At 54.0% G+C, this 57150-nt stretch carries 54 protein-coding genes and 1 riboswitch (1 of these 55 only partly in view); of the genes, 22 read left to right on the plus strand and 32 right to left on the minus strand.

Annotated elements, in window-relative coordinates; genetic code table 11:
* Positions 1-203 precede the first annotated feature (203 nt).
* A complete protein-coding gene (locus HZS81_RS02770; protein ID WP_179929043.1) occupies positions 204-617 on the minus strand; it encodes a hypothetical protein in 414 nt (137 codons plus the stop codon).
* 231 nt (positions 618-848) lie between these two features.
* A riboswitch (TPP riboswitch) is annotated at positions 849-1006 on the plus strand.
* A gap of 87 nt (positions 1007-1093) precedes the next feature.
* On the opposite strand from HZS81_RS02770, the gene tenA reads away from it, so the two are divergent.
* Together tenA and thiC are read left to right on the plus strand one after the other, a co-directional pair.
* Positions 1094-1762, plus strand: coding sequence for a thiaminase II (tenA, locus tag HZS81_RS02775; protein WP_179929044.1), 669 nt, complete (start codon positions 1094-1096; stop codon positions 1760-1762).
* A gap of 31 nt (positions 1763-1793) precedes the next feature.
* Positions 1794-3683, plus strand: coding sequence for a phosphomethylpyrimidine synthase ThiC (thiC, locus tag HZS81_RS02780; protein ID WP_179929045.1), 1890 nt, complete (start codon positions 1794-1796; stop codon positions 3681-3683).
* Positions 3684-3790: 107 nt separating this feature from the next.
* Here thiC and HZS81_RS02785 read toward each other — a convergent pair whose 3' ends face one another.
* From HZS81_RS02785 to HZS81_RS02820, 8 genes are all read right to left on the minus strand, one after another.
* On the minus strand, positions 3791-4516 hold the full coding sequence (locus HZS81_RS02785) for a FadR/GntR family transcriptional regulator (RefSeq protein WP_179929046.1): 726 nt from the start codon (positions 4514-4516) through the stop codon (positions 3791-3793).
* Positions 4517-4594: 78 nt separating this feature from the next.
* Positions 4595-5347 carry an SDR family NAD(P)-dependent oxidoreductase gene (locus HZS81_RS02790; RefSeq protein ID WP_179929047.1) on the minus strand — a complete coding sequence of 251 codons (753 nt, stop codon included), beginning with the start codon at positions 5345-5347 and terminating at the stop codon, positions 4595-4597.
* Between the two features lie 30 nt (positions 5348-5377).
* Complete coding sequence (locus tag HZS81_RS02795; RefSeq protein ID WP_179929048.1) at positions 5378-6211, minus strand: sugar phosphate isomerase/epimerase family protein; 834 nt, start codon at positions 6209-6211, stop codon at positions 5378-5380.
* A gap of 32 nt (positions 6212-6243) precedes the next feature.
* Positions 6244-7503, minus strand: a complete 1260-nt coding sequence (locus HZS81_RS02800; protein ID WP_179929049.1) for a TRAP transporter large permease — start codon at positions 7501-7503, stop codon at positions 6244-6246.
* Positions 7500-8063, minus strand: coding sequence for a TRAP transporter small permease (locus HZS81_RS02805; RefSeq protein ID WP_179929050.1), 564 nt, complete (start codon positions 8061-8063; stop codon positions 7500-7502). The genes HZS81_RS02800 and HZS81_RS02805 overlap by 4 nt, the downstream gene beginning before the upstream one ends.
* Positions 8064-8078: 15 nt before the next feature.
* The gene (locus HZS81_RS02810; RefSeq protein ID WP_179929051.1) at positions 8079-9059 is read right to left on the minus strand and encodes a TRAP transporter substrate-binding protein; all 981 of its coding nucleotides are present in this window, start codon (positions 9057-9059) and stop codon (positions 8079-8081) included.
* A gap of 98 nt (positions 9060-9157) precedes the next feature.
* Positions 9158-10180, minus strand: coding sequence for a transketolase family protein (locus HZS81_RS02815; RefSeq protein WP_179929052.1), 1023 nt, complete (start codon positions 10178-10180; stop codon positions 9158-9160).
* 12 nt (positions 10181-10192) lie between these two features.
* Positions 10193-11053 carry a transketolase gene (locus tag HZS81_RS02820; RefSeq protein ID WP_179929053.1) on the minus strand — a complete coding sequence of 287 codons (861 nt, stop codon included), beginning with the start codon at positions 11051-11053 and terminating at the stop codon, positions 10193-10195.
* A gap of 604 nt (positions 11054-11657) precedes the next feature.
* On the opposite strand from HZS81_RS02820, the gene HZS81_RS02825 reads away from it, so the two are divergent.
* Positions 11658-13124 (plus strand): DASS family sodium-coupled anion symporter, encoded by a 1467-nt coding sequence (locus tag HZS81_RS02825; RefSeq protein ID WP_179929054.1) that lies wholly within the window; start codon positions 11658-11660, stop codon positions 13122-13124.
* A gap of 42 nt (positions 13125-13166) precedes the next feature.
* Here the strand turns inward: HZS81_RS02825 and mapR are convergent, their stop codons facing one another.
* On the minus strand, positions 13167-14576 hold the full coding sequence (gene mapR / locus HZS81_RS02830) for a GntR family transcriptional regulator MpaR (RefSeq protein ID WP_179929447.1): 1410 nt from the start codon (positions 14574-14576) through the stop codon (positions 13167-13169).
* 309 nt (positions 14577-14885) lie between these two features.
* Between mapR and ccoG the strand changes: the two genes are divergently transcribed.
* Positions 14886-16307 (plus strand): cytochrome c oxidase accessory protein CcoG, encoded by a 1422-nt coding sequence (ccoG, locus tag HZS81_RS02835; RefSeq protein WP_179929055.1) that lies wholly within the window; start codon positions 14886-14888, stop codon positions 16305-16307.
* Positions 16308-16581: 274 nt separating this feature from the next.
* Here ccoG and HZS81_RS02840 read toward each other — a convergent pair whose 3' ends face one another.
* Entirely contained in the window at positions 16582-16788 is a 207-nt protein-coding gene (locus tag HZS81_RS02840; protein WP_179929056.1) for a cold-shock protein, read from the minus strand.
* A 334-nt stretch (positions 16789-17122) separates the two neighbouring features.
* Between HZS81_RS02840 and HZS81_RS02845 the strand changes: the two genes are divergently transcribed.
* The 3 genes from HZS81_RS02845 (at position 17123) to HZS81_RS02855 (ending at position 19865) form a co-directional block, all read left to right on the plus strand.
* The gene (locus tag HZS81_RS02845; protein ID WP_179929057.1) at positions 17123-17572 is read left to right on the plus strand and encodes a LexA family protein; all 450 of its coding nucleotides are present in this window, start codon (positions 17123-17125) and stop codon (positions 17570-17572) included.
* Positions 17569-18849, plus strand: a complete 1281-nt coding sequence (locus tag HZS81_RS02850) for a Y-family DNA polymerase (protein ID WP_179929058.1) — start codon at positions 17569-17571, stop codon at positions 18847-18849. Before HZS81_RS02845 ends, HZS81_RS02850 begins: the two co-directional genes overlap by 4 nt.
* 89 nt (positions 18850-18938) lie before the next feature.
* Positions 18939-19865, plus strand: a complete 927-nt coding sequence (locus HZS81_RS02855; RefSeq protein ID WP_179929059.1) for a YihY/virulence factor BrkB family protein — start codon at positions 18939-18941, stop codon at positions 19863-19865.
* 16 nt (positions 19866-19881) lie between these two features.
* Here HZS81_RS02855 and HZS81_RS02860 read toward each other — a convergent pair whose 3' ends face one another.
* Both HZS81_RS02860 and arfB read right to left on the minus strand, forming a co-directional pair.
* On the minus strand, positions 19882-20874 hold the full coding sequence (locus tag HZS81_RS02860; protein ID WP_179929060.1) for an adenosine deaminase: 993 nt from the start codon (positions 20872-20874) through the stop codon (positions 19882-19884).
* Between the two features lie 87 nt (positions 20875-20961).
* Entirely contained in the window at positions 20962-21378 is a 417-nt protein-coding gene (gene arfB / locus HZS81_RS02865) for an alternative ribosome rescue aminoacyl-tRNA hydrolase ArfB (protein ID WP_179929061.1), read from the minus strand.
* A gap of 185 nt (positions 21379-21563) precedes the next feature.
* Here arfB and HZS81_RS02870 point away from each other — a divergent pair, with 185 nt between their 5' ends.
* Positions 21564-23150: an ABC-F family ATPase gene (locus HZS81_RS02870; RefSeq protein ID WP_179929062.1), complete on the plus strand. Its 1587-nt coding sequence runs from the start codon at positions 21564-21566 to the stop codon at positions 23148-23150.
* Positions 23151-23161: 11 nt separating this feature from the next.
* Here HZS81_RS02870 and HZS81_RS02875 read toward each other — a convergent pair whose 3' ends face one another.
* The 3 genes from HZS81_RS02875 to HZS81_RS02885 all read right to left on the minus strand — a co-directional run bounded on the left by HZS81_RS02875 (position 23162) and on the right by HZS81_RS02885 (position 28731).
* On the minus strand, positions 23162-26107 hold the full coding sequence (locus tag HZS81_RS02875) for an AAA family ATPase (protein ID WP_179929063.1): 2946 nt from the start codon (positions 26105-26107) through the stop codon (positions 23162-23164).
* Positions 26104-27375: an exonuclease SbcCD subunit D gene (locus tag HZS81_RS02880; RefSeq protein WP_179929064.1), complete on the minus strand. Its 1272-nt coding sequence runs from the start codon at positions 27373-27375 to the stop codon at positions 26104-26106. The genes HZS81_RS02875 and HZS81_RS02880 overlap by 4 nt, the downstream gene beginning before the upstream one ends.
* A gap of 378 nt (positions 27376-27753) precedes the next feature.
* Entirely contained in the window at positions 27754-28731 is a 978-nt protein-coding gene (locus HZS81_RS02885; RefSeq protein ID WP_179929065.1) for an Rpn family recombination-promoting nuclease/putative transposase, read from the minus strand.
* Between the two features lie 172 nt (positions 28732-28903).
* On the opposite strand from HZS81_RS02885, the gene HZS81_RS02890 reads away from it, so the two are divergent.
* Entirely contained in the window at positions 28904-29431 is a 528-nt protein-coding gene (locus HZS81_RS02890; protein WP_179929066.1) for a hypothetical protein, read from the plus strand.
* A 185-nt stretch (positions 29432-29616) separates the two neighbouring features.
* Here HZS81_RS02890 and HZS81_RS02895 read toward each other — a convergent pair whose 3' ends face one another.
* The 4 genes from HZS81_RS02895 to HZS81_RS02910 all read right to left on the minus strand — a co-directional run bounded on the left by HZS81_RS02895 (position 29617) and on the right by HZS81_RS02910 (position 32195).
* Complete coding sequence (locus HZS81_RS02895; protein ID WP_179929067.1) at positions 29617-30537, minus strand: RpnC/YadD family protein; 921 nt, start codon at positions 30535-30537, stop codon at positions 29617-29619.
* A 151-nt stretch (positions 30538-30688) separates the two neighbouring features.
* A complete protein-coding gene (locus tag HZS81_RS18000; protein WP_241697351.1) occupies positions 30689-31102 on the minus strand; it encodes an RpnC/YadD family protein in 414 nt (137 codons plus the stop codon).
* A gap of 59 nt (positions 31103-31161) precedes the next feature.
* Positions 31162-31548 (minus strand): hypothetical protein, encoded by a 387-nt coding sequence (locus HZS81_RS02905; RefSeq protein ID WP_179929068.1) that lies wholly within the window; start codon positions 31546-31548, stop codon positions 31162-31164.
* A gap of 59 nt (positions 31549-31607) precedes the next feature.
* Positions 31608-32195, minus strand: a complete 588-nt coding sequence (locus HZS81_RS02910) for a cell division protein ZipA C-terminal FtsZ-binding domain-containing protein (RefSeq protein WP_179929069.1) — start codon at positions 32193-32195, stop codon at positions 31608-31610.
* Positions 32196-32415: 220 nt separating this feature from the next.
* Between HZS81_RS02910 and HZS81_RS02915 the strand changes: the two genes are divergently transcribed.
* Complete coding sequence (locus HZS81_RS02915) at positions 32416-33603, plus strand: FliC/FljB family flagellin (RefSeq protein WP_179929070.1); 1188 nt, start codon at positions 32416-32418, stop codon at positions 33601-33603.
* Between the two features lie 84 nt (positions 33604-33687).
* Positions 33688-36504, plus strand: a complete 2817-nt coding sequence (locus HZS81_RS02920) for an O-linked N-acetylglucosamine transferase, SPINDLY family protein (RefSeq protein WP_179929071.1) — start codon at positions 33688-33690, stop codon at positions 36502-36504.
* A 33-nt stretch (positions 36505-36537) separates the two neighbouring features.
* Here the strand turns inward: HZS81_RS02920 and HZS81_RS02925 are convergent, their stop codons facing one another.
* From HZS81_RS02925 to HZS81_RS02955, 7 genes are read right to left on the minus strand one after another with little or no spacing between them, the layout of a single operon-like run.
* Positions 36538-37503, minus strand: coding sequence for a glycosyltransferase (locus HZS81_RS02925; protein WP_179929072.1), 966 nt, complete (start codon positions 37501-37503; stop codon positions 36538-36540).
* Positions 37504-37538: 35 nt separating this feature from the next.
* Entirely contained in the window at positions 37539-38060 is a 522-nt protein-coding gene (rfbC, locus tag HZS81_RS02930) for a dTDP-4-dehydrorhamnose 3,5-epimerase (protein WP_179929073.1), read from the minus strand.
* Entirely contained in the window at positions 38061-38966 is a 906-nt protein-coding gene (locus HZS81_RS02935) for an NAD-dependent epimerase/dehydratase family protein (protein WP_179929074.1), read from the minus strand.
* Positions 38966-40279 (minus strand): lipopolysaccharide biosynthesis protein RfbH, encoded by a 1314-nt coding sequence (rfbH, locus tag HZS81_RS02940; protein WP_179929075.1) that lies wholly within the window; start codon positions 40277-40279, stop codon positions 38966-38968. The genes HZS81_RS02935 and rfbH overlap by 1 nt, the downstream gene beginning before the upstream one ends.
* Before the next feature lie 30 nt (positions 40280-40309).
* Positions 40310-41401 carry a CDP-glucose 4,6-dehydratase gene (rfbG, locus tag HZS81_RS02945; protein WP_179929076.1) on the minus strand — a complete coding sequence of 364 codons (1092 nt, stop codon included), beginning with the start codon at positions 41399-41401 and terminating at the stop codon, positions 40310-40312.
* A 2-nt stretch (positions 41402-41403) separates the two neighbouring features.
* Positions 41404-42177, minus strand: coding sequence for a glucose-1-phosphate cytidylyltransferase (gene rfbF / locus HZS81_RS02950; RefSeq protein ID WP_179929077.1), 774 nt, complete (start codon positions 42175-42177; stop codon positions 41404-41406).
* Positions 42178-42194: 17 nt separating this feature from the next.
* Entirely contained in the window at positions 42195-43184 is a 990-nt protein-coding gene (locus HZS81_RS02955) for an FAD-binding oxidoreductase (protein WP_179929078.1), read from the minus strand.
* Positions 43185-43483: 299 nt separating this feature from the next.
* Here HZS81_RS02955 and HZS81_RS02960 point away from each other — a divergent pair, with 299 nt between their 5' ends.
* The 3 genes from HZS81_RS02960 to HZS81_RS02970 all read left to right on the plus strand — a co-directional run bounded on the left by HZS81_RS02960 (position 43484) and on the right by HZS81_RS02970 (position 44784).
* Positions 43484-43675, plus strand: coding sequence for a hypothetical protein (locus HZS81_RS02960; protein WP_179929079.1), 192 nt, complete (start codon positions 43484-43486; stop codon positions 43673-43675).
* 94 nt (positions 43676-43769) lie between these two features.
* Complete coding sequence (cysQ, locus tag HZS81_RS02965; RefSeq protein WP_179929080.1) at positions 43770-44555, plus strand: 3'(2'),5'-bisphosphate nucleotidase CysQ; 786 nt, start codon at positions 43770-43772, stop codon at positions 44553-44555.
* Positions 44545-44784 carry a hypothetical protein gene (locus HZS81_RS02970; RefSeq protein ID WP_179929081.1) on the plus strand — a complete coding sequence of 80 codons (240 nt, stop codon included), beginning with the start codon at positions 44545-44547 and terminating at the stop codon, positions 44782-44784. The genes cysQ and HZS81_RS02970 overlap by 11 nt, the downstream gene beginning before the upstream one ends.
* Before the next feature lie 46 nt (positions 44785-44830).
* Here the strand turns inward: HZS81_RS02970 and HZS81_RS02975 are convergent, their stop codons facing one another.
* The 3 genes from HZS81_RS02975 to HZS81_RS02990 all read right to left on the minus strand — a co-directional run bounded on the left by HZS81_RS02975 (position 44831) and on the right by HZS81_RS02990 (position 47358).
* Positions 44831-45574 (minus strand): ATPase, encoded by a 744-nt coding sequence (locus tag HZS81_RS02975; RefSeq protein WP_179929082.1) that lies wholly within the window; start codon positions 45572-45574, stop codon positions 44831-44833.
* Positions 45574-45789: a hypothetical protein gene (locus HZS81_RS02980; RefSeq protein ID WP_179929083.1), complete on the minus strand. Its 216-nt coding sequence runs from the start codon at positions 45787-45789 to the stop codon at positions 45574-45576. The genes HZS81_RS02975 and HZS81_RS02980 overlap by 1 nt, the downstream gene beginning before the upstream one ends.
* A 699-nt stretch (positions 45790-46488) precedes the next feature.
* Entirely contained in the window at positions 46489-47358 is an 870-nt protein-coding gene (locus HZS81_RS02990) for an Rpn family recombination-promoting nuclease/putative transposase (RefSeq protein ID WP_179929084.1), read from the minus strand.
* A gap of 548 nt (positions 47359-47906) precedes the next feature.
* Between HZS81_RS02990 and HZS81_RS02995 the strand changes: the two genes are divergently transcribed.
* A complete protein-coding gene (locus HZS81_RS02995; RefSeq protein ID WP_241697352.1) occupies positions 47907-48080 on the plus strand; it encodes a hypothetical protein in 174 nt (57 codons plus the stop codon).
* A 135-nt stretch (positions 48081-48215) separates the two neighbouring features.
* On the opposite strand, the gene HZS81_RS03000 is transcribed toward HZS81_RS02995, so the two are convergent.
* Entirely contained in the window at positions 48216-49805 is a 1590-nt protein-coding gene (locus tag HZS81_RS03000; RefSeq protein WP_179929085.1) for an ATP-binding protein, read from the minus strand.
* A gap of 304 nt (positions 49806-50109) precedes the next feature.
* Between HZS81_RS03000 and HZS81_RS03005 the strand changes: the two genes are divergently transcribed.
* The 6 genes from HZS81_RS03005 (at position 50110) to HZS81_RS03030 (ending at position 55220) form a co-directional block, all read left to right on the plus strand.
* Positions 50110-50544, plus strand: a complete 435-nt coding sequence (locus tag HZS81_RS03005) for a 3'(2'),5'-bisphosphate nucleotidase CysQ family protein (protein WP_179929086.1) — start codon at positions 50110-50112, stop codon at positions 50542-50544.
* A gap of 179 nt (positions 50545-50723) precedes the next feature.
* A complete protein-coding gene (locus tag HZS81_RS03010) occupies positions 50724-51326 on the plus strand; it encodes a hypothetical protein (RefSeq protein ID WP_179929087.1) in 603 nt (200 codons plus the stop codon).
* Positions 51327-51405: 79 nt separating this feature from the next.
* Positions 51406-51762 (plus strand): hypothetical protein, encoded by a 357-nt coding sequence (locus tag HZS81_RS03015; RefSeq protein WP_179929088.1) that lies wholly within the window; start codon positions 51406-51408, stop codon positions 51760-51762.
* A 204-nt stretch (positions 51763-51966) separates the two neighbouring features.
* Complete coding sequence (fliD, locus tag HZS81_RS03020) at positions 51967-53322, plus strand: flagellar filament capping protein FliD (RefSeq protein WP_179929089.1); 1356 nt, start codon at positions 51967-51969, stop codon at positions 53320-53322.
* 269 nt (positions 53323-53591) lie between these two features.
* On the plus strand, positions 53592-55001 hold the full coding sequence (gene fliD / locus HZS81_RS03025) for a flagellar filament capping protein FliD (RefSeq protein ID WP_179929090.1): 1410 nt from the start codon (positions 53592-53594) through the stop codon (positions 54999-55001).
* Between the two features lie 54 nt (positions 55002-55055).
* Positions 55056-55220, plus strand: a complete 165-nt coding sequence (locus tag HZS81_RS03030; RefSeq protein WP_179929091.1) for a hypothetical protein — start codon at positions 55056-55058, stop codon at positions 55218-55220.
* Here the strand turns inward: HZS81_RS03030 and nhaD are convergent.
* Complete coding sequence (nhaD, locus tag HZS81_RS03035; protein WP_179929092.1) at positions 55209-56687, minus strand: sodium:proton antiporter NhaD; 1479 nt, start codon at positions 56685-56687, stop codon at positions 55209-55211. The two genes, HZS81_RS03030 and nhaD, sit on opposite strands and share 12 nt — an antisense overlap.
* A 393-nt stretch (positions 56688-57080) precedes the next feature.
* Here nhaD and HZS81_RS03040 point away from each other — a divergent pair, with 393 nt between their 5' ends.
* Positions 57081-57150, plus strand: partial view of a putative bifunctional diguanylate cyclase/phosphodiesterase gene (locus HZS81_RS03040; protein WP_179929093.1) — the beginning only. The gene runs 1796 nt beyond the window's last position; 70 of the gene's 1866 nt are visible here — the first part of the coding sequence; its start codon is at positions 57081-57083; its stop codon lies off the right edge, out of view.

Genomic DNA, 57150 nt, shown 5'->3' on the forward strand with positions numbered 1-57150 from the left:
CGCCACACTTGGGCATTAATCCGTGTGTCATCACGCCATCGATACGGCTGTTGAAGACTGAAGCCGGCAACCAACGGCTCCAAAACGCTCAATCGACACTCTCATGAATGAGGCAGGTTCACTACAACACATAACGCCGAAGCTCAGTTGCAGGCCAAAGTGCAGCAGCGCTTTGGCCGGTCAACTGCAGCGATTCGTTGGATTTACACAACCAATTCTATGAGCCACGCGACCGTCGGCCGCGTACGCGCTGGCACCTTCTCTAAAAAATCGGCTACTCCTAGCTCTTCATCAGTTTTCGGCAGTGAAAGAGCTGAGGCGTAAACGCTAGCTCCAATTGCCGCAAACCCGAAGGGTACGATCCAACTTGCTGCGTTTAGAAATAGCGCGCTTAACAACGCTACGAGGCCGTCCGCATCTTCTACGGACGAAATATCCCAAACAGACTGAAGTCCGTAAACCGCCATCAAAATCAAACCACCGTGAAAAATAAGTCTGAGACCAGATCGCTTTAATGTTTTTTTATCTCCCGAAGCACACTCCCTGATTCTTATAATCGAAAGCAAAGCAATAAAGAGAGATAGGAGCCCGCCTACCGAAAAACAAAATGTGTACATACCCCTCCTCAACTTCTACCCAGAAGTGATTCTACGCCCCGCTGCAAAACTTCAATGAACGCGAAGGCGCATTGAGGTTTTGCACCCACCTGTTTTGACTCTACCCCATTGATTCCCTTGATAGCAAAGCCAATTTTGGCAACACCTCTTAAATTCGCAGCTTGCACGATTCTCTATATCCAATCTTGTCCCCTTGCATCTCCCCCACCCGCCTCCTACACTCCACCAACGAACAGCTTGACGGGGTGCCGGTGATATCCGGCTGAGATGGCGCAGGGCGTAGCAATGTTTGCTGCCAAGCGCTGGTCCCGCTGAACCTGATCCGGCTAATGCGCTGCTATATGAATTGCGGCGCGGGTACCGGCGTAGGGATCAAGCGATGGCCATGGCTAGCTCTCTCAAGATCGCACGCCACCTTTCCGCGCCATTCCCTCGATCTCTCGCCTGCCCTCCGGATCATTACTACCGGAGGCATCATGGGCTACTGCTTTACCGATCTCATCAACGCTTGTCACGATGAATGGCGCGCCTATATTGAGCACGATTTTGTGCGCCAGTTGGGCACGGCGACGCTGCCCGAGGCGTCGTTTCGCCATTACCTAAAGCAGGACTACCTGTTTTTGATCCACTTCGCTCGCGCCTATGCGCTGGCTGCTTATAAAAGCCCCACCCTTGCCGATCTTCGCCAAGCCCATGAAGGTTTGAAAGCCATCGTGGACGTGGAGCTGGGCCTGCACGTGGGCTTTTGCCAGGAGTGGGAGATTTCCGAGCAGGAGCTGGAAGCACTTCCTGAAGCCAGGGCGACGCTTGCCTATACCCGCTATGTGCTGGATACCGGCAGCCGCGGCGACCTGCTCGATTTGCACGTGGCACTGGCTCCTTGCCTGGTCGGCTACGGCGAAATCGCCAACTGGCTTAACGACCAACCCAACACGGTGCGCGGGGAGCAAAACCCCTTTGACGCCTGGATTGGCATGTACGAAGGCGAAGAGTTTCAGTCCGCCATGCGGGCGGAGCTCGAATGGCTCAATGCCCGCTTAGCCGATGTTACCCCCGCCCGCTTTAATGAGCTGAGCAAGATCTTCCGCGATGCCACTCGCCTGGAAATCGACTTTTGGCAGATGGGCCTCGACCTCACCAACTAATTCAGCAAAACAACATAAGGAAGCGACCGTTATGAGCAAAACTAGCCATTTTTTAGCCGAAACCGCCCGGGTAGACGCTGCCGCTATTGCGCCGCTGCCCGCTTCGCGCAAGGTGTACGTGGAAGGCTCGCGGCCGGATATTCGCGTGCCGTTTCGCGAGATCACCCTCTCGCCCACCAAGACCTCCGCCGACGACGAGCAGAACCCGCCGCTGCTGGTCTACGACACCTCCGGCCCCTATACCGACCACGACGCACAGATCGACCTGCGTCGCGGGCTGCCGGCGCTGCGTCGCGCCTGGATTGAAGCGCGGGACGACACCGAGTTCTTGACCGGCCCCACCAGCGAGTACGGCCATCGCCGCGCCAACGATCCGACGCTTGCCCAGCTGCGCTTTGATCTAACCCGTACACCACGGCGGGCGAAAGCGGGCAAAAACGTGACCCAACTGCACTACGCTCGCCAAGGCATTATTACGCCGGAAATGGAGTTTATCGCGCTGCGCGAAAACCAGCGTCGTCAGGCGTTGGGCAATGAGGAAGTGGAGCGCATTCTGGGCCACCAGCATAAAGGTCAGAGCTTTGGTGCCAGCCTGCCGGATGAGATCACGCCTGAGTTCGTGCGCGACGAAGTCGCCCGCGGGCGGGCGATTATCCCCAATAACATCAACCACCCGGAAAGCGAACCGATGATCATTGGCCGCAACTTCCTGGTCAAGATTAACGGTAATCTGGGTAACTCGGCGGTGACGTCTTCTATCGAAGAAGAGGTGGATAAGATGACTTGGGGCATCCGCTGGGGCGCGGACACCATCATGGATCTCTCCACTGGGCAGAACATCCACGAAACCCGCGAGTGGATTTTGCGCAACTCGCCGGTGCCGATTGGCACGGTGCCTATCTATCAGGCGCTGGAAAAGGTCAAAGGCGTGGCCGAAGACCTCACCTGGGAAGTCTTCCGCGATACGCTGATCGAGCAGGCCGAACAGGGCGTGGACTACTTCACCATTCACGCAGGCGTGCTGCTGCGCTATGTGCCGCTCACCGCCAAGCGCGTCACCGGTATTGTCAGCCGCGGCGGTTCGATCATGGCCAAGTGGTGTTTGTACCATCACCAGGAGAGCTTCCTGTATACCCACTTCGAGGAGATCTGCGAGATCTGCAAGCAGTACGATGTGGCGTTTTCCCTCGGCGATGGCCTGCGCCCCGGCTCGGTGGCGGATGCCAATGACGAAGCGCAAATGGCGGAGCTCAAGACCCTCGGTGAGCTGACCCATATCGCCTGGAAGCACGATGTGCAGGTGATGATCGAAGGCCCCGGCCACGTGCCCATGCATCTGGTAAAAGAGAACATGGATAAGCAGTTGGAGTACTGCGACGAAGCGCCCTTCTACACCCTCGGCCCACTAGTGACGGATATCGCCCCCGGCTACGATCATATTACCTCGGGCATCGGGGCCGCGATGATCGGCTGGTTTGGCTGCGCGATGCTCTGCTACGTCACGCCCAAGGAGCACCTGGGCCTGCCCAATAAAGACGACGTCAAAACCGGCATCATTACCTACAAGATTGCTGCCCACGCGGCGGACTTGGCCAAGGGCCACCCGGCGGCTCAGCGTCGCGACAACGCACTTTCCAAGGCGCGTTTCGAGTTCCGCTGGGAAGACCAGTTCAACCTGGGCCTGGACCCGGACACCGCCCGGGAGTACCACGACGAAACCCTGCCTAAAGACTCCGCCAAGGTGGCGCACTTCTGCTCCATGTGCGGGCCGAAGTTCTGCTCCATGAAGATCAGCCAGGAGGTGCGTGACTATGCCAACGAACACGGGCTAAACGGCGATCAGGAAGCGGTGATGAAGGGCATGGAAGAGCAGGCGGAGAAATTCAAGAAAGAAGGGCGGGCGCTTTACCAGGAGGTGTAGGCCTCAAAGGTTCTGCGAGTCGCTAACGTAAAAGGCTCCATTGGCGAGATATCCAACGGGGCCTTTTCGTTCAAGGGCTTGGCGTTTTATCCAAGCAATAGAGACACTTAATCGGTAAGCAAACTCGCTTCTTCTATCTCCGAGAATGGCCGCATTGTCTGCTGATTCCACGTCTCGAAGTGATCGTGCATCGCTTGACGCGCCAAATCCCGGTCACGGGTTTTAACGGCAGCGACGAGAGCAATATGCGTCTCGTTGGTCTTCTTTTGTGCCTCTTTCGACTTGGATTGCCGCGCGAGGATACGACGTTGGTGAAGCACTTTTTTGAGTACTGACGACAGTCCCTGGAAAATGATCAAAATGGCGGGATTTTTCGCCATGATGGCCAGTTGCTCATGAAAGTCGTAATCGGCCTGAATGCCTTCAAGTACATCGGTGGAATGCACGATCTTGCCGCAGAGTTGCTCAAGCCGCTCAAGCTCATGGGGCTGATGATTCACCGCCGCCGCCTGGACGATCTCTTTTTCGAACATTTCCCTAGCCGTTTCGAGGTGATCGACGGAAATGTAATTGAGCTTAAGCGCCAGTTCAAAATAGAGCTGAATGAAAACCGGTTCCGGCATCTTAAGAAAGGTGCCGCTGCCCTGTTTGCGTTCGATGAACCCAAGGCTCTGCAGTAACGAAAGGACATTCCTCACCGACGAGCGGTGCATGTCGAAATGCTCACACAGCGCTCTTTCCGGCGGAAGTTTCAAACGACCGTCTTTGGATAGCTCGGAGACAGAAACAAACTCCTTAAGCCTATCCAAAAGGTTAGGATCAATCTGGCTCATATCATCATCCAGGCGCTGCCCCTATACCGCATTAATACGACAAGACCGTATTGAAAGTACCAGGGCAGCTTACCATAATCAGTGAATGTGCATACCGCCATTCACATCTAGGGTAGCCCCCGTGATGTAACTGGAGAGGTCGCTGGCTAGGAACAGGAAGGCCTTGGCAACGTCATCGGGCGCACCCAGGCGGTTCAGGGGAATTCCTTCCAGAATCTTGGCCTTCATCTCGTCGTCGAGCTTGCCCGCGGTGATATCGGTCGCGATCAGGCCGGGCGTAACGGCGTTAACCCGAATACCGTTCGCCCCAAGCTCGCGCGCCATGGCTTTGCCAAGCCCCAGCATGCCGGCCTTGGCGGCACTGTAGTGGGGGCCGCCGAAAATACCGCCGCCGCGCTGTGCAGAAACAGACGAGGTATTGATAATCGAGCCGACGCCGCCTTGCTTCATGTGCGGCACCACCGCTTGCGACATGTACATCATACCGCGCAGGTTTACGTCCAGAATGCGGTCATAGTCTTCTGGTGAAATCTCTTCGAACTTTACCGGTTGGGTGATGCCGGCATTATTGACGAGCACATCGATACGGCCGAACTTGTCGATCACCGCTTTTGCTAGATTGAAACAGTCTTCGCGGTTGGCCACGTTGCCGGTAACCACCAGGCAGCGGTCGGCATCAAATTCGCTGCGCACTTTCTCGCAGGCCTGCTCATTAATATCAGAAATCACGATTGACGCGCCTTCCTCATAGAAAAGGCGAGCTGTTCTCAAGCCAATGCCTTTCTCACCTGCAGCGCCGGTGACGATACATACCTTGTCTTTAAGTAGCATGACGTTTTCCTTTTGTTGATGTTGAGTACGTTATTTGTTGAGTGATGCCAGCTCCTCAAGGGAGCGGCAAATACGCGACTCGATCACATCGAGTGGCAGTGGTTGTTCATCGCGCCACGGCTGAGCATTGGCATCACGATGAAGGCGAAACGGGAGTTCCAGCGAGAGTGGCATGCCCTGATGAAGAAGCTCGGAGGCCAACGCAGCGTCGTCGATATACCCTTCGCCCAATGCAACAAAGTCGATGCCGTCTCCCCGCCGCGTACACGGCTTGAGGTGAAAGTGATCGGCAATACGCATCGCCTCACGCGCATCCCCAAGCGGTTCTCGGCCAGGGCAATGAGCCAACAGATTGCCGATGTCGTAGTTAATACCAAAGGCTTGGGAATCCAGCCGCTCAAGTAAGCCGTATGCATCACCGGCGTGGTCGAGAACGTTGGGCACCCCGTTGCCGGGGTTTTCCAGCAGAATGCGTATACCGTGGTCGCGAGCAATCGCGGCCAGGGTGTCCGCCTGTCGAAAGAAGGTGCCTGCACGCTCGCACGTGGCCGCGTTGGTAATGACGAAGGACGCGCCGAGAGAGGCGGCGAAACGGCAGCGTGCTTCAAGCCGGGCGGCCGCGTTCTCCATACCCAAATCGATATGGCCCGAGAAGTAGCGGCATTCCTGGCCATACTGGCGCATCTCGTCTTTTAAGGCGCTGGCAAACGCCTCGGTAAAGTCGCCGTCGGTAAAGGCCTCGACATAGCCATCGATGAAGGCAAACTCCACGTTCTTCACGCCACACCGCGCAAGCGATGGCAGGATCGTATGGAACCCATAGCCGTCATAGGCCGCCGTGCTGACTGATACATAGCTGTTCATATTGCTTCCTCAGGCTGTCGCAGCGCGTCAGTTCAATAAACGATCAGCGCCGGCACATAGGACACCAGTATCAACACGGTGATGGCGACCAAGTAGAAGGGGCCCAGCTCTTTCACCACGGCGCCGATACGCTCACGGGCAATGGCGGAAGAGACAAACAGCGTGGTGCCGATAGGCGGTGTGAAAAGCCCAATGCTGAGGTTCACACACATCATTATGCCGAGCTGTACAAGGTCCAGCCCGATCGCATTGGCGATGGAAACCAGCGTTGGGCCGAGTAGCAGGATGGCCGCAGGCAAGTCGAGGAACATACCGATGACGAGCAACAGTAGATTAATCGCCAGAATAATCAGAATCGGATGCTTGAGATATTCCACGGCCCATTGAGCGACTGCCTGGGGCACGCCACCGGAGGTCAGAATGTAGGCGATGATGTTGGCTGCCGCGATAATCAGCATCACGATGCCGGTGGTGATCACCGTACTCACCAGTGCACTCATAACGCGCTCGGCCGACAGGTCACGGTAGATAACACTACTGACCACCAACGCATAGGCCACGGCGATGATGCTGACTTCGGTCGGCGTGGCAATACCAGCGCGCAGCAGTACGACGATAAATACCGGCATTAGCAGCGCCGGTAGCGCGGTAAAAAACGTGCTTCTTACTTCGGCACCGGTGTACTTGAGGGTAAGCCGTGGGAACCCGCGCCGTTTACCCACGATGTAGCAGGCCAACATCATGCCGCCAGCGAGCATCAGCGCCGGAATCACTGCCGCGACAAACAGCGATGCAATGGAGGCATTCGAGACGGTGGCGAATAAGATAAGGGGAATCGACGGCGGCATTAGGCCCGCAATGACCGATGACGCCGAGGTAACAGCGGCCCCGAAAGCGCCGGGGTAGCCTTCTCTCTTTTGCCAGGGAATCAGCATGGAACCAAGTGCAGAGGCCTCGGCTACGGAAGACCCCGAAACCCCGCCAAAGACCGTGGAGCCGACCACCGTGACCTGCCCAAGCCCGCCATGGTATTTCCCCACCAGCATAGACGCTAAGCCCACCAGCTTCTGCCCCAGCTTGCCTGACATCATCAGGCCGCCTGAGAGTATGAAGAAGGGGATCGCCAGTAGAGGAAAACTTTGTGTCGGCTGAAATATCTTCATTACCGCCATACTCGATGGCATCGGGCCGAATACCGATAGCGCTGCCCAGCCACTGATCACCAGCGAATAACCCACCGGCATCGCCATCAAGAGAAATAGAGTAAAACCAATGAGCATCTGGGCCGTCATAACCCATCCTCCCCGTGAGAGACTTTAGGCTCGGAGAATTGATCGCCTCCGGTTAGCACCATCGCAATGTTGATAAACGAAACGACGGCCACTCCCATGAAGCCAATTACCACCGACCAATACGCCCATGACATACCGAGCTGAGTGATAGGAAACCGCTGACTTCCAGCCATCTCGACGACATCCAGCCCATGAAATGCCATCACCGCAAAGGCGACCATGGCGATGCCATTGACGACCAACGTCACCAGCTTCTTGGGTAGGCTCGGGAGTTTTTCTACCACCAGTTCGACGCCGATATGCTCATTTTTGGCAGCAGCGGCGACGATGGCGCACATCGTCAGCCAGGGAAATAGCAGGTTAGGTACTTCTGTTATCCACCCCAAATTGATAGAGAACACATACCGAACCACCACCCCCAGCAACAGCGATAAGAAGATGGCCACAATGGATACGATAGCTACCCATTTGAAGGCGTGATAAATCACATTCTTTGAGCTCACTAACAGCGAAGCGGGCTTACCCACTTCGCTGTTGCGGCTCTCTTTTGAGAGCTTCATGGAAAGCCCCTCCTGTTACTGCGACTCGCCCTGAGAGGCATTGACGACCATTTCGACCAACTCCGGATACTCTTCACGCCACAGGTCGTAAACGGATGAGGTAGCTTCAATGAAAGCCTTATTGTCCACCTCGTTAAACGCCACACCGGCGTTTTCCATTTCTCTGCGTAAATCTTCATCCGCCTGCAGAGAAGCCTGACGGTTGAATTCACCGGCTTCGACGGCCGCCTCTTGAACAACGTCTTGATGCTCTGGTGACAGCGTATCCCAGATTGTTTTGCTCATTAGCAGCGGCGTTGACTCATACTTATGGCCCGTCAGCGAGATGTAGTCCTGAACTTCGTAAAGCTTGGAGGAATAAATATTCATCAGCGGATTTTCCTGACCATCCACAACACCCTGCTCAAGGGCGATGTACAGCTCGGAGAAGTTCATCGGCGTTGGGTTAGCGCCCAGCGCTTCGAAAATATCGACGGTCATCTCGTCCGGAGGCGTACGAATCTTGAGGCCATCCAGGTCTTCTGGCGATTCAATAGGATGCACATTGTTGCTGACGTGACGAATGCCGTTATCCCACATGGCGAGCAGCACTAGGCCCTTCTCTTCCGCCAGTTTCTTGAGTTCATCGCCTACTTCACCGTCCATCACACGCCAAGCAGAAGGCAGCGAGTCGAACAGGAATGGCAGGCCAAGTACGGAGAACTGCGGCACGACACTGGAGGTAGAGCCTTGGCTATTACTGCTGAAAGCCAGCGCCCCCATTCTCATTAGGGTCAGCGCCTCCATGTCATCGCCGTACTGGGAGTTACCCCCTACATCGACGACCAACTCACCGTTGGTGCCTTCTTCGACTAATTCTGCAAACATTTCAGATGCATCCCATTTTGGATTGCCCTCTGCGGCGCTATGGGTTAGCTGAAGTGTCTGCTGAGCAGCGGCGATACCGCTGAAGAAAAAGGCGCTGGCGACGGCGGATGCAAGAATTGTTTTTTTCATGACGTTTCTCTCTGTTCAGATCGTTGTTGTGAACCGTTGTTGTAAACTGCTGTTGTGAATCGTTGTCGTAGCTTTTTGTTTTAACGACAGATAGTGCGTTAAATGGTGGGTTTGATCTCCTCCTCTACGGAGACGTTTTTCGCTACCGTTTTCACTACCTCCCTCGTTGAAATGCCATAGCGATCATGAAGCGTCGGCAGCGCGCCGGCGTCCAAAAACTCGTCGGGAAGGCCGATCTGGTGGAACTTGACCGATACGCCTTCTTTCATCAGCAGGGACGCGATGCTTTCGCCCAACCCGCCGACAACCGAGTGGTTTTCCGCCACGAAGACGGGGCGGTCGGTATTGGAGCGCACCTCTGCCAGAATGGCCTCAGTATCCAAAGGCTTGATCGTAGCGCAGTGCATGACAGCCGCCTCGATCCCTTTCTCCTTCAGCTCATCGGCAGCTTCGATTGCCCGTGTGGTCATCAGTCCGGATGAGATAATCAGGGCGTCTTTGCCATTCATCAGCCGCTTGGCCTTGCCAATCTCGAAGCGGTAGTCATCAAAACGATCCAATACACGCGGCACCTTGCCACGCAATAACCGCAAGTAAACAGGGCCGTCGAAGTCCGCCATTGCCTGCACCGACTGCTCAATGTCTATCGCATCGCAGGGGTCAATGATGGTTAGGTTCGGCATGCCACGGAAAATAGCGACATCTTCTGTGGCTTGGTGACTCGGCCCATAACCGGTGGTCAGACCCGGAAGCCCGCCGATGATTTTGACGTTCAATTTCTCTTCGGCGATTGCCAGGCAGATAAAGTCATAGGCCCGACGTGAAGCAAAGACGCTATAGGTGGTTACGAAAGGGATAAAACCCTCGCGCGCCATGCCGGCCCCTGCCATCATCAGCAGCTGCTCGGCCATGCCCATCTGGTAATAGCGATCAGGGTAGGCCTGAGCGAAGATATGCAAATCGGTATACTTGCCGAGATCTGCCGTCATGCCGACGATCTTGGGATTTTTCTCGGCGGCCTCAACCAGCGCGTGGCCGAAAGGAGCCGCTGTTACCGGCTGACCTTCCCCCGCGATAGACGCGATCATGGATGAGGTTTTTAACTTTTTCTTGGCGCTCATTTCATTTCCTCCTTACTGGACACCGTAGGCTTCATCGAGCTGCTTGAGCGCCACGCTCCACTCATTCTCATCAACGCGAATAAAGTGGTTCTTGTCGCGTTCTTCGAGGAACGTCACGCCGCGGCCCATCAGGGTGTCGCAAATAATCACGCGGGGCTTGTCGGAGTTGCTTGCCAAGGCACTGTCGAAGGCCTCGACCAGTGCTTCGAGATCATTGCCATCAACGCGATAGGTTTCCCATCCAAAGGCGGTCCACTTGTCAGCGATCGGTTCGTAGTTGAGCACGGTGGACGACTTGTCGTCGGCCTGCTGATCGTTGACGTCGACAATCGCAATCAAGTTGCCCAGCTTCCAGTGGGCTGCAGAAGCAACGGCTTCCCAGGTCGAGCCCTCGTTTAGCTCGCCGTCTGACAGCAGGTTGAAAATGCGCGACGCACTCTCTTTGCGCTTGAGACCCAGCGCCATACCGACCCCAATGCCAAGGCCGTGGCCCAAAGAGCCACCGGTGATTTCCATACCTGGCGTGTAGTCAGCCATGCCGGACATGGGCAGGATGCTGTCGTCGCTGCCGTAGTCTTCAATTTCTTCTTCGGCGATAACACCGGCTTCGATCAAAGCGGCATAGAGGGCGATGGCGTAGTGCCCGATGGACAGCAGGAAACGATCTCGCTCTTCCCACTCAGGGTTTTTAGGGTCAAGTTTTAGCGCGCGAAAGTAGGATACCGCCAGGACATCGGCGACCCCTAAGGCCTGACCCACGTAGCCTTGACCCTGTACCTCGCCCATCCGCAAGGCGTGTTGACGAATTTTGTAAGCCCGCTGCCGAAGTGCCTCAATATCACTAGCCTTCGATGCGGTAGCTGTTTGGCTCATTACAGTCACCTCCAATTGGTTGACCAATTGAAGGTAGCCATTGAGGGTTATTTGTGAAATAAGACCATGGTCTATTTCATATTTTATTAATGTAGTATAAAGAAAATTGCCGTATTTAATCCTACGTTGACTTGCCAACCCATTAAGCTAGTTAAATGGAATAAATTTGTTTATAAACAAAAATATATAATATCTTAAGAAAGAGGGTGATCGTGGTTTTATGCTATATCTATCGTGAAACCCTAAATTGCACTTTATATCTCTATCATCCTTTTTATAAGCAAGGAACATTATTCTTATTGTCTTAATGGTTGACCATTATTGGGTGGCAGGCCCTTTGTGAAATATCTCCCGGCTGACTCCTCCTACTTCATGGCCTCACGTGAAGTAATGCCTGACCAAGGCAGGCATCAACCTGAATAAGTCACCACCAACGGCACCGAAGACTGGGCGCTGACGCAAGGGGGGCCAGCAAGGCGGTTCTGGCCATTGACGTGAAGCAAGTCGGCAAACGTCTACCTGATATAGACTTAAGTAGAAACTCAAGCGCTGCTCTATTGCCTGCGAGCGTGCCGCAGCTACCTACTTTATATGGGGGCCGACGATGCCGACGATGCCTTTCAAACCCTGGCCAACCGTTATTGCGGTGGCGATTACTTTGCTGATATGGCTGGCTATTCCGTTGCCGGAAGGCCTCACCTCTGATGCTTGGCTGATGCTGGCCATATTCGTGGGGACAATCGCCGCGATTATTGGCAAAGCAATGCCCATCGGCGCTATTTCAGTCATTGCTATTTCCGTCGTGGCGGCGAGCGGGGTGACCAGCGATAATCCGGGCGCTGCCATTAGCGATGCACTAAGCAGCTACTCCAACTCGCTGATCTGGTTAATCGCCATCTCCATTATGATCTCACGAGGACTGATTAAGTCGGGGCTGGGAGCCCGCATCGGCTACTATTTTATTTCCCTCTTCGGCAAGAAGACGTTGGGGATCGGCTATAGTTTGGCCTTTTCCGAGCTCTCCATTGCTCCTGTAACTCCGAGTAATACCGCTCGTGGTGGCGGGATCATGCACCCCATCATGCGCTCTGTTGCTAAAGGCTTTGACTCACGCCCGGAAGACGGCACGTCGAGCAAAATCGGCAAATACTTGGCGCTGGTAAATTACCACAGCAACCCCATTACCTCGGCGATGTTTGTCACCGCTACCGCGCCCAACCCATTGACCGTAGAGCTGGTTTCAATCGCCACCGGGGCTGAAATTCAGCTGAGCTGGATGACTTGGGCGCTTGCCATGCTGTTACCTGGTTTGGTAGCCATCCTGGCCATGCCCTATATTCTTTACCTGCTTTATCCGCCGGAAATAAAAGAGACTCCCCATGCCACGCAAATGGCACGCGATAAGCTTGCCGAAATGGGTAAGATCAGCCGAGACGAAGGCATTATGCTGTTTGTCTTCTTGGTGCTATTGCTGCTGTGGGCGGATATCCCAGCGGCATTTCTGGGCGACTCGGTTACCCTCAACACCACGACCTCCGCGTTTATTGGGCTATCGATACTGCTGCTGAGCGGCGTATTAACCTGGGATGATGTGCTGGCGGAAAAGAACGCCTGGGATACCTTGCTCTGGTTCGGTGCCCTGATCATGATGGCAACCCAGCTCAACCAGACGGGCTTGATCGACTGGTTTTCCACCAATATGCAGGACTGGATCACCATGATGGGCATCGGCTGGCTGGGAGCGTCTGCTCTGCTGGTGTTGACCTTTCTTTACACCCACTACTTCTTTGCCAGCACCACCGCGCATATCACTGCCATGATGGCGGCCTTTCTTACCGTTGGTTTAACGCTCGGCGCACCGCCCATGCCGTTTGTGCTGATCATGGCCGCCACGTCTTCCATCATGATGACCTTAACCCATTACGCCACAGGCACCTCGCCCGTCATCTTTGGCTCGGGCTATCTAACGCTGGGCGAGTGGTGGAAAGCGGGCTTTATTATGAGTGTGGTAAATCTTGTTATCTGGGTAGTTGTCGGCACCTTGTGGTGGAAACTGCTGGGCCATTACTAGGGCGTCTGGGTTGAAAACTACCTTAAGTATGAATTGAGAAGCTTAAAGAAGCGTTAACAGCCGCCCCAGGGTTTCCATGCCGCGTTCGCTGCTTGGCGTCCAGGGGTGGCCGTAGCTCAGGCGTACGCAGTGGCGAAATTGCTGGGTCGCCGAAAAGATGGGGCCTGGCGCTAAGCTAACGCCTTGATCAAGCGCCATATTAAATAGCCGCAGTGAGTCCACCTGCTCGGGAAACTCTACCCACAAAAAGTAGCCGCCAACAGGGCGGGTAATGCGGGTGCTGGCAGGGAAATAGCGCTCCGCCGCCGCCAGCATGCTGCCTTGTTGGGCTTCTAAGGCGTGACGGAGTTTACGCAAATGGCGGTCATAGCCGCCGTGCTGTAAGTAGTCGGCAATCGCCGCTTGCGCGGGTACGGAAGGCGAGATGGTGGTCATCAGTTTTAGCCGCGAGATGGCCTCGGCATAGCGCCCGCCCGCGACCCAGCCGACGCGATAGCCAGGCGCCAAGCATTTAGAGAAAGAGCTGCAGTGGATGACCAAGCCCTCGTCGTCAAAGGCTTTAACGGGCGCGGGCGGCGTGCTGCCGAAATACAGCTCGGCATACACATCATCTTCTAGCATCGGCACCTGATGCTGCTTTAACAGCTGATAAAGCGCTTGCTTGCGCGCTTTACTCAAGCTGGCGCCGAGCGGATTTTGCAGGTGGCTCATAAACCAGCAGGCTTTGATCGGCAGTGTCTCTAGTCGCTCTGTCAGTACTTCGAGGTCGACACCTTCTCGTGGGTGAACCGGAATCTCCACCGCGCGTAGTTTCAATCGCTCCAACACCTGCAGGCTGGCATAAAACGCCGGTGACTCAATCGCCACCAGGTCGCCCGGTTGGGTCACGCATTGCAGCGCAAGATTTAGACCCTCCATTGCCCCATTGGTAATCACCAGTTCTTCCATCGGCAGCTGAATACCACCCAGCATATAGCGCAGGGCAATTTGCCGACACAGGTCGGTATGCCCGGCGGTCATGTCGGCCACCACCTGTTGGGGCGAAAGTGCGCGCAGCCCGCGTGTCATGCTGGTGCTCAGGCGAGAAAGTGGGAACAGCTCAGGGCTGGGAAAGGCCGAGCCGAAGGGGACCGTTCGGTCATCCTGTAGCGAGCCAAGCACAGAGAACGCCAACTCGCTGACTTCTACCTCAGCAGGGTCGGTGGGCTGCAGCATCACCCGTGGCTCGTCCAGCAAGCGCCGTGCGTGCTCACGGACAAAATAGCCCGAGCGCGCTCGCGCGGTGATGAGCCCTTGGTTTTCCAGCAGATAGTAGGCCTGGAACACCGTGGAGGGGCTAATGCCGTGATGGCGGCTAGCCTGGCGTACCGAGGGGATGCGCTCCCCGGGGCCAAGCACACCCTCGCGAATCAACGTGGCTATCTCATCGGCGAATTGTTCGTAGCGTTTCATGGGATAAACCGTCGGTGCGTTGATTTGAACGCCAGGATACTCCATCACAGTGTTAGCTGGCACAGCACGGTTCTCTGTTTATAGAAAACACCACTGTGTCGCATGTGATGAGATAAAAACAGGCTCAGTCTCTTCAATAAAAAGCATATCAGACGGCGAGTTTATCGGCTGCGTTGCACCAGCTGATACGCAATATTTCTCTAAAACTGCGCCTGTTTGTAACCTTGCTTAGTGGGGATAGTAGTGGCTAATAATCGGCGACGCCCCTCGACCGTATAGCCCTCCATTCCTCCTTTTCTGGATATCGGTATGACGCAACGCATTCCACTGCAAGACCTGACCACTGAGGCGACGGTTGAACACCACACGCCTTCCTCTAAGCCTCCCCAGCTCGGGCATATTTATGTGCGGGAAATAGGAGGATTTTTTCAGCGTATTCGGCGCTGCTCCAACTGGCTGCTGATGGCGCTGTATTTCGGCTTGCCGTGGATTAATTGGGGGGACCGGCCGTTGGTGTGGTTCGACCTCTCAGCACAAGAGTTTCATCTGTTTGCGGCGACGTTTTATCCGCAAGATTTTATCTTGCTCACCTGGATTCTGGTGCTCTGCGCGTTTGGCCTGTTTTTGATCACGGTAGTGGCGGGGCGGGTATGGTGTGGCTATAGCTGCCCGCAAAGCGTGTGGACGTTTCTGTTTATTTGGTTTGAGCACCGCCTGGAAGGGCCTCGGCACCGTCGCATACGCCGTGATAAAGCACCGCGTACCTTGGATACGCTATGGCGCAAGGCAGCCAAGCATGCGGCCTGGTTGCTGATAGCGTTAGCAACGGGGTTGGCGTTTGTCGGCTACTTCACGCCTATCAGGGCGTTAGTGGTGGATTTATTCACTCTGGATGTGCATCCCTGGGCGCTCTTCTGGATCGGCTTTTTTACGGTCTTTACCTATTTGAATGCCGGTTGGCTGCGCCATCAGGTATGCCTGCACATGTGCCCTTACGCGCGCTTTCAGTCGGCGATGTTTGACGCCAATACGCTGATTGTGTCCTACGATGCTGCCCGTGGTGAGCCGCGTCGTAACCACCATCAAAAGGGCGCTGAGGCATCCCGTATCGGCGACTGTATCGATTGCGAACTATGCGTTCAGGTATGCCCGACAGGTATCGATATTCGTGATGGGCTGCAGTATGAGTGCATTGGCTGCGCGGCGTGTATTGATGCCTGTGATAGCGTGATGGCACGTATCAATAAACCGCTAGGCCTTGTTCGTTATACCACCGAGCGCGCGCTAGAAGGTAAAACCACCCGGTTTTGGCGTCCTCAGCTGTTTGTGTATGCTGCGGCTCTGCTCTCTATGGTGGTGCTACTTATTGGCTTTTTGAATGCTCGAGTCCCCATCGATGTGGAGATTGCTCGGGATCGTCAGGTGCTGTTTGAAAGCGCGGAGGGAGGGCGTATTGTCAATTACTACAACGTGACGTTGCGCAATCAAGATACTCAGGCGCATCGCTATGCGTTAACGGCAACAGGGCTGCCCGGGCTCCGTTTGCGGGGCATTGACACCATCGAGGTGGCGGCTTTTGAAACGCGCCACTTACGGGTTTCGCTTACCGCCGATGGGGAGGTGCTGACGGAGCCTAGCCACCCCGTCGAGCTGCGCTTCGTCGCATTAGAGGATCCCTCAATAACGAACGCTAGTGAAACACGCTTTCTGGGGCCTTCAAACAGTGAGTAACCTAACCAAAGCGTTTAGAGGTACATAGAGAGAGGTGCATAGAGAGAGGTGCATAGAGAGGTAGATAGATATCAGGGCCCTGGGTGAATATTACCCTGGGGCTTTTTCAGAATCACGCTGTGAGCCCATTGTTAAAGCAAGCGTTAAGGCAAGATAAGTCAGCGGGATATCGCGGCTGATGTTCGGAGTTGCCACACATAACGCAAAAAACCCCGCACTTGGCGGGGTTTTTAGCTTACCGAGCTAGCCGGTAATAAACATCACGGTATGGAGATTAGTCCAGAACCTTGATGTTAGAAGCCTGAAGGCCTTTTTTACCTTGAGTGACGTCAAAAGAAACCTTCTGACCGTCTTGCAAGGACTTAAAGCCGTCTGCTTGAATTTCAGAGAAATGCGCGAACAGATCGTCGCCATTGTCTTCCGGAGCGATGAAGCCGAAGCCTTTAGTATCGTTGAACCACTTTACTGTACCAGTTGCCATGATCGAAATCCTCGATGTAGCGAAATTAAGCCGGGAAATACCCGAGTTGCCGTGGGTAGAACAAGAAACTTTCACCAGACTCAATGCTATATGCTTCGATACTGCTGACAACGTTCGACTTGCTAACCAACTGCGTGCATCTTGAACCTTTAATGCGGTGCCCGTCAATAGCGTGTGTGAAAAAAATGTTCGGGCAGGCGTACGCGTGTTAAGCCTACCGCGTCTTACGCCTGTAACAGTGGCGGGTAGTTCTCCAGTGGTGCATGCGGTGAAGCTTGCACTCGCGGTGCTCTTTATTGATACTGTTTTCATATACAGCTAAAGGGCCGCGAGTATGTCGTTGACCGTTTCATGGGTAGGCCGGGCGGATCCCGCTGCCTTGCCTCACGCATTGCCGTTTTTCTCCAGCGCCGTTCGCGCGGGGTTTCCCAGCCCAGCGGATGATCACCTCGATACCGACCTGGATCTGCATCGCCACGTGGTGAAACGCCCGGCGTCGACGTACTTTGTCCGCGCCGAAGGCGATTCGATGATCGGTGACGGTATCCATCACGGAGACTTGCTGGTCGTCGACCGCAGCTTGGAAGCGCTGCCAGGGCGCATCATTGTGATCGCCGTCGATGGCGAACTCACGGTCAAGCGCTTAGAGCGCGTCGGGCAGCGCGCGTACCTGCGGGCCAGTAACCCGGCTTACCCGCTGATCGCGTTGGAAGGGCGCGAGTCACACGTTTGGGGCGTGGTGACCCATGTGCTGCACAGTCTACCGGGAGCGCCGCTACCATGATGGCCTTGGTGGACTGCAACAACTTCTATGTATCGTGCGAACGGGTGTTTAGCCCGGCGCTGGAAGGCCGCCCGGTTGGGGTGCTCTCCAATAACGACGGCTGCATTGTTGCGCGCTCAAGCGAGCTCAAAGCCTTGGGCGTGGAGATGGGCACCGCGATGCACCTGCTGTCACCGCCGATACGACGCCAAACGGTACTGCTATCGAGTAACTATGCGTTGTATGGCGATATGTCCCGCCGCGTCACTGAGGTGCTCGCCGAGTTCTCCCCGCATGTCGAGGTCTACTCCATCGATGAGTCGTTCGTTGGCTTTCAAGGCTTTGACCCGGCGACGCTGGAGGCGCGCGGGCAGCGGCTTCGCGAAACCGTGCGGAAGTGGACGGGCATCCCGGTGTCGGTGGGGATTGCCCCGACGCGGGTGCTGGCCAAAATCGCCAATCACATGGCCAAAAAGCACCCCGCTTACCAAGCCACAGGCGTTTGCCAATTAGACGCCGATAACGCCGCCACCCAAGCCGTACTCAAACAGCTGCCCGTCACCGAGCTTTGGGGCGTGGCGAGGCGTACCGCCGAACGGCTCAATGTGATGGGGATTAACACCGCTTGGCAGCTGCGCGAAGCCGACCCCAAGCAAGTACGCAAGCGATTCTCCGTGATGCAGGAACGCATCGTGTGGGAGCTGCGCGGCCAGCCGATGATTCAGCTGGATGACATGAGCGAGCCCAAACAGCAGATCATGGTCTCGCGCTCGTTTGGGCGGCTCACCGGCGACCCGCACGACCTACGCGAAGCGCTGCGCCACCATGCCGCCCGCGCGGGAGAGAAGCTGCGTAAGCAAGAAAGTGTCACCAGTGCCGTCATGGTGTTCGTTCGTACCAATCCGTTTCGCACCGATTTGCCGCAATACCGCAACCGCGTGATCGTCTCGCTGGATCGCCCCACTGATGACAGCCGCGAACTTATTGCCGCCGCCGCTCAAGGGCTCAGGCACCTATGGCGCAAGGGGTATCGCTACCAAAAAGTCGGCGTGATGCTGCTCGATCTTTCCCCCAAAGCCAATCGCCAGCTCACGCTGACCGAGACACCGCAAACGGCCACCGAGGCGAAACGCAGCGAACGGCTCATGGCCACGGTCGATAAAATCAACCGTGAGCTGGGCAAGGGCACGGTACAACTAGGCTTACCCCGACAAGACAACGCCTGGGCACTGCGCAGTGAAAGCCGCACGCCGCGCTATACGACCCAGTGGAGCGAGCTCGCCAGGGTAAAGCTATAAAACGGCATTGAGGCGTTAACGATCATCCTTGTTAATACGCAGCGCCATCGGCGTATCATGGCCTTAGCGTATAAGGAGAATGCCAAGCCATGGCTCGACCCCCCACATTATTCAGTGCCGTCCTCTTGTTGCTCCCCCGGCTGGCTAACTTCGTTTGGCGAGTGCTATGTCATTTCCTCAAGAACCGCGGCATCCTGCTGGCTGGTGGGGTGGGCTACAATATTCTGCTTTCCATCGTGCCGCTATTCGCGTTGCTGGTCGTGCTGTTGACCCAAGTGGTGGATGAGCAGCATCTGCTCAGTGTTCTGGCCGTACAAGTACGCCACCTGGCGCCGGCCCATGCCGAGGTGCTGCTGGATGCCGTCCGCGACCTGCTGGATTCCGGCGATGTGATCGGCATTCTCAGCTTTCCCATCCTGTTGCTCTTCAGTTCATTTGCTTTTCGCATGCTCGAAGACGCCATGGCGATCATATTCCATGCGCCGGAGAGCCCGCACAAAAAACGCAGCGTCTGGGTATCCGTCATGCTGCCTTACGCCTTCATGCTAGTGCTGGGAGCGGGGCTAATGGCATTGACGCTGGCGGTCACCTTGGCCAGCTCGCTCAATACGATGGTGCTGGCGATTTTCGAGCGGGAGCTGCCGTTGGCCGGGCTTTCCGAACCGGTGCTTAACCTGAGCAGTTTTATTGGGGTGTTTTTGTTGTTCAGTGCCATCTATAAAGTGCTGCCGGTCGTGCGCATTGCGTTACGTCGAGCGGTGGTAGGCGGCTTCGTGGCGGCGCTGCTGTGGGAGGGGGTGCGGCTGCTGTTGGTCTACTATTTCGCCAATCTCTCGTTCGTCAACGCCGTTTACGGCTCATTGGCGACGCTGGTGATCGTGCTGCTGAGCCTCGAAGTGGGCGCCATTATCTTGCTGTTGGGCGCCCAAGTGATTGCCGAGCTGGAGCGTAATACCCGCCTTGGCCTACCATGGTATGTCGACCCCAACCGCCAGGCGATTACCCGGGTCGACTAACCCATGCGTGCGACCGCTACGCCTGTTCTAGGCGCTTGAGCAGTTGCTGACGCCGGTCCTCGCTGATAAACGCTTCTTCGATGGCGTTACGATTGAGTTGTCGAAATACCGCTTCATCCCAACCAAACGCCTCGGCACAGGCCATATGGTTCACCAGTAGTCCGCCGCCGAAATAGGCCGGGTCGTCCGAGCTGATGGTGACTTTTAGCTTTTCCGCCAGCAGCTTGGGAAGCGGGTGGTCGCGCAGGTCGTCGACGACTTTCAAGCTCACATTGGAAAGCGGGCAGACAGTCAGCACGGTTTGGCTTTCACGTAAGCGCTGCACCACGGCGTCGCTCTCCAAACAGCGTACCCCATGATCGATGCGTTGTACGTCGAGGACATCCAGCGCCTGCTCAATGTAGTCAGCGGGCCCTTCTTCGCCAGCATGGGCAACCCGAACCAAACCTAGCGCTTTTGCCCGCGCAAACAATGCCTGGAACTTCTCTGGCGGGTTGCCGCGCTCGGCACTGTCCAAGCCAATCGCGTCGAGAAACTTCCAGTACGGCGCGGCTGACTCCAGCACGTGAAGGGCTTCGTCGGCGGGCCGGTCGCGCAAAAAGGCCATGATCATTCCGACCGACAAATCGAGCGACGACTCGGCGTCTTGTTTCGCGCGCAGCAAGCCCGCCATGACAACATCTAACGCCACACCCCGCTGAAGGTGCGCTTGCGGGTCAAAATGCATATCAATATGCACAACGCCTTCTGCCCTGGCGCGCTTGAAGTAATCCATCGCCAGGTCATAAAAGTCCTGCTCTGTGCGCAGCACGTTCATGCCTTGAAAGTAGAGATCCAAAAAGCCTTGCAGGTCATTAAAGTGATACGCGGCTTTCGCCTCCGCGACAGTCGCATACGGAAGCGTAATGTTGTTCCGCTTGGCCAGCGCAAACATAAGCTCAGGCTCGAGCGAGCCTTCAATGTGCAAGTGGAGCTCTACGTTGGGTAACTGCGTTAAAAAATCCTGCATATCGGGCTCCTTGCTGACAAAAGGGAAGATGACCTCAGTATTGGTAATCAAAGGGGGGTACCGCAAGTGGCTCGCGCAAGGCGGCCTTCAACCGCTAGGCACTTTCCCCCGCAGCGCTTTGGTCTTGCCTTTGCGCGTTTTCGCGTCCACCCGCTTACGCTTGGCAGACCGTGAAGGACGAGTCGGCTTACGCGTTTTTTGCTGTTTTACCGCTTCGCGAATGATCTCGCGCAGGCGATTTAGCGCGTCCTCGCGATTATGCTCTTGGGTGCGAAAGCGCTGCGCTTTGATGATCACCACGCCCTCTTGGGTGATGCGTTGATCCGTCAGCGCCAGTAGCCGTTCTTTGTAGAAGGGCGGCAGACTAGAACGGCCAATATCAAAACGTAAGTGGATGGCGGAGGCGACCTTATTGACGTTCTGGCCGCCGGCGCCCTGGGCACGAATCGGGTGCAGTTCGATCTCCCAATCGCCCAGCTCCACAGTGTTGGAAATGCGCAGCATAGAGCTCCTTAAAGTGAGCTTATTGTCGCCCTCGATGTGAGCGGCGTGATAAACGCGTAGTTTAGCATGCCGCTAAAATCGCAGGCTTCGGGGCTCAGTTCTCTTGTCTACCTGGGGTTGTGGGGTGAATGCGCGGCGCATAGCGCGTAAAATGGCGAACTTTTGCACTTCAACTGGACCCTTCCGTGATCGCAACCGCCAATATCACCATGCAGTTCGGGGCTAAGCCCCTGTTTGAAAACGTCTCCGTCAAGTTCGGCAACGGCAATCGCTACGGCCTGATCGGGGCCAACGGTTGCGGCAAGTCGACCTTCATGAAGATTCTTGGCGGTGACCTGGAGCCGACCGCCGGGCAGGTGATGGTGGATGCCAACGCCCGGCTGGGTAAGCTGCGCCAGGATCAGTTCGCGTTCGAGAACGAGCGCGTCATCGACACCGTGATCATGGGCAACACCGAGCTTTCGCAGGTTGCGGCGGAGCGTGAGCGCATCTATTCGCTGCCGGAAATGAGCGAAGAGGACGGCATGGCGGTGGCTGATCTGGAAGTTCGCTTCGCCGAGCTCGATGGCTATACTGCCGAAGCGCGCGCGGGTGAATTGCTGCTCGGCCTCGGCATTCCCCTGGAGCAGCACTTCGGCCCCATGAGCGAGGTATCGCCAGGTTGGAAACTGCGGGTTCTGCTGGCTCAGGCGCTGTTTTCCGACCCCGATGTACTGCTGCTCGACGAGCCGACCAACCACCTGGATATCAATACCATCCGCTGGCTGGAAGACGTGCTCAGGGCGCGCAGCAGCACCATGATCATCATTTCCCACGACCGCCACTTTTTGAACAGTGTCTGTACCCACATGGCGGACCTGGACTACGGCGAGATCACGCTGTTTCCCGGCAATTACGACGACTACATGACCGCGGCCACCGCCGTGCGCGAACGCCAGCACGCCGACAACGCCAAAAAGAAGGCGCAGATCGCCGAGCTGCAGCAGTTCGTCAGCCGCTTCTCGGCCAACGCCTCCAAGGCCAAGCAGGCCACATCGCGGGCGCGCCAGATCGACAAGATCAAACTCGAAGACATCAAGCCCTCAAGCCGGGTGAGCCCGTTTATCCGCTTCGACCAAGCTAGGAAGATTCACCGCAATGCGGTCAACGTCGAGGCGATTACCAAGGGCTACGACGACACCCCCTTGTTCGAGCGGCTTTCCATGACCGTCGAGGCCGGCGAGCGCATTGCCATCATCGGCCCCAACGGCATCGGCAAGACCACGCTGCTGAAGACCTTGGCGGGCGAGTTACACCCGGATGCCGGGGAAGTGAAATGGACCGACAGTGCGGACCTGGGTGTCTTCGCCCAGGAGCACGGCGACGATTTCGCCGTCGATGCCACGCTGTTCGAGTGGATGTCACAGTGGACGCAAGGCGGCGAGCAGATCGTGCGCGGCGCGCTAGGGCGGATGCTGTTCTCCAGCGACGAGATCGACAAATCGGTGAAGGTGATTTCCGGCGGTGAGCAAGGGCGCATGCTGTTCGGCAAACTGACGCTTACCCAGCCCAACGTGCTGCTGATGGACGAGCCGACCAACCACCTCGACATGGAATCCATCGAGGCGCTCAACTTGGCACTGGAAAATTACCCCGGCACGCTGATTTTCGTCAGCCACGACCGTGAGTTCGTTTCCTCGCTGGCCACGCGCGTGCTTGACATGAGCGGCGACGGCATCGTCGATTTCAGTGGCAGCTACGACGATTACCTGCGCAGCCAGGGCGTGGTCTGATACTAAGCCTGTTAAACACTCACCAGCCGTGTCTGGCTGGTGCCGTTACCGAGCGGTTCGACCTGGATTTGCACCGGGATGCGTTCGTGCATTTCTTGCACGTGGGAAATCACCCCGACGCGGCGGCCGAGCGCTTGCAGGCCGTCGAGCGCGTCCATGGCGAGCGCTAGCGACTGCGGGTCGAGGCTGCCAAAGCCTTCATCGATAAACAGCGACTCGATCACCAGCTCCCCCGAGGCCATCGACGCCAGCCCCAGCGCCAGCGCCAGCGAGACCAAAAACGTCTCGCCGCCCGAAAGCGAATGCACCGAGCGGCGCTCATCGGCCATATCCAAATCCTCCACCAGCAAGCCAAGCTCGCTGCCGCCGCGCACCAGCCGGTAACGGCGGCTGAGCCCGGTAAGGTGCGCGTTGGCGTGCTCCAGTAGCTGCTCCAGGTTGTAGGCTTGGGCGATGCGCCGAAACGCCTTGCCGTCGGCGGAGCCAATCAGCTCGCTGATTTGGCCCCAGCGGCGGTATTCGGCGCGGGCGGCGTCGAGCTCGGCTTGGCCGGCTTGCTGGCGCTCGCGTTTGCGGTCGTCGTCGCGCAGAGCATGGGCGGCTTCGTCGCGCTGCTGTTGGGCTTCTTCTAGCCGTGGCGTTAGCGCTTGCTGTTCGGCGTTGAGCGCGTCAAGGCTCGGGCTGAGCTCGGTATCCGCGCCGCTGGCCGGCTGCCCCTTGTCGCGCTCAAGCTGGGCCTGGTCGTGTTTGAGTTGGGTTAACCGCTCGGCGGCGGTGTTGGCTCGCTCCTCTAATTTCAGCGTCGTTTGAGCGGCAGCGTGCTGCTGTTCGCTGGCGTTATCGCGCGCTTGCTGCGCGTGGGTGACCGTTTTATCTAGCTGTTGCTGCCAGGCGTCGGGGCTTGCGTGGTCACCAAGAAGGCTCGCCAGCTGCTGTTGGCCGGTATCCCGCTGTGCGCGAAGCGGCGGCAGCTGCGCATCGAGCGTCTGTAACTGCTGCTCGGCGCTGTTCTTTTCGGTTTCCAGCCGCGCAAGCGCCAGGGCATCGTCGCGCAGGGCGTTTTCCAGCGGGGCCAGGGCGTCTTCAGCCTGAGTCAGCTGGTTGAGTGTTTGCTCGTGGCGCTTGCGCTGAGCGTCGCTTGCTTGGTGCTGCGCCTGCAGCCAGGCGTCGCGCTCATCGATCTCCCCGTTGGTGAGCTCAACGCTGGCAAGTTCGCCGTAGAGCGGGTGCGCCGTGAGCGCTTGGTCGGCGGCGTCGCGCTGCTGACGCGTGTGCTCAAGCTCAAGCGTGTGCTGCTTAAGCGTGGCGTCGATGGCGCTGTATTGGCTATAAAGCCGGTCGCGGTGCTCGCGGGCTGTGTCCAGCGCCTGTTGGGCCTCTTTCAGCTGGCGTGCTTCGTCGGCTTCTTGAGCGGCAAGCTGGGCGGCTTCCGGCGTGGCGGGTGGGTGGTGGCGAAAGGGGTGTTCAAGCCCGCCGCATACCGGGCAGGGCTCATCTTCCTGTAGCGCGGCGCGGAGGGTGGTGACGCTATCGCTCCGCACGGCGCGGGCGCGCTCGACAAAAGCGGTCACGCTGTCGCAATGGCGCTGAGCATCGTCGAGTTGCTGGCGCGCCGTTTTGCCCGCGCTCAGCAGCTGTTCGCGCTGGGTTTGCTCCTGCTCAATCTGCGTGCTGAGGTGCCGGTGGGCCCGCTCCGCGTGGGTAAACGCCTGCCAGCGGTTGGCCAGTTTCTCCAACGCCAGCTGGCGGTTGGCGGCCTGGTCCAGCGCTTCACGGGTGGCGCGGCGGGCGTTATCCAGGCGCGGCTCATCGCCGAGCAGCGTTTTAAGCGTGGCCTGCCAAGCGTCGTACTCGCGCTGGTGCGCTTGTTGCGCTTGCTGGGCTTTGTAGAAATCGTCGCTGAGCGTGGCGACAAGGCGTTGCTGCTTATTTTGTGCGTTCTGTCGCTCGCGCAGCTGCTCGTCGATACTGGCAAGCGTTAGCGCCTGCTGGCGCGCCTGGTTTAACGCGGGGGTGGCGGCCTCGCGGGCCTCGTGGGCGCGAGTGAGCCCGGCTTCTGCCTGTTTCAGCGTGGTCGCGGCCTCGGTGTGCTCGGCACGGGCGCGTTCTTGAGCGCGCTGCGTCTCCTCCAGCGTGGCGGTAAGGCGCGCCGCCTCGGTGGCGATGTCTATCTGGCGGGTGAGGGCCTGGCGCTTTTCCATGAGAGCGTTAAGCGCTTGCTGGCTGGCGTGGGCGGTGCGCTCAAGCTCGGCGCGGGTGTCGGCATTGGCGGGCACGTCGCCGGCAAGCCGCGTTTGTAACGCATCGACCGCGCGTTTGGCCTCGCTGGCGCGGCGGTACGCCGCTTTGGAGATATGCGAGTACTCGGCGGTGCCGGTCAGGCGCTCTAACAAATCGCTGCGGGCGTTGTCGTCGGCGGTGAGAAACGCCGCGAACTCGCTTTGGGCGAGCAGTACCGCGCGGGTGAACTGATCAAAATTTAGCCCTAAACGCTCGGGCAGCAGGCGGTCGAACTCGCGCTTTTGCGTGGTCAACAAGCGATCCGCATCAAGGTCGCGCAGCGACTGCTCCACCGCTTGCAGCCGCCCGCCGGCCTTTTCGCGGGCGCGGCGCACGAACCAGCGGGCGCGGTAGCGGCGGCCATCGCGGCCGAGAAAATCCACCTCGGCGTAACCGCTGGCGGTGCCGCGGCGCAGCAGGGTGCGTGCATCGCTGGTGGTCAGCGTCGATTCCGGGGTGTCGTCGATCTGGCTGTCACGATTCGGCGCTTGGCGAAGCCTCGGTGTGCTGCCGTAAAGCGCTAGGCACAGTGCATCCAACAGCGTGCTTTTGCCCGCGCCGGTGGGGCCGGTGATGGCGAAAAGCCCCGCATCGCGCAGCGGCGCGGCGGTGAAGTCGAGTTCCAGCGGGCCGGGCAGGGAGGCAAGGTTCTCCAGGCGCAGGGCGAGAATTTTCACAAGCGGCCCTCCTGCGTGTTGTCGCTATCGTCGGCGTCGAGCACCTCCTGGTGCAGGCGGTTGAAGTCGGCGAGCACTTCCTCGTCCGGCGGTGTGCCCCAGCGTGCTTCCCAGGTTTTCGCGAACAGCTTACGTGGGCCTAAGGTTTCCAGGCTGACCGGCGCGGCGGTGCCTGTTTCGGCAACGTTGGGCAGGCGGCGTTCTAATCGCAGTAGGCGCAGTGCGCGGCCTTTTAGGGCGGCATCGATACGGGCGCGCAGGTCGGGCAGGGGGGCGTCGAGCTCCACGCGTACTTCAAGCCAGGGCCAGCGTTCTCGTGGCTGCGCCGGGTCGTCGTCTAAGGCGTTAAGCTGGGTGAGCACGTCGTCAAGCGGCGCGGGGCCGATGCGGTGCATGGCCACCGGGCGCGGCACCGGGATGGCCTCGGTATCGGCGAGGGTTTCGCCGTCAAGCGTGACGGCCACCACTTGGTGCGGGTAGTTCACCTCGCTGAAATCCAGCGGTAAGGGGCTGCCGCTATAGCGGATGCGCGGCTCGCCCACGTGTTGCGCGCGGTGCAGGTGGCCGAGTGCCACGTAGGCAATCTCCGGTGGGAAAAGCGCCGCGGAAATTGACTCCTCGCCGCCGATCACAATCGGGCGCTCGCTCGCTTCGGACACCGCCGCGCCGTGCAAGTGGGCGTGGCTCATCGCCACCAGCGCCTGGCCGGGTGCGCGCTGGGCTTTTGCCGCTGCAATCAACTCACGATGCACCCGCGTGATGCCGCTCACATAGTTGTTATCGGCAGGCTCGCGCGCCTCGTTTGGCTGGGAAACGCCGGTGACTTCTGCTGGGCGCAAAAAGGGCAGCGCTAAACACCAGGCACGAGTGTCGCCCGCCGCATCGGTCAGCGGCACGAGCAGGCGTTTGGCATCCAGGTGGCCGTCATCCAGCCAGTTTACCCGGCCCAAGGCATGGGCGCGCAGGCGCTTCATCAGCGGGGCGGGCAGCTCAATGCGATTGCCGCTGTCGTGGTTACCGGCAATCAGCACGATATCAAGACGCGGCAGCCGCTCGTGGGCGGAGACGATAAAGTCGTAAAACAGCGCCTGGGCGCGCAATGAGGGGTTCACCACATCGAAAATATCACCGGCCACCAGCAGCGCATCCGGCTCGCGCTCGGTGAGGGTATCCAAAAGCCAGGTAAGAAAGGCGCGGTGCTCGGCGTGACGCTCCTGGCCGTGGAAACTCTGGCCTAAGTGCCAATCAGCGGTGTGAAGCAGCTGCATGGGTGTCCTTTCCCTTTAAACGGTGAGTATACAATACCTTTTTCTCAATCACGCGCATGGCCCATTTCGCCCGATGAATCAGGCTCTTACAAGTATACTCAGGGGTAGGAGCGCAATTCATTGCGCGAATCGAAGACCGCCCTCTATCCATCGCATGAGCACCCCATTTCGCCCGATGAATCAGGCTCCTACAAGCACGGCCCAGGGTGTAGGAGCGCAATTTATTGCGCGAATCGAAGACCGCCCTCTATCCATCGCATGAGCGCCCCATTTCGCTCGATGAATCGGGCTCCCACAAGCACGGCCCAGGGTGTAGGAGCGCAATTTATTGCGCGAATGCTGGGGTCACCAAGTGCTACCGGCCACCGGCTGTGAACCTCAGTGCTGAGTCTCGGCGCGCAGTTTCTCGACTTCCTCGACGGGCAGTTCTTCAATTTCCGCGATCAGTTGGTCGCTCATTTCTGTCAGAGCAATCAATTTGCGGGCGGCATTACGTTTGCTTTCCAAAGCACGTATTTCAGCTTCTTGACGGCCTTCCTGACGGCCTTCTGCGCGGCCTCTCTCTTCCCATAGCTCGGGCCACTTTTTGATCCGTTCTGCCAGCATGTCGTGTACCTCATGCAAATTGGTGAAATCGCTAACCTCGGGAAATTCCAGCTCTGGGGCGCGGTTGGGCAGAAACACCCGGTAGAACCAGATAATGATCGCCCGTCTTAGGCTCGCTTGCTCGGTGTCGCTGAGCCATTCGGCCAAATGGCCTATCGCGTCAGATACATCCTTTTCGTCGCGGTGTTTTTCGATACGAAAGATCGCCGCCACGATGTTGCGCATCTCATCTGACCAACCCGGCGAATCGACAATCGCTCCTTCGTCTAACAACAAATAGCTCAATGCAGGCCGGTAATGTTCTAGGCCTCCCGGTACCGGTTCGACCAAATCGGCAACGTTTTGTGCCGCTTGCCAACGCTGTTCTCCATTGTAGAGCACAATCGGCAGTACCGGTGGCAGCTTGCCGCTCGGGGTGAAAGCTTCCTGACGAATCAAATCTTGATACAGCAACCCCAAGTAGCTCATGACGCGCACGGCCATGAAATTGTCCACGCGGGACTGAAACTCCAGCAATACATAAACGTAGAGCCAGCGGTCCCGCCACCAGATTCGCCAAATCATGTCATCTTCGCGGTCGCGGAGCTCATCGGTAATGTACGAGCCGCTGACCTGCTCCATCCGGTCGAAATCCAGTTGCTCAACCCACGCCTCTTTCACAAAGCCGGTGAGCAAATCTTGCATCATTTGCTTGTGCGAAAACATCAGCTTATAGCTGTGGTCGTGGCGGTTGTGGACTTGGCTTGCCATACGCTCTCCTGTTTCCCTACAGATAAACTCGCCCTATTTCGCCCGATGAATCGGGCTCCCACAAGCACGGCCCGGAGCGTAGATACCCTCTCTACGCTACCATCTTGCCTCACGCAACCCCTCGCGCGATACTAACGCTATTGGAAATGGGATATAGCAAGGAGCCAGTCCTATGAACTTGGCTGAAAGCGATATTGAGTATATCAAGGCGCATCTAGGCGAGTGGTTAGCCGAGCATAGCCTTGGTAAACCACCGGCTGTTTACGAGATTGAGTTGCGTGAACGCATGGTGCGTGTGGAAGACGAGTTAAGGCACCAGCGCGAGCTGATGCAGCAGGGCTTTGAACAAATAGACAAGCGTTTCGAGCAAGTGGACAAGCGCTTCGAACAAGTAGAAAAGCGTTTCGAGCAAATCGATAAACGCTTTGAGCAAGTGGACAGGCGCTTTGAGGCCATGCGTGAAGATATGGACAAGCGCTTTGAGCAAGTAGACAAGCGCTTCGAGCAAATCGATAAACGCTTTGAGCAAGTAGATAAACGTTTTGAAGCCATGCGTGACGATATGAACAAACGCTTCGACAAGCAGGACGAGCGCTTTGAAGCTGTGCTCAAGCGCCAAGACAAACAGTTCTACTGGCTACTCGGTTTTATTGCTACCTCGTTAGGGCTAACCCTCACCGCGCTACGTTTTATGGGGTAGCCCCTCAGTTGCCCCGATCTCGCTGAGCTAGTCGAAAACCTTTCCTCCATCCGTCGCATTAACATCCCATCTCGCTCGATGAATCGGGCTCCCACAAGCACGGCCCAGGGTGTAGGAGCGCAATTTATTGCGCGAATGCTGGGGTCACCAAGTGCTACCAGCCACCGGATTACCGGCTGTGAACCTCAGTGCTGAGTCTCGGCGCGCAGCTTCTCGACTTCCTCGACGGGCAGTTCTTCAATTTCCGCGATCAGTTGGTCGCTCATTTCTGTCAGAGCAATCAATTTGCGGGCGGCATTGCGTTTGCTTTCCAAAGCACGTATTTCAGCTTCTTGACGGCCTTTCTCGATACCCAGGCGTTCAATCGTATTCACGTAAGGCATGTGTTTTTCCTCCTGTATGGCGTATACCGCCTGAACAAACTCGGGTTCCAGAGCCTTGGGCAGCTGAAGCATCCAGTCAATGATGTTGAACAATTTCACGATTTGCTCACGGCGGTAGCCCCGCTCGAATAGCAGCCGGATCAACGCTATTTTGACATCTTTGCGCGTGGCGCCGTCTTTTATCCGTTTGGCGTGAATTTGGGCCATCACCACCAGAGCAAAAACATTGTCACTGGCTTGAAGCTCGGCCCAGCGGGCTTCCCAATCAATTAGTTTAGCCATAGGAAAGGTAAACGTCAGCTCGCATCCCCAGCGCTCATAGTGAAACGTCGTGGACCGGAAGCTGTCATGGGTATCGGTTAGTACCGCTAAGCTGACAACATCGATACCGTAGCGGTCCCGCAACCGATACTGATAGGTGAACATACGTTCGGCAAAGGCGCCTTCCGGTTCGCCCTGTACTTCAACGTGAATCAGCACCCAGGTTTCGCTGCCGTTTTTGGCGTAGACTTTGATCAGCTTGTCAGCATAGCGCCTGCCGCTTTCAGCATCGGCGGTAATTTGCTGCAATTCGTTGTCGAGAAAGCTGTAACCCTTTGACCAGTCAACCTGTTTATTAATGGCCGGGAACAGTAGCCCAAGAAACTCTTCGAAATACGATTCCAGCGCCATCTTCCACGGGCTATCGTGATCGGCGCGGCGGTTGTCGTCTTGATCGTCCATTTTGGCCCCTTGTGTCCCTACAGATAAACTCGCCCCATTTCGCCCGATGAATCGGGCTCCTACAAGCCTACCCAGGGGTAGGAGCGCCATTTATGGCGCGAACGCTGGGGTCACCAAGTGCTACCAGCCACCGGATTACCGGCTGTGAACCTCAGTGCTGAGTCTCGGCGCGTAGTTTCTCGACTTCCTCGACGGGCAGTTCTTCAATTTCCGCGATCAGTTGGTCGCTCATTTCCGTCAGCGCGATCAGTTTGCGGGCGGCATTGCGTTTGCTTTCCAAAGCACGCATTTCAGCTTCTTGACGGCCTTCCTGGCGTCCTTCCTGACGGCCTTCTTCGCGGCCTCTCTCTTCCCATAGCTCGGGCCACTTTTTGATCCGTTCTGCCAGCATGTCGTGTACCTCATGCAAATTGGTGAAATCGCTAACCTCGGGAAATTCCAGCTCTGGGGCGCGGTTGGGCAGGAACACCCGGTAGAACCAGATAATGATCGCCCGTCTTAGGTTCGCTTGCTCGGTGCCGCTGAGCCATTTACCCATTTCGCCCGATGAATCGGGCTCCCACAAGCATATCTGGAGCGTAGGAGCGCCATTTATGGCGCGAATGTTGGGGCCACGGCAGCCCCCTAAAACGGCACGTTCCTTCGCCCGGTTTGAAACTCTACCACCTTGCGGTAAATCTCCTTCGCGCGTTCGATGGCATCTTGCTCCATCTCATCTGGCTCTATCGCGCGGTTGCCGCTTATCCCCCCGGTACGCAGTAACTCCTTCACATCCGGCCGGTGGCGCTCTAAAAGGTACTCTAGGTTGGTGTGAATCGCCTGCAATTCCAGCGTGAAATCCCGGCGCTGCTCCAGCCGCTTGGTTAAATCTTTGGGGTCGGTAGCGCCCTCAATCAGCGTATCGAGGGTTTTGTTCACCAGCTTCTGCGCCCGATCCAACCGGGGGATGATGATAAACACCACGTCATACAGCTGAATGGGGGATTCATAGTGGGGGTAGGTGCTACTCATAAGGCACGAATCATAAGGAACAGGGCGCTATCGTGGGTGGGGCAACCAACGCGCGCATTCTACTCGCCCTCGCGGCGCATTTCAGTAAGCGTGGCGTCGGTGATGGGTTCGCGCTTGGCATCAAGAATCCGCCCGCCCAGCGCGGCGAGTTCGTGGGTGAAGGCGATTAAATCATCCGGGCTGCGCGAGACCTTTCGCGCGTTCAAAAAGCGGATCAAAATGGAAACGCCCTGCACCGGCGGGTGTTCCCCTTCTTTATGCAGCGGTGGCAGCGTACCCGGCGAGGTCGCGCTGGCCACCATCAGCGGGTAGCCCTTTGGCCCCGGCGGCAGGTGAAAGGCGCCAAGCTCCGCTTCATAAAAGGCGTTTTTCTCTTTTAGTATCTCGCCCAGCGCCGTGTTGATCGCCTGGCTTGGCGCATCAAACACCACGAACAGGCACTGCTCCATCGGTTTTTTGCTTTTGGCGGGCTTTTCCGGCTTGGCGGGCGCGGGCTCAGCAGGCTGAGCGGTGGTTTCCTCGGGCATGGTGGGTGGCGCTTGCTTGCGGCGCGGCTTTATCACCACCTGGTAAAACAGCACCAGGCTGATAAGCCCGAGCACAATCGCGATGCCGGCCAACAGTATGGGGAGTTGTGTGGATAACATAGGTGTTACCTATTGCTTTTGGAGACACCCACAGTGTACGCCCCGCCCGCGCTGCAGCAAGTAAGGATGAGAAACCTCACCACCTGTTACCAAGGATTACATTATTTTTTGCTAGAAAGCCTAAAGGTTTTCCCGCCTGCGCCGTAATCAGTAATAACGGCACACAATGTGGCCGAAAAGCGGGCCTTCTAGGCCAGTGTTAAAGTAAAGGAGAATCACCATGTCAGTGATCAATACCAACATCACATCGATGATCGGCCAGCAAAACCTGCGTGAGTCGCAGAACAGCCTGCAGACTTCTATGGAGCGCTTGAGCTCTGGCCTGCGTATCAACAGTGCCAAGGATGATGCGGCCGGTCAGGCCATCGCCAACCGTATGTCTGCACAGATCACTGGTCTGGGTCAGGCGCAACGTAATGCCAACGACGGTATTTCCATCGCACAGACTGCTGAAGGTGGCCTAGACCAGGTCAACGACAACCTTCAGCGTGTTCGTGAATTGACCGTACAGGCTGCTAATGGCACTAACAGCCAAGACGATTTGAACTCGATTCAAGCGGAAATTGACCAGCGTTTGACCGAGATCAACCGCATTTCTGAAGAAACTGACTTTAACGGTACTCTGGTGCTGTCTGAAGATCAGAAGATCAATATTCAGGTAGGTTCAGAAGATGGTCAGACCATCAGTGTCAATTTGGAAGAAATTACAGCTGAAACGTTGAGTCTTGATGGTTTTAACGTAAATGGTGCTCAAGGCACAGTGGCAGCCGCAGCGACAGCAGACTTCGAGTCTGCCTACGGAGATTCGACCGGAATCGCTGATTCCGATGTTACTGATTTTGGCGATGCTCTGGCAGGTAAATTGGGTGTCGCTACTGGCTCAGTCACCGCTGATACTGCTGATGCGTATGTAGATCAAGATGGTAACTGGTACGCACAAGTGCAAGTAAGTGCTGGTTCTGAAGCGGAGTCACGTACTTTGGCAGCCCAAGGCATCAACATCGCTAGCGGTGCCTCTGTCACTTTCAACGTTGCGCTTGATCCTCAAGACGCGGATGTTACAACTGATACTACAGCGAGCTTTACCGTTGACGGGGCGAACCTTACAGCTGAAAGCTTGTTGACTGGTGCAACAAACAATCCGCTTGAAGAACTTGATAGCGCGCTATCTCAGGTTGACTCACTGCGCTCCGACTTGGGTGCGATTCAGAACCGCTTTGAATCCGCGATAACTAACCTCAGCACCAATGAGACTAACTTGTCTGCTGCAAGGTCACGCATTGAAGATGCTGACTACGCAATGGAAGTGGCGGACATGACCAAGAACCAGATCCTCCAGCAGGCAGGTACTTCTGTTCTGGCTCAGGCTAACCAGCTGCCGCAGAACGTACTGTCCTTATTAGGCTAAAATTAGCCATAAAGGTTATAGTGCCTGACTAAATAAGGCTGCCGCAAGGCAGCCTTTTTATTGTTGACGTGAGAGATAGGTAATATGAGCAAGCAGCCAGCAAAGAGCGCCGATAAGCAGCTTAAAGATATAAAAAAAATGGTAGCTAGGCAGCCTAATAATGCCCAGTATCGACGCACGCTTGGCGCCTTGTTAACAGATAAAGGTAAATTAGACGAAGCAAAATCTGAATTAGAAGAAGCGATTAGGCTCAAAAGCGATGACTTTGAGGCTTACTCTGTTTTAGGGAAAGTTCTCTATAATATGGGCGATTACAACAAAGCAATCACATGCTTGGAGAAGTCGCTTGCGATAAAGCCAGGATTTCACAAGTCAGAGCACTACCTTTCTTATTTACTCTATAATAGCAATAAGCCAAAAGAAGCTTTAGCACATATAGAAGAGGCGTGCAAACAGCAGCCCCGTCATCCCGGTTACTTAGTCACTCATGGCAATATTTTAGAAGCGCTTCATCGATATGAGGAAGCGGCCGAGCAGTTCAAGAAATCGTTAGCAATTGAGTCAGATAAATATTATGCATGGAATAATCTGGGTAATATTTATAAGCAGTTAGGTAAAATGGAGGATGCTCTCTATTATTATAGTCAAGCTTTTAAGGTAAATCCTCAGTCAGACATTGCCTATTCCAATAAAATCACAACACTGCACTATATACCAAGCCTTTCATTAGAAGAAATAACGAAAGAATGTCGAGCATGGGATGATTATTTTAATAAAAGTGCGCCCGTGCGGGTGGAGGCACAGGATAAAAGTGCCGACAAGAAGCTGCGTATCGGCCTGATTTCAGATGGTTTTCGGCGCCACCCCGTCGGCTATATGATTACGTCCGTGATAGAAGAGATAGCCAACTACCACTATGAGCTTTTCTTTTACCCTACAAACTATGATTATGACTCGTTAACCGAACGACTTCAAAAAACAGCCACTAAGTGGAAAGAGATCAAGCCGTTAGGTGTAGAGCAAACAGAAAATCTCATTAGAGAAGACCAGATTGATATATTAATTGACTTGGCAGGTCACAACTCTGGCAATCGCATGTTGGCGATTGCCAAGGAGCCAGCGCCAATTATCATGAAATGGGTAGGGGGGCTGATTAACACGACGGGTGTTAAAGCCATTGATTACCTGATCAGTGACCATGTTGAAACACCGTCAGGGGTTGATGATCATTATGTGGAAAACCTCATCCGTCTGCCCGACGACTATATTTGTTATAATCCTCCCGGCTATGCGCCTAATGTTGCTGCTTTGCCCGCGGCAAAAAATGGTTACATAACATTTGGTTGTTTTAATAACCCAACAAAAATCAACCCTGAAATCGTGGCCGCATGGTCTGATATTCTTCTCGCTGTACCTAACTCCCGATTTTTTCTAAAAGGGATGCAGTTTAGCAGCGAAGAATTGAAAAAGCGCGTAACAAAGCTATTTGAAGAGTGCGGTGTTCCTGAAGAACAGCTAATCATAGAAGGGCCTTCAGCTCATAAGCAATTATTAGAAAGTTACCATAGAGTCGATATTGCACTAGACCCATGGCCATACTCAGGCGGTCTTACCACCTGTGAAGCTCTCCTTATGGGGGTGCCCGTTATTACTATGCCAGGGCCAACCTTTGCAGGCCGGCACAGTGCTAGCCATCTTGTGAATGCAGGCTTAGGTGAGCTTGTTGTCGACACATGGGAAGAGTATCGTCAGCGTGCTATAGGGCTAGCGTCTGACCTAGAAAGCTTAAGCATCATACGTAAAGGCCTGCGTCAGCAGCTGTTAGACTCACCTGTGTGCGATGCAACGCGTTTTGCACGTCATCTCAATACAGCGCTACGTGCCGCTTGGCAACGCTATTGTGAAGGAAAGCGTCCTGCAGCACTGGCATTCGATCAGGACGGTGAAGCCTATTTCGACGGTGACACACAACCTGTTGAGGTTTTGTGTTCAGAGCCCGTTCGGCATCATAAGCAAAAAGGGTTCAGCTGGGAACTGCTAGGCAAAATCATTGTTATCGATAACAGCTGTAAACTGATAAGAGAGGATCGTTTTAACAGATTACGCCAAGTCAATGCGTTTGGTTTTGTGGCCTTCGATCCTGCCAGCCGAGTCGATAACCCAGCCCAATTTGAAGGCAGCGATGATGTGCAGGTATTACCCCATGCGGTTCTCGGCGATGGGCAACCCGCAACGCTTCATGCCTGCTTGGAACCTACGTTCAGCAGCACCCTTGAGCCATTTCCACCGGAACAGCAACATGGTGCAAACCCGCAAGGTGCCAAGGTGCTGGTCAAACTGCCGATTAACACCATCGCGTTGGATAGCATCGATGGGCTAGAAAGCCTTGATTGGTTGATTCTGGATGAGCTAAGTGAAGCTACAGTGATTCTGGAAAATGGCGAAAAAGCATTGAAAGAGACGTTAGTGATTCAGGTACGCATTGCTTTCCAACCAACACACCAGCGTCAGCCCAACCTAGCTGAAATACAGCATTGGATGGCCCGCCACGGCTTCCGATTTTACCGCTTTAATGATCAGCAGCACCTGAGCCATTTACCCAAAAGTGTTTTCGCTGAAAAGCGTCAGGCCACTGAACTGCAAAGTGCCGATGCCATTTTTCTCCCCAGCCATGAGCGGATGGCTGAGCTAAATGATAACCAACGCACGAAGCTCGCGTTTCTTCTGCATACGGTTTATGGCATTAAAGATATGGCGTATGAACTGTTGGCAGAAGTGGATGAGGAAAAGGCAGAGGGATACCTGATTGAAGAGAGGGTTATTGAGGCGACGAAGGAAAAGCAAGGCAGTGAGTTGGCAGAGTTGCCTGACGAGGAATTAACGTTAAACGTTACATTTTGATTTAAATAAGGCGGCATATAATGCCGCCTTATTTTATTTTTTTTCTAATGAGAGAAACTCTTCTGTAAATCGCACGTAAGCTTCAACTTCGTAAAAATATTGTCTTTCCATAAGCCCTTTTGGTGGTGAGCCCTTCAGCTTTATAAATTCCTTCAGCTCTTGAATGATTTGTTTTTGGTAACGTTGAGTTAAAATCACTGTAGAGCTCTTAAACAGCTCTTCTTTTTCATCATTTTTTATGAAGGCACGTCTTATCATATTATGATGTGAGCGAAGCATCGAGATATAAGGAAAAAGGTGCCAGCCAAACTTGGTTTTTACCTCATCCGGAGTGAGCTGTTGATCATTTTCCATCATGGAAAATGTGTTAGCCGTGCGATCCTGCGGATAATTTCTTTTAAATAGGGGCTTCGAGTACTGCCTTATCTCACCATATAATGCTGCCTCTGCCACGTAAACATGGTCAGCGCCTCGATTAAATGAAAATGGTGACATTTTCGTTATCACATCCTTTTTATATAATCCCCAAAATGGAGCGGAGTATGTAAATTTTTTCATCACCATATTGCATGAGTCAATAATGTTTAGCTCTTTCGTATCAAAGTAATCTTTAGGAAGTGCGCTTTTTGCAAATTTATCATTTATATAAAAATCACAGAGCGCATATGAAACGCTTGATTTTTCGTCGTGAAGAGATAGCAAAGATTCTAAGTATTTTGGGTAAAGAATATCGTTAGAACTGCATAAAGCTGTATACTCCCTAACGCCGCATGAAAGTGCTTTCCTGACATTACGCACAAAACCTATGTTCTCACTATTATGTATCAAAGTCGTTTTATGAAAAGTGGGGTGGGAGTTTATTATAGAAGTTGTTCTGTCTGTACATGCGTTGTTTATGATATAAATATGGAAATTTTCAAACGTTTGAGCATGAAGTCCATCTAAAACATTTTTTATTGTATCTTCTGAATTGTAACAGGGGATGACAATGTCTATCACTTTTATCACCTAGGTGTTAAATGCATTTTTTGGATTTATGTTTCCAAGTTCTCAAAATTAGCGTCACGTTGAGATATTATCGGATCACTGATTCCCCAGTCAAAGCCAAAGCTATCCCACTTAATTCCAGTATCATGTTCTTTTGAATAGAGGCTGGTTGTCATATAACCAACTATTGCCGTTTTGGACTTAGTTAAGAACCCATGTGCAAAACCTCTTCCAATATATAAGCTTCTTTTGTTTTTTTCATTTAAATCAAAAGCTATAGATTTTCCATAAGTTGGCGAAGATTTTCTCACATCAATAACTACATCAAGAATGCTTCCTGATATCACGTAAACGAGCTTTTCATGATCCATGGGTGGAGTTTGAAAATGCATGCCACGGATAACATTCTTCTCTGATATAGAATAGAAGCTTTCCTTAAATTCAGCATTCAATTTATTTTCTTTGAATATTTGCTTATTAAAAATTTTTACAAAATAGCCTCTGTCATCTTTGTGAAAAAAATTATCTAATAAATATACTTCTGGAAGGAATGTGTTATTTATTTTCATTTAAAATCCATAATAGCTCATTGTTTTAGTAATGCCCTCTTTTATGCTTACTTTAGGGTGCCAATTAAGCTGTTCTTTAGCTTTTGCTATATCTGCAAAAGTGATGAGAAAGCTGTTTGACGTTGAATTTCCCCACTCTTTTTCAATATTCATTCCCGACTTTTCCTCAATTATAGAAATTAATTCTCTAATGCTTATAGGTAATCCCGATCCAATGTTAAAAGTTTCGTTAATTTTTTCCTTTTTCACGATATATTCTATTGTTTTAATGTATGCATTTACTACGTCATCACAGTATATAAAGTCTAATTTTTGCAATCCGGCTGAAAGTTTTAAAGGGGTTTTTTTTATTGCTGACTCTAAAATATAGGGGATGATTTTTTTATTATCTTTTGGACCATATGGGGAAAATATTTTTAAAGTAACAATATTTATTAAATTATTGTATGTATGAAGTATGCTCTCAAAAGAAATTTTTGTTCGTGCATAATAGTTTGAAGGTTTGTTGCTGTTTTTTTCACTAATAGGAACTGTGGAGTCGTCATATTCAAAAAAAGTTCCAGTGTTAATAAACCCTTTTATTCCGAACCTAATACCATGTTCAAGAAGAAGGGAGGGGAGTTTTATGTTCACATCTATCATATCTTCAAAAAAATTGATTTCATCATTTTTTTTATAAAAAGTGGCGAGATGTATTATTAAATTTATGTCATTGTTTTTAAATATTTCTTCAATTCTTTCTTTGTCAATGTTGTGCGTTTTAATTTTGTTTAGTAAGTGAGATATCCGCCAAGTATCAGAGGTGCTTCGCTTCAGTATAGTTACTTGATAACCGTTATAAATCAGAGATTCAAGTAAATGGCTTCCCAGAAATCCTGTAGCTCCCGTCAATAATATATGATTCATCAGAAGTTTACCCCAAAGAATTCTTCCAACTTTTCTGCAATAAAGTGAAAGTGGTTATCATTCAATCCCGGGTAAATCCCGAGCCAGAAGGTCTGGCTCATGGTCCGTTCCGTGTTTTTCAGCTCACCGACAACCCGATATTCGACATCCTGGAAGTAGGGTTGCCGAGTCAGATTGCCAGCAAACAGGAGACGAGAGCCAATCTTGTTCTGGTCAAGGAACTTGAGAAGATCGACTCGTTGAACACCAGCATCCTCCTTAAGTGTGACCGGAAAACCAAACCAAGATGGGGCGCTGTTTGGAGTTCCCTCCGCGACTTCCAAAAAATCACCTAAACTTGCCAAACGCTCCTTCAAAATGGCGAAGTTATGCTTTCGGGCATCAATAAATTCTTTCACACGTTCTAGTTGTGCCAACCCACATGCAGCTTGCATATCGGTAATCTTGAGGTTATAGCCCAGGTGGGAATACACATACTTGTGATCATACCCATAAGGTAGAGTACCAAATTGCTGACCAAAGCGGTTGCCGCAGGTGTTATCGCAACCCGGGGCGCAGTAGCAATCACGCCCCCAGTCCCGGAATGATTCGGCGATGCTTTTAAGTTGGGGGTTGTTGGTAAAGACAGCACCACCTTCTCCCATGGTGATATGGTGCGCTGGATAGAAACTGAGTGTAGCAATGTCGCCAAAGGTGCCGACAGGCTTGCCATCGTAGGTGGCACCCAGGGCATCGCAGCAATCCTCTACCAGCCAAAGGCTATGCTTTTCACATAATGCTTTAACCTTGCCGAGGTTAAACGGGTTACCCAGGGTATGGGCCAGCATGATGGCTTTAGTCTTGGGTGTGATGGCCGCTTCAATCAGGTCAGCGTCGATATTGTGAGTCGCCATGTCGACATCGACGAATACCGGCACGGCGCCAAATTGAACGATAGGATTGACCGTGGTCGGAAAGCCGGCTGCGACGCCGATTACTTCATCGCCCTTACGGATGGCGCGTTCTCCAAGCTTGGCCGATGTCAATGTGCTGAACGCGACGAGATTAGCCGATGAACCCGAATTGACGGTCATGGCATATTCGACACCAAGAAATGTAGCCAGCTTTTTCTCGAACTCGGCGTTAAACCTCCCAGTGGTTAACCAGCCATCCAAGGATGCCTCGACCATGAGCTGGATTTCACGAGCACCTATCACCTTGCCGGAAGGGGGAATGACGCTCTCACCGGGAGTGAATGGTTGTGGAGCATGGGCTTGGTTCGCGTACTGCTCAACGAGTTGGCTAATTTCCTGACGAAGCGCTTCGGGTGACATGAGATATCCTGATAATCGTTGAATATGGTATTAGAGTCGCGCGGCTATATCGGCCATATCGTCCTGATAAGCCTCTATCTCGTTGAGGCAGCGTAGACGAACGTCGTCTCCTTTCCGCCAGCCGTGATGCCATTCGACAATACGGCTGAGCGTGGTTTCAAGCGCCCAAGTTGGCGACCACCCAAGAACCGCACGTGCTTTTGAAGTGTCCAGCTTGAGGTAGTGGGCCTCATGAGGTTGGGGGGCGTCATCTTTCACCCAACTCGCTCCTGGTCCCCAGCATTGCGCCATTCGGTCGAGGATCCAGGCAACCGGCCGAGCATCTTCATCTCGGGGGCCGAAGTTCCATGCCTGCGCATAGTGGGAACCTTGTTCCCAAAGCTTCTCAGCCAATACCAGATAGCCTCCTAGGGGTTCGAGTACATGTTGCCAGGGACGAATGGCATTTGGGTTACGGATTTTTACCGCTCGTCCTTGCTCGAATGCCCATAGTATATCAGGGATGAGACGGTCTCTCGCCCAGTCTCCACCGCCGATGACGTTGCCCGCGCGTGCGGAAGCGAGGGCGGGCGCGTTGGGGAGATGGAAGTACGAATTACGGTATGCTGCTGTCAACAGTTCGGCACAGGCCTTGCTACTGCTATAAGGGTCGTGCCCCCCCATTGGCTCATTTTCTCGATAGCCCCAAACCCACTCCTGGTTTTCGTAACACTTGTCGGTGGTGACATTGACGATGACGCGCAGATTCGGGCAATGCCGAGCGGCTTCCAGAACGTGCAGACTACCCATGACATTGGTGGAATAAGTTTCGACAGGTTCATGGTATGAAAGTCGAACTAAGGGCTGCGCAGCCATATGGATCAGCACGTCGGGATCAAATGTGGCCATGCTGTGGGTCAAGGTCGACAAATCACGTATGTCGGCAAGCTCTGTTTTCATTCCATCACTGACTCTTGCTTCTTCAAATAGCGCTGGTGAGGTTGGGGGTGCCAGAGCGTAGCCCTTCACCTCGGCCCCCAGCTGCTGGAGCCACAATGCAAGCCAACTGCCCTTGAAGCCAGTGTGGCCAGTCAAAAAGACTTTCTTGCCGTGCCAGAAGTCCGGTGTCACGGTGCCTGCCATGTTTAACCCCATTGCTTCCAAGGCGCGTTACCGCTGTCCCATAGCGCCTCAAGATGGTTTTTATCGCGAAGTGTATCCATCGGCTGCCAGAAGCCATCGTGCTCGTATGCCATCAACTCACCGTCGGCGGCCAGGTTCATCAAAGGCGCTTGTTCCCAGACTGTCTTATCGTCTTCAAGATAATCTAGGGCACGAGGCGACAGGACAAAGAAACCACCATTGATCATGGCACCATCGCCCTTGGGTTTTTCCTTGAAGTTCATGACTTGGCGTTGGCGAATATCCAGTGCCCCGAAACGCCCCGGCGGATAAGTGGATGTGAGTGTAGCCACTTTGCCATGGGCATAATGGAAATCGATGGTCTTGGCGATATTAATATCTCCTACACCGTCGCCATAAGTAAAACAGAAAGCCTCCTCGTTCTTTACGTAATCGGCCACACGCAGCAAGCGCCCCCCTGTCATGGAGTCGTCACCAGTATCCACCAGTGTGACATTCCAAGGCTCAGCCCGTTTATCATGCACTTCCATGGTGTTATCACGCATGTTGAAGCTAACATCAGACATGTGCAGAAAATAGTTGGCAAAATACTCCTTGATTACATAACCTTTGTACCCACAGCAGATTACAAAATCGTTGATACCATGTGTTGAATACATCTTCATGATATGCCAGAGAATTGGCTTTCCTCCGATCTCCACCATCGGTTTAGGGCGAGTCGATGTTTCTTCACTTAGTCTCGTGCCGAGTCCCCCGGCAAGAATTACAGCTTTCATACTCGGTCACCTTGCACTTAGCTAGAACATACAAACGCATCGGCGTGAAAATTATGTGAAATAAGACCAGCATGGGCAAGCTCAGCTTTTGCTGAGTTGATCATATCTTCAGATCCACAGGCATACACTGCCACATCTTTTAAATCAATTTCACTCTCAATAAGAATTTCTTGAACGTATCCACGATCTCCTTTCCAGTGTTTATCTGCTTGAGAAAGAACTGGGATATAAATTAAATCTAAATTTTCGAATTCATGCTTCCAAAAAAATTCTTTTTCGAAGCGGTTGCCCCAGATTAAAAAAATGCGGCGATTATTTATGAGATCAGCATCTGAATCCAGTTGCTCCAATAATGCCTTGATAGGAGCTATACCTGTTCCTGTCGCAAGCATGACAATATTTCTTGGAGCAGGCTCTCGAAAAATAAATGTGCCTAGTGGGCCTTCTAAGCGAAGTAGATCATTTACCTTAGCATCGTTAAACCAGTAGTAACTCATCTCTCCATTCTTAACCTTTTTTATGAAGAGCGTGATACGACCGTCACTACGAGGGGCATTGGCTATGGAGTAGCTGCGCCGAACACCCCCTTTTCCAATCAAATCAATGTATTGGCCCGGCAGGTAGTTAATTGGCTGATTGGGAGGAAGGCGTAAAATAACCTCCATAACATTTGATGCTACTTGTCTTAAACTATCAATTCGACAAGGTGAAATCTTCGGAGGGTGATTGGATAAAGCGCCTAGGTCTTCCGCTTCTAATATAAGGTCACTATTAGCGCTACGGCAACAAGTTAATATGTTTCCGTCAGCCATTTCTTTTGCCGAGAGAGAATCTTCGGGCTGCAATAGCTTTGTTAAACCTTGTACAATTCTAGTCTTGCATACACCGCAGCGCCCAGTCCGGCAACTGTGCTCAAGAATGATATTATGTTGAAGAGCAGAATCAAGAATTGTTCTGTCGGTATATGATTCAAATACTTTTCCATTGCTTAGCTTTATGGAATTCATATTTATAGTTTGCCCTGCAAAAAAAATATATAAATAACCGGGCTTCAGTAGAGAAGTTCATCATGTTCCGGCACTTCGTCTCTTTGACATCGTCAAAGCGGCAAGCTGCTCACAATAGCTGCTAGTATGGCGTAAAGTAGATGCTACGTCGATGCGCGAATGTCCTAGCGCAACCTCATTTTGCCCGCCCAGCGGTATAACTCTTCGATATTGCGCATGGCAACAATATGCCTTGGTCACAAGCTGATGGGCTATCTCGAAACCGTCGAGATCAATGATGACCTTCTTTAAGGATGGCGGTGGAGTGGGGCAATTGCCCCAACCTAGATTTTCGTGACTTTACCGGCATGATCTTATCTAGTCGGGCGATGGTGCTCGCGTACAACGACCTAATGCGCGCGTTGATAAATATCAAAACCGCTTACACCAGTTCCGAACCGGTGGCGGAGGCGGTGATCGACGCGCTGCGCGCGCGTGGGTTGATACACTGACCCGGTTCGCCCGATAAATCGGGCTCCTACGGCGTAGGTGGGTTGTTGTTGGAGCGCCATTTATGGCGCGAACGGGAATTGAGACGAGAATACGATGGATATGACCGACCTATTAAGCACCGTTGAACGCATTGCACGCGAGGCGGGCGATGCCATCATGACGGTGTACGCCCGCGAGTTCAGCGTCGAGGAGAAGGAAGATAAAACCCCGCTGACCGAGGCGGATAAAGCCGCACACGCGATCATTGTGCGTGAGCTTAACGCACTGCCGCAGGGCATCCCGGTGCTCTCTGAAGAAGATGAGCAGGGCTTTGCTGGGCCGGACGCGGATGACCGTTACTGGCTGGTGGACCCGCTGGATGGCACCAAGGAGTTCATCAAACGTAATGACGAGTTCACCGTCAATATCGCGCTGATAGAGCAGGGCAGGCCGGTACTCGGTGTGGTGATTGCGCCCGCCCTGGGCACCGCGTATCTCGCTGCAGAAGGCTTTGGCGCGACAAAGGTGGATCAGAACGGCGTGCGCTATACCCTGCAAGTGGCCGGCAGGCCCGAAGCCAAGACGCCGTGGCGTGTCGTGGGCAGCCGCTCGCACCCCAGCCCCGATCTAGCCGATTGGCTAGAAAAGCTCGGCGAGCACGAGATGCTGCCCATGGGCAGCTCGCTCAAACTCTGTGTGATCGCCGAAGGCAAGGCCGATGTCTACCCGCGTTTAGGGCCGACCTGCCTGTGGGACACCGGCGCCGCACAAGCGGTGGTCGAGCAAGCCGGGGGGCGCGTGGAAACGCTGCAAGGTGAGCCGCTTTCCTACGCCACACCAAGCGAGAAACTCAATCCGCATTTTGTGGTGTGGGGCCATGGGAGCGTTCATGACACCTGATGAGCACGAGCACGTCATCGACGAACTACAAGCCGTGATCGATGACACCCAAGCAACGCTAAAGCGCTTTGAAAATACCAGCATGGAAGACGAGATGCCGGAGGATTACGAAAAGCTGCTGACGATTCTGGATGATGCGGTGAAGCAGCAGCGCGAGCATACGCGGGTGATGTTGGGGGGAAAGTCGCTCGGGCATAATCGGACAAAGTTCAACCTGGATTCCCGATAAGCCCACTCGGGAATGACGGTGTGGTGGCAGGTCGGGAATAGTATTGCTAGGTAGAGGTGTCGAGCTTGCATGAGATATTTTTGTGAAACCAGTTGGGAAGCTCCTCAACCTTTATTTCAATTTCTCCTGATGGAGTGACCTCCGCTAGCCAGATATCTTGGTTGCTGGAGTTATCGAATATAAAGGCGCGATCAGCAAGTTTGATAGCCTCTATTAATAAATCAAGTGAACGGTAGTAGCGTTTGCAAATTTTGTCATTTGGCACCGTGTGCCCGCCTGCGTTTACGCGGTTTTGAACGCGCTGAATGTTGATATCAGGGTCATCAGTAGCGATATAGTAGAGATAATTCTTGAAACCGGCATCACGCGCCTTCTTCAGTACTCCAATCTTGTCTGCTGAAGACATAACGGTTTCAAACGTAAAACTTACCTTGGAAGCAATAAGCTGCTCTCGAATAAGTGACGCAGCAATTGAGGCAATATAGGAGCCTGGCACTGAATTTGAACAAAACCTGATACAGTTGTCTTCGAAATGCAAGGTTTCGAGTGTTGGTGCCAATGAAGCTTTTTCTGTGAGCGGTGATTGGTAAAAGTAGTGCTCAATGTCAGCTTTTGGCATATAAACAGAGTAATCATCGAAATGGATGGCGCCTGACTCCCTGGCATCAATTTCAATGTCATCCGGGTTTATGTAAACCCCTTTAAGTTGCGTGGGTATTACATCCTTGATAGTGCTTTTTCCTGAACCATTGGGCCCAGCAAACATGCGTAAGCGGGGTGTGTTATCCATTAGGTCACCTTTAGCTTCATCCCAGCAGGTGCCTTGTGCTTGGGGGCGGCTTTTTTCAGAATGCGGGTGCTACCATCAGGGCTTGTTTCAACAATATTGCCGTCGACAATTTCAACGACTTTTTGACCGCTTTTTAATGATGCCTGGTATGCGCGGCGTGTGTAGCGCATTGTTTTTGCTGCAAATCGCTGTTCTGCATCCTGTTGGATGGCCATGGAAAAATCCTCCTTTTTAATAAATCAGTTATCATCATCATACAAGTGCCTGCTTGGATGCGCTACTGTATGCCTCCCCCGTGCAGTTGGCTGGTGTCATACACACCGTATCTCCTCCGAGTCAGTTAATTAGCGCCCGAAGCAGAGAGAATGACACCGTTATTGGAGGCCTTTATAACTCCCTAACGAACGCCAGAAGATCATCAATGAGCTTCAAAAAGTGATTGATGAAACACAAGAAACCATCGAGCGCTTTGAAGAAACGGGCATGGATGCTGAGTGCCCGAGGATTACGAAAAGCTGCTGACGATTCTGGATGATGCCGTAAAGCAACAGCGCGAGCATACGAGGGTGATGTTGGATGAGGATGACGCTTCGACAGGCTCAGCGTGAACGGGAAAAATAGGTTCATCCATGCGAGTGGGAGCCTGATTTATCGGGCGAACTGGTTTATTCGCGCAATAAATTGCGCTCCCACAAGCCTTACTCGACCCCACCAACGACGGCGTTCTGAAGTGCTTATGTTTTCAAGGGTTTCTATGGCTGAAACGCCCGATCTCTTTGAGGCGGCTGACGATTCTGGATGACGCGGTGAAGCAGCAGCACGAGCATACGCGGGTGATGTGGGGCGCCGGGGGAAGGTGGTCAACCTCCTGCCAGTGCTTGAAGAAGGTAATTCAACACTGTTGGAAGTTGGGGTCAGTGCTTATCTTCGATGCGAAGCTTGGCAATCTCGTCAACCGCTAACCCTGTGACTTCGGCAATCTGCTCATCATTGAGTACCCCTAGTTTCAGCAGGTTGTGAGCAGTCTCGCGCTTATTTTTTTCAATACCTAGCTGCTCACCTTCCTGCAAACCTTCCCGTTTCGCATCATTCAAAAACGACACTTCATCCCTTAACGCTCGTTCACGCACAAACGCCAGACGGCGAGTTTCTTCATCAGCGCTGAGTTCGCGTATACGGCTCATCGCACGTTTAACCGGTTCATGGGCAACATTGGCCATGGTGAGTTCCTCCTGCCAGTGCTTGAAGAAGGTGATCCAGGCGCGCAACGGGCCTTCTGGCAAGCCCAGGCGATCCGCCTTGTTCAATTCGATCAGGTTCATCTGCAAAACGTTCCCGAGCGAAATCTTGGGCTGGCGTTCATCGCGCATCTCGAACCGCCAGATCGCTTGCTCGCGCTCGGCGGCGGTTTCCGTAAACAAGTCGAAGTCCAGCAAGTGCAGGCCCACCGAAGCGCGCAGCTCTTGGTAATCTTCACCGGCGCTCAGTTGGCTTCCCAGGGTGCGGGCCAGGTAGAACAACCCCCGCTTGTGCCAAGCCCCGTAACGGCGCACCTGCACCTCAATATTATAGCAGTTCCCTTTGCCATCGCGGGCCAGCACATCGAGGATGATGTACTTGCCGGTAAGCTCTGTCGGCTCAATGTTGGGGTTGATAATTTCAACGGAGGCAATATCAGGCAAATCCGGGCGCAGATCGTTGATCAGATCCACCAGCAAATCCGGGGCTTCGGCGAACAGCCGCTTGAAAACGTAGTCGTTGGTGGGATCGAGTAGCTCGCTCATGCGCCCTCCTAAATGTTTTTCTTATTTTACCACAGCACATCCTTTCCAATGCTCCACCGCTTTTCGCTCACGCTATCTATCCGCTGCGTAAAAAAGAATGCCCACTGAGCCAGCCCCACGCTGCCGTTCAGGGTAAGCGTGGGGCTGGGTGGCAGGGACATTAATAATGGTAGTGGCCTTACAGCCCTCCGCGTTGAGCAAACGAGGTGTAACCTTCATGGCCGACGATGATATGCAGCCATCCGTACTGCCTCGGTGACCATTTTGTGGGGATTGATTACCACACGTCTCCCGTCATTGTTTGCTACTATCGGGCCATCTTTACATAGCGCCGGTGGCGCTCGTCTGCAGGATTCACCGCCGTCCCCGGTGGCTGGCCCATGAGCTGGAACACCCGCAAGCACTTTGCGATGAATTGCCCAGCGGGAAGGTGTTGCCGTTCTGGATACCCACTAACCGCCACTACCGAGCGCCCCGCCAGCGGCGCTTGTTTAGGAGCTCTTATGACGTGAGGGGAGCACGAGCTCGTTATCAACTAGCTGCAAGCCGTGATCGACGAGACCCAGCAAACGGTCGAGCGCTTTGAGAATAAAGGCATGGAAGACGAGATGCCGGAGGATTACGAAAAGTTACTGACGATTTTGGATGACGCGGTGAAGCAGCAGCGCGAGCATACGCGGGTGATGTTGGATGAGGATGACGCTTCGACAGGCTCAGCGTGAACGAGAAAAATAGGTTCATCCATGCGAGTAGGAGCCCGATTTATCGGGCGAACCGGTTTATTCGCGCAATAAATTGCGCTCCCACAAGGGGGGGAGCTGCTAGGCCATGCCACAATGACGGAACGGTTTTGGTGTTTAAGCGTAGCCTGCTGCAGGCGGTAGCGTTTCCACCTCAAACGCCACGATCTGCCGCTCAACGCTGGAAAATTCCACGCCAATTAGATGGATGGGCTTGCCACTGGCACGGTGTTTATCGGCATAGCCTTTGGCTTTGATCTGCTCTAGCGCTTTGCCTTCGGGTAATTGCTCGACCACTTTGAATTCAAACAGGTAAATATGCCCGCCGAAGTCGACGCTCATATCGACTTTACCTCGGTGGCTGGCATCTTCCACTGTCACGTTCACACCCAGCGCGGCGAAGTGACTGTAGAACACGCTGGCGTAGTGGCCTTCGTACCTGGCAATTGGGTTGTTGCGATACCAGTCGTGGGGCAGGCCCGCGTAGAGCGCTTTGAAGTGCGCTTCTAGGGCGGCCAGGTCATGCTCACGCAGCACCTTGAACAGGGTGAGCTGATAGGTTTGTGCTTCACTGTAGCCAATGCCCAACATCGGGAGCAGGAGTTCATTCAGGCTGCTTTCCACTTCTCGGTTGGGGAACCCCAATGAATAAAGCCGATAGCCGAGTACTGGTTCCTGTACGTCTTTGATGGTGATATAGCCGGTCTGAAACAGCAGCCCTTCGGTGGTGATGTCATCGACATCGAAGCGACCCAGCAACTGCGCTTTGGCCTGAAGTGTGTTCAGTTGTGGGGTAAAGATGCCACGCTTTTTCAGTAGGTCGACAAGAAAGGTGGGAGTGGCGCTCTCAAACCAATAAGGGCCGAATTCACGTTTCTGTAACAACAGCAGTACATCAAAAGGATTGTAGACGGCCTCGACTTCCTGCCCACCCCAGCGGTAGCCGTTATACCAGCGGCGAATCTCCTCACGGTCAAGGCCAGGAAGCTCTGGCGCAAATACCGTATCGATATCGTGGTCGGTGTAGCCACAAATGGCCGCAAACGGCGCATCCAGCGTAATGTCGTTGAGGTTATTCAGCCCCGAAAACAGGCTGACCTTGCTAAATTTGGAGACGCCAGTGAGCAGGACGAAATGCAGGTGCGGGTCGGCATCCTTGAGCACGCTATAAAGGTTCTTCAGCCCCTCGCGCAGTTCACGGGCAAGTTCCGGGTTTAGCAGGTTATCCAGAATCGGTTTATCGTATTCATCAATCAACACCACGACACGCTGGCCATAGGCTCGGTGAGCGTTCTCGATCAGGTTGGCAAAATCGTCGGCAATTCGGTCGGGTGGCGGTTCTTCAATGCCCAGGGCGTCTCGCTGCTGCTGCAGTTGGTAGCGGATGTTGGCATCCAGGTCTTGACGGCTACTGACCACGCCGTTGGAAAAGCTTAAGCGCACCACGGGAAGCTGTGTTTGCCAATCCCACTTGTCGTGAATATAAAGCCCTTCGAACAGGGGTTCACGGCCTTCGAACAGGCAACGCAGAGTATCCAACAGCAAGCTCTTACCGAAACGCCGCGGGCGGGAGAGAAAGTAATAACCGCCTGTCTCGGCCATGGTGTGAATCAAGGGGGTTTTATCGACGTAGTAATAATGGCCCTTACGGAGCTTTTCAAAGGACTGGATGCCAATGGGTAGTGTCTGACGATCAACGGATGACATGCAGGCCTCCCAGCGTTAAGGGCGTACGGTTTGCGACAAGTGGTGAGGTGGAGTTTAGCATGCCTCTGGTGATCCGGTAGGAGCTCGATTTATTGGGCGAACCGGGTCACTTTCGCGCCATAAATTGCGTTCCCACAAGCTTTGCTACGTTCTCACGATGTAGCATTGAGCCATGAGAAGCCCAAAATGAGCAGGAAGCTCTAGCGAGCGCCGGAAATAGAGACGAGAAGTACGATGGGTATGACCCGAGACTAAACACCTAAGCACCGTTGAGCGCATTGCCCGCGAGGCAGGCGATGCCATCATGGCGGTATACGCGCGTGAGTTCAGTGTCGAAAAGAAGGCAGACAAGAGCCCGCTGACCGAAGCGGATAAGTCCGCGCACCATACACTGCACGTGGTTGGAAAGCCAGATGCCAATACGCCGTGGCGGGTGTTGGGTAGTCGCTCACACCCGAGCCCGGATCTCGACGATTGGCTTAAACAACTCGGCGAGCACGACATGCTGCCCATGGGCAGTTCGCTGAAGCTCTGCGTCATCGCCGAAGGCAAGGCCGATGTCTACCCGCGTTTAGCCCCGACCTGCCTGTGGGACACCGGGGCGGCGCAAGCGGTGGTCGAGCAGGCCGGGGGCCGAGTGGAAACGCTGCAAGGCGAGCCGCTTTCCTACGCCACGCCGAGTGAAAAACTCAACCCGCACTTTGTGGTGTGGGGGCATAGAAATCCCAATGAGTCTTGATGAGCACCAACGCGTTATCGCCGCTTCGACAGGCTGAGGCGAGTCGTTTTGTTATTTATATTAGAAGGTATGAATTCATTAGTTGGTCTAACTGGCGTAGGCTATTGGGTTTGATACATCTCAATATTGGTAAACGGCTTGCAGGCGACAATAGTGCTTGACCTAACACCGAGAAGGCCATGGACTCGACAACTCTCACGCTTATAATCGCGATTCTAGCGGGTTGGATAAGCCTTAACTGTAGCTTGATAGTGATTTATCTGCTGGTGACGGGCGAATCCCTGAGCTTCCAAAAGCGCGCACCCCGTAAGCAAGCAGGCAGCGTGCCTCCTACCTCGGCCCCCGTGGCTGACTCTCCCGTGCTGGTGGATGAAAATGCTGGTGCCTGGGGGCTATTTGTGATGTTTGATGACCCTACCCTTGCGCTAAATGAGCGCTTAGGTATTTTGCTTGGCGCCGCTGGGGCGGTGTATGAAAGCAGCAGCAAATCCTTCACCGTGGCGGGTGATTCGCCGCGTAACCCTATTTATATTGCCAATGCGTACCCGCCGGGCCGGCTGCCGTCGTTTACTAATGATAACGGTCAAATCCCCATCAAGGGCGTCAGCGTGAAGATGCTGAAAAAGAGCCGCACCGCCACACCCAATAAGCTGCAGTTGGTGCGCTTGGTGAACCTGTCAAAAGAACTCGCCCGCGCTGGCGGTAAGGTGTTGGATGTGGAAAAACAACCGGTGACAGCCAACGGCCTTCAGGCGGTTATCGACGGCAACGCGAAGGTGTGAGCGACTCCACCCCGTACATTCCGTGCGGTGTGTGCTATTTTCGTGGCCGCTGATATTTTTTGCCGTTTGTGGGGGCGTTGTGAGCCAAGCTATTACCAATATTTCTGCTTATGAGGTGATTTATGACCTCATTCCTAAACTCAACACCATGAAGAAAGAAGTGAACACCACGCTAAAAGTGATGGTGGAGAAGTGCAAAACAGCTGAGCAGAAGGCGCGCTACGAGTCGCTGCAACAGGAGTTTGAGCTAGAGCTGATGATGATTCGTCTGAACTTGGAACATCTGTTAAACCGCTACGAGACCGAGCTGGAGGCCGTTGCGCAAGATAAGCGCCGCGACGTTTACCTTGCCTTGGATTCCCACGAGGCGACCGCCATTGAAAGCGCTAAATCGCTGTATCAGCGCCTGCAGGCGTTAACTCAAACAGAGCGATAAGCGGATAGTTGCTAACTTTCGTTACATACTGATACTTAAAAAGTAGCACTTGGCATCAAGTTCGCAATCCCAATGCCGAGTGTTTAAAGTATAAGTTAAATCAGCAGGGCGCATAAGGCGTCGAATACACCGCATTATGCTTCGCTGGTGTTGAGCAGTGGCTTTGAAGAAGAGGTCGCACCGCGAAAAAAAGGATGGTTTGGTATGTCGATTTCATCTCTTGGCATTGGTTCTGGGCTGGACCTTAACGGCCTTTTGGATCAGCTGCGCAGCGCGGAGCGAGAAAAACTAGAGCCCATTGAGCAGCAAATTGAGTCTGAGCAGACCAAAATTTCCGCGTATGGCCAACTGGAGAGCGCTCTTTCTGAGTTTCAGAGTAGCGCCAGTGCGCTGGGTGACAGCTCTTTGTATGAAAGTCTCTCAGCGAGCACCAGTGGCGAGGCGGTAAGCGCAGCCGCTGACGAAACCGCAATGCCGGGCAGCTACAACATTGATGTAACGTCGCTTGCCACGCGTGGGACGCTGGCTTCTACTGGAGTGGCGGATGCCACAGCTGAGATTTCGGGGACCAGCGAGCAAAAATTAACGCTCAACTTTGGAGATGGCTCGGCGCCACAGGTTACTATCGCTGCAGATAGCTCGCTTGAAGATATCCGCGACGCGATCAATGCCGATGAAAACGCCGGCGTCAACGCGACGATCATTAACGACGGTACCGGCACCAAAGAATTTCGTCTGGCGTTAAGTTCGCGCGAAACCGGCGCTGATGCATCTATTGACGGCTTCACTTTCAGCGCATTAACAGCGGATGCAGATACCGAGCAAACGGGTACCGATGCGGAGTTGGACGTTAATGGCATCACCATCAACAGCGCTAACAACCAGGTAGAGGGCGCGATTCAAGGTGTCACCTTGAACCTGCAAAGCGAAGGTGCGAGTACGGTAGCCGTTGAGAAAGATACCCTCGCGGTGCGCGAAGCCGTGACGGGGTTTGTCGATTCCTACAATTCGCTGAAAACTACCATCGGCGAGCTAACCGCTTTTGACGAAGAAACCGGGCAGGCTGGTGAGCTGAACGGCGATAGCGCAGTGCGCATGGTGGAATCGCGCCTGCGTGGCGCGCTGGGTGGCGGCATGGGCTCGGGTAGCGATGGCTTTTCGATGCTTAGCGATATTGGCATTTCGCTTGAGGTAGACGGCTCGCTCTCCATGGATGAAGAACGCTTGGACGACGTGATTGCCAACGACCAGCAAGCGCTATCGGATTTCTTTGCTGGTGGGGAGAACACCACTGGCTTGGCGGCGCAGATAGATAATTCCGTCGACCAGATGTTGAGCGGCAACGGTACCGTTCAGGGCGCGATTAACGGTGCCGAGAACCGCAAGGAGACGCTTGGTGATCGCTATACGCGCATGGAGCAGTCGATTGAGCAGACCATTGGGCGCTACCGCCAGCAGTTCGGCCAGCTCGACGGCATGATTGCCGAGATGAATCAGACGAGTAACTATCTGACGCAGCAGTTTTCCTCAATGCAATCGCAACTAAACGCCGGTAACTAACGCGCAGATGTTCAACCGCTTGATGTTATGACAAAAAGCCCGCTAATGCGGGCTTTTTGCGGTTGGGCTGTTGGCCGCACCGCTTGAGTGATATCGCAGTGGCGCTACCAGCTGATACACTTAAAGAACAAAAAGGCGCTAAAGAATGCGCTTTTTCAGTCGATAATAAAATAACGAAAACCTTGGACCGACAGGGCGCACTGTCCGCTTTCATGCTGGCGCCGCGCAACACGTGTTTGGTTTAGCCTTAAACACTGAGGATTCCCAGTATGGCGACAATAACCTCTCTTGGTATTGGCTCCGGCCTAAACCTTAACGGCTTGCTCGATCAGCTAGAAGACGCCGAGCGCGGCAAGCTCGTGCCGATTACGCGTCAGCAAGAGCAGCAAAACGCCAAAATTTCCGCTTACGGCAAAATCCAGACCTCCCTGGATGGGTTTAAAGATGCCGTTGATGCGCTTAATGACCCCAAGCTCTACCAGAGCCTTTCCGCCAACGTGCGCGGCGATGAGATTTCCGCCACCACCGACGCCGAGGCGCTGCCGGGCAGCTACCGCGTGGAAGTGAGTCAGCTTGCCACCAGCGGCACTCTGGCTTCTAGCCAGGTGACAGATGCCAGCGCACCGCTAACGCTTAATGGCGCAACGCAGATAGAGCTCACGTTTAATGGTAAAGATAGCGTCGCCATTGAGATCGCCGCTGATAGCAGCCTAGAAGAGATTCGCGATGCCATTAATGCCAAAAAAGACGCTGGAGTCAGTGCCAGCGTAATTTTTGATGGTACGGGGCACCGGCTAGCGCTGAGCTCTAGCGAGACTGGCGATAATGCATCTATCCAGAGCTTTAAGTTCTACGCTGGGGATGACCGCTCGACAGAAATTACCGTCAATGATTCACCGGAGGGCGCGCTGACAAGCGGTACAGCTATGAGCGGGCAAGATGCGAAGCTGACGGTTAACGGCATCCCTATCACCAGCGACACCAATCAGGTGGAGGGTGCGATTCAGGGCGTTACGCTTAATTTGAGCGAGCTTAATATCGGTGTGGAGGAAACCGCCAGCAGCACGGTCACAATAGAGCGCGACACGCTTAAAATCCGTGAGGCCGTAGGCGATTTTGTTAAAGCCTTTAACGATATGAAGGAGACTATCGGCACGCTGACAAAATACTCGGACGAGCGTGAAAACGCCGGTGAGTTGTTGGGCGATAGCACGGTGCGCACCATCGAAGGCCGTTTGCGTAGTGCGCTAACAAACGGGGTGGCAGGTGGGGAGTTTTCAACGCTCAACCAGCTGGGTATCACGTTGCAGCGCGACGGCACGCTTGAAATCGACGACGATACGATTAGCGATCTCGCCAAAAACAACCCCGATGCGTTGAGCGACTTTTTCGTCGGCGCAGAGGGCGAAAATGGCTTGGCCGATAGCCTGAGCACCACCACGGCTCAGCTGACCGGGAACAATGGCACGCTTAGCATTGCGATTAGCGGCGCGGAAAACCGTATCGAGAGCCTCAACGCGCGCTATGAGCGGATGGAGCAAGGCATTGGCCGCACGATTTCGCGCTATCGGGTGCAGTTCGGCCAGCTCGATTCGATGATTGCGCAAATGAACCAAACCAGCTCCTATCTGACACAGCAATTTGATGCGCTGGATATGGCGCTGGGCCGTAAAAAGTAATCGCAGCGTAAGGTAGATAGACGGCGAGCCTCGGAAAAGGACTTCCCATGCTTGATGTCATCCACCATGGTGGTGGCGCTGGCGGCGTGCTTTATTGACGTCTATCCGGCGGTGGTGATTGCCGCCAGCGGCAAGAGCGGGGTATCAGCGCATAAGCCCCAGCCGACATCGTCGTGCTGGGGCTTTTTAAAGTGCCTAGGTAACACGCTACCCAAATAGGGCGAAGCTTTCCGCATTCAGCATCATGTGGACAATAATACTCATCACGTAACCGAGTAAGATCGCCGGGGTCCAGCGCAGGTGGCCCATAAAGGTATAAGCCCCACGTGCCTGCCCCATCACCGCGACACCTGCGGCGGAGCCAATGGAAAGAAGGCTACCGCCCACGCCTGCCGTGAGGGTAATCAATAACCATTGGCCATGCGACATATCGGGGGCCATGGTTAACACTGCGAACATCACCGGGATGTTATCCACCAGGGCAGAAACAATCCCGAGGGTAATGTTGGCCGCAGTGGCATTCCAGCCGATGTAAAGCGTCTCGGAGAGCAAGGCGAGATAGCCCATAAAGCCTAGGCCACCCACGCACATCACAACCCCGTAGAAGAACAGCAATGTATCCCACTCGGCGCGGGCAACACGGTTGAAGACATCAAACGGCACGACACTACCCAGCTGCTCGAGTTTCTTGTTATCGCCACGGCGGCTGTAGCGCTCGCGCTTGCGCTCCAACGAGCGCGGCAAGCTGCGGCGCAGGTAATAGCCGAAAAACTGCAGATAACCAAGACCGGTCATCATGCCCAGTACCGGTGGTAGATGCAGCAGCGTATGGCACAACACCGCAGTGACAATCGTGAGCAGAAACAGCGCGATAATGCGACGGGCACCGCGCTTGAGCCAGACATCTTCGTAGACGCTTTCGGGCTTGGCGCTCTTAATGAAGAAGTTCATGATCAACGCCGGTATCAGGAAGTTCACCAGCGACGGGAAGAACAGGATGAAGAACTCCTGGAATTCCACCATGCCTGCCTGCCATACCATCAGCGTGGTGATATCGCCGAAGGGGCTAAAGGCGCCGCCGGCGTTGGCGGCCACGACGATATTGATACACGCCATGTTGATGAAGCGCTTATCGCCTTCGGCCACTTTGGTGACCACGGCGCACATCAACAGCGCAGTTGTCAGGTTGTCGGCGATCGGCGAGAGGATAAACGCCAGGCCCCCGGTGAGCCAAAACAACTGGCGGTAGCTGAAGCCCTTACGCAGCATCCACGAGCGAAGCGCATCAAAGACTTTGCGCTCGTCCATGGCGTTGATGTACGTCATGGCGACCAGCAGGAACAGCATCAGCTCGGTGAATTCCAAAAGCGTGATGCGAAACGCATGTTCGGAATCCGCCGACATGCCGTTTTGGACGTACACCCAGCCGATCAGCCCCCAAATGATACCGGCGGCCACCAGTACGGGTTTCGATTTGCGCATGTGGATCTTTTCTTCGGCCATGACCAGCATGTAGGCCAAAACGAAGATCGCAACGGCAAAAAAGCCCACACCGCTACTGGTGAGATCGAGTTCACCAGTAACGGCGAAAGCGCTGGGGCTAAAAAAGAACAGCAGTGAAGCCAACAAAAAAAGCCAGCGGCGAAGAGATCGCGGCTGGCTTGATAGCGCATACAACTTAGTCATGGCGACGTTTTTCCTTTCAGTCAAGCGTCAAGGGGAGGGTGAAAAAGCGGCACTATTTTAGCAAGCCATACTGCAGTGCAATACGGAATAAAAACGAACGAAATCAGTTCATAGTGGTATGATCGTGTCTTTTTTTAGGAAGTTAGCCGTTTGTGTAATGGTATTTTAGTATTTATTGCGTTTTTTTTGCGGCGATTTGCCTCGCTATAGTTTTGCGTCTATACGCCGATAACATGACTTAGGTAACGATAAGTATCACGACGAATTGACTGTTTACGCACAATAAACGCACTATTAATGCTAATACTACCTCGCCTCTGCTGCGTCCAGGTTACTGATACGGTTAAGTCGTTAATGCGGGCAAGTCATTAATTTTAGGAATCACGTACGTTCATGTGGCCAACTGTTTCTCTTAATAATCGCCCACTAGTATGGGTGGCACTAGTGGCGCTGCCCGCTTGTG

The sequence above is a fragment of the Vreelandella salicampi genome (assembly GCF_013415105.1).
Taxonomy (GTDB): Bacteria; Pseudomonadota; Gammaproteobacteria; order Pseudomonadales; family Halomonadaceae; genus Vreelandella; species Vreelandella salicampi.

Bases quoted from the DNA above. Each gene is read 5' to 3' on its own strand.
- HZS81_RS02770 (WP_179929043.1), bottom strand. From the start codon at position 617: ATGTACACATTTTGTTTTTCGGTAGGCGGGCTCCTATCTCTCTTTATT.
- tenA (WP_179929044.1), top strand. From the start codon at position 1,094: ATGGGCTACTGCTTTACCGATCTCATCAACGCTTGTCACGATGAATGG.
- thiC (WP_179929045.1), top strand. From the start codon at position 1,794: ATGAGCAAAACTAGCCATTTTTTAGCCGAAACCGCCCGGGTAGACGCT.
- HZS81_RS02785 (WP_179929046.1), bottom strand. From the start codon at position 4,516: ATGAGCCAGATTGATCCTAACCTTTTGGATAGGCTTAAGGAGTTTGTT.
- HZS81_RS02790 (WP_179929047.1), bottom strand. From the start codon at position 5,347: ATGCTACTTAAAGACAAGGTATGTATCGTCACCGGCGCTGCAGGTGAG.
- HZS81_RS02795 (WP_179929048.1), bottom strand. From the start codon at position 6,211: ATGAACAGCTATGTATCAGTCAGCACGGCGGCCTATGACGGCTATGGG.
- HZS81_RS02800 (WP_179929049.1), bottom strand. From the start codon at position 7,503: ATGACGGCCCAGATGCTCATTGGTTTTACTCTATTTCTCTTGATGGCG.
- HZS81_RS02805 (WP_179929050.1), bottom strand. From the start codon at position 8,063: ATGAAGCTCTCAAAAGAGAGCCGCAACAGCGAAGTGGGTAAGCCCGCT.
- HZS81_RS02810 (WP_179929051.1), bottom strand. From the start codon at position 9,059: ATGAAAAAAACAATTCTTGCATCCGCCGTCGCCAGCGCCTTTTTCTTC.
- HZS81_RS02815 (WP_179929052.1), bottom strand. From the start codon at position 10,180: ATGAGCGCCAAGAAAAAGTTAAAAACCTCATCCATGATCGCGTCTATC.
- HZS81_RS02820 (WP_179929053.1), bottom strand. From the start codon at position 11,053: ATGAGCCAAACAGCTACCGCATCGAAGGCTAGTGATATTGAGGCACTT.
- HZS81_RS02825 (WP_179929054.1), top strand. From the start codon at position 11,658: ATGCCGACGATGCCTTTCAAACCCTGGCCAACCGTTATTGCGGTGGCG.
- mapR (WP_179929447.1), bottom strand. From the start codon at position 14,576: ATGAAACGCTACGAACAATTCGCCGATGAGATAGCCACGTTGATTCGC.
- ccoG (WP_179929055.1), top strand. From the start codon at position 14,886: ATGACGCAACGCATTCCACTGCAAGACCTGACCACTGAGGCGACGGTT.
- HZS81_RS02840 (WP_179929056.1), bottom strand. From the start codon at position 16,788: ATGGCAACTGGTACAGTAAAGTGGTTCAACGATACTAAAGGCTTCGGC.
- HZS81_RS02845 (WP_179929057.1), top strand. From the start codon at position 17,123: ATGTCGTTGACCGTTTCATGGGTAGGCCGGGCGGATCCCGCTGCCTTG.
- HZS81_RS02850 (WP_179929058.1), top strand. From the start codon at position 17,569: ATGATGGCCTTGGTGGACTGCAACAACTTCTATGTATCGTGCGAACGG.
- HZS81_RS02855 (WP_179929059.1), top strand. From the start codon at position 18,939: ATGGCTCGACCCCCCACATTATTCAGTGCCGTCCTCTTGTTGCTCCCC.
- HZS81_RS02860 (WP_179929060.1), bottom strand. From the start codon at position 20,874: ATGCAGGATTTTTTAACGCAGTTACCCAACGTAGAGCTCCACTTGCAC.
- arfB (WP_179929061.1), bottom strand. From the start codon at position 21,378: ATGCTGCGCATTTCCAACACTGTGGAGCTGGGCGATTGGGAGATCGAA.
- HZS81_RS02880 (WP_179929064.1), bottom strand. From the start codon at position 27,375: ATGCAGCTGCTTCACACCGCTGATTGGCACTTAGGCCAGAGTTTCCAC.
- HZS81_RS02885 (WP_179929065.1), bottom strand. From the start codon at position 28,731: ATGGCAAGCCAAGTCCACAACCGCCACGACCACAGCTATAAGCTGATG.
- HZS81_RS02890 (WP_179929066.1), top strand. From the start codon at position 28,904: ATGAACTTGGCTGAAAGCGATATTGAGTATATCAAGGCGCATCTAGGC.
- HZS81_RS02895 (WP_179929067.1), bottom strand. From the start codon at position 30,537: ATGGACGATCAAGACGACAACCGCCGCGCCGATCACGATAGCCCGTGG.
- HZS81_RS02905 (WP_179929068.1), bottom strand. From the start codon at position 31,548: ATGAGTAGCACCTACCCCCACTATGAATCCCCCATTCAGCTGTATGAC.
- HZS81_RS02910 (WP_179929069.1), bottom strand. From the start codon at position 32,195: ATGTTATCCACACAACTCCCCATACTGTTGGCCGGCATCGCGATTGTG.
- HZS81_RS02915 (WP_179929070.1), top strand. From the start codon at position 32,416: ATGTCAGTGATCAATACCAACATCACATCGATGATCGGCCAGCAAAAC.
- HZS81_RS02920 (WP_179929071.1), top strand. From the start codon at position 33,688: ATGAGCAAGCAGCCAGCAAAGAGCGCCGATAAGCAGCTTAAAGATATA.
- rfbC (WP_179929073.1), bottom strand. From the start codon at position 38,060: ATGAAAATAAATAACACATTCCTTCCAGAAGTATATTTATTAGATAAT.
- HZS81_RS02935 (WP_179929074.1), bottom strand. From the start codon at position 38,966: ATGAATCATATATTATTGACGGGAGCTACAGGATTTCTGGGAAGCCAT.
- rfbH (WP_179929075.1), bottom strand. From the start codon at position 40,279: ATGTCACCCGAAGCGCTTCGTCAGGAAATTAGCCAACTCGTTGAGCAG.
- rfbG (WP_179929076.1), bottom strand. From the start codon at position 41,401: ATGGCAGGCACCGTGACACCGGACTTCTGGCACGGCAAGAAAGTCTTT.
- rfbF (WP_179929077.1), bottom strand. From the start codon at position 42,177: ATGAAAGCTGTAATTCTTGCCGGGGGACTCGGCACGAGACTAAGTGAA.
- HZS81_RS02955 (WP_179929078.1), bottom strand. From the start codon at position 43,184: ATGAATTCCATAAAGCTAAGCAATGGAAAAGTATTTGAATCATATACC.
- cysQ (WP_179929080.1), top strand. From the start codon at position 43,770: ATGGATATGACCGACCTATTAAGCACCGTTGAACGCATTGCACGCGAG.
- HZS81_RS02970 (WP_179929081.1), top strand. From the start codon at position 44,545: ATGACACCTGATGAGCACGAGCACGTCATCGACGAACTACAAGCCGTG.
- HZS81_RS02975 (WP_179929082.1), bottom strand. From the start codon at position 45,574: ATGGATAACACACCCCGCTTACGCATGTTTGCTGGGCCCAATGGTTCA.
- HZS81_RS02980 (WP_179929083.1), bottom strand. From the start codon at position 45,789: ATGGCCATCCAACAGGATGCAGAACAGCGATTTGCAGCAAAAACAATG.
- HZS81_RS02990 (WP_179929084.1), bottom strand. From the start codon at position 47,358: ATGAGCGAGCTACTCGATCCCACCAACGACTACGTTTTCAAGCGGCTG.
- HZS81_RS03000 (WP_179929085.1), bottom strand. From the start codon at position 49,805: ATGTCATCCGTTGATCGTCAGACACTACCCATTGGCATCCAGTCCTTT.
- HZS81_RS03005 (WP_179929086.1), top strand. From the start codon at position 50,110: ATGGCGGTATACGCGCGTGAGTTCAGTGTCGAAAAGAAGGCAGACAAG.
- HZS81_RS03010 (WP_179929087.1), top strand. From the start codon at position 50,724: ATGGACTCGACAACTCTCACGCTTATAATCGCGATTCTAGCGGGTTGG.
- fliD (WP_179929089.1), top strand. From the start codon at position 51,967: ATGTCGATTTCATCTCTTGGCATTGGTTCTGGGCTGGACCTTAACGGC.
- fliD (WP_179929090.1), top strand. From the start codon at position 53,592: ATGGCGACAATAACCTCTCTTGGTATTGGCTCCGGCCTAAACCTTAAC.
- HZS81_RS03030 (WP_179929091.1), top strand. From the start codon at position 55,056: ATGTCATCCACCATGGTGGTGGCGCTGGCGGCGTGCTTTATTGACGTC.
- nhaD (WP_179929092.1), bottom strand. From the start codon at position 56,687: ATGACTAAGTTGTATGCGCTATCAAGCCAGCCGCGATCTCTTCGCCGC.